Raw genomic sequence first — 54,847 nt, forward strand, 5'->3', positions numbered from 1 at the left:
GCGTTTCGTAAACAGTGGTCACGCGGGCTCGGTGAAGCTGCGGCTTGAACTTTTCCCAGAAGCGCAGGGTGATGTCGGCATCCTCGGCGGCATAGGGCGTCGCATCGGCAATGGCCACATGGTCGAAGGTGATCTGGCTTTTGCCCGTGCCGATCAGGCCCTTGATCGGGATTGGCGTGTGGCGCAGGTACTGCTCGCTCAGCGCGTCCACGCCATGATTGTGCAGCCCCGCATGCAGCGCATAGGACATGAGCATGGTGTCATCCACCGGCGCCACGTGAATGCCGATCCGCGCCAGCATCTTGCAATCGTACTTGGCGTTATGGGCGATCTTCAGGATGGAGGGATCTTCCATCACCGGCTTCAGCTGCGCCAGCACTTCGGAAATCAGCATCTGTCCGGCCACCAGATCGGCCCCGCCGAACAGATCATCCACGCCGCTGCGATGGCCCAGCGGGATATAACAGGCCCGTCCCGCCGTGACGCAAAGGGAAATGCCGACCAGATCGGCCCGCATCTCGTCCAGCCCGGTGGTTTCGGTATCAAAGGCGACATGCCCCACCTCGCGGATCAGGGCAACCCATTCGGCAAGCTGCGCAGGCTCCGTCACGGTTTCATAGGCGGCGTGATCGAAGGGCAGGGGCGCGGCTTCCTCGACCTCTGCCGCAACGGGGGCAGGGGCGGGCGGCGCCTCAATGCCGCGCTTTTCAGCCACGCGCTTGGTCAGGGTGCGGAATTCCATCGCGTTCAGGAAATCCATCAGCAAGGCTTCGTCAGGCTCGCGCGCCTCAAGACTTTCCAGCGTGAAATCCAGCGGCGTGTTGCAATCCAGCGCGACCAGCTGGCGTGAAATGCGGATCTGGTCGGCGTGATCGATCAGCACCTGGCGGCGCTTGGGCTGCTTGATCTCACTCGCCCGCTCCAGCAGGGAATCCAGATCGCCGAATTCGTTGATCAGCAAGGCTGCGGTCTTGATGCCGATGCCGGGCGCACCCGGCACGTTATCGACGGAATCGCCCGCCAGCGCCTGCACATCCACCACCCGGTCTGGGCCGACGCCGAACTTCTCGAACACCTCGTCGCGGCCGATGCGTTTGTTCTTCATCGGGTCCAGCATCTCGACCCCGCCGCCGACAAGCTGCATCAGGTCCTTGTCCGAGGAGATGATGGTCACCCGCCCGCCCGCATCCCGCGCCTTGCAGGAAAGCGCGGCGATGATGTCGTCGGCTTCATAGCCTTCGGTTTCGATGCAGGCGATGTTGAAGGCGCGGGTGGCTTCGCGCGTCAGGGGGAACTGCGGCTTCAGGTCCTCGGGCAGTTCGGGGCGCTGCGCCTTGTAAGCGGGATAGATCTCGTTCCGGAAGGTCTTGGAGGAGTGATCGAAGATCACGGCCACATGCGTGGGGGCATCGCCGGATTTCGCATCCTCCACGTACCGGAACAGCATGTTGCAAAAACCCGCCACGGCACCGATCGGCATCCCGGCGGATTTCCGCGTCAGCGGCGGCAGTGCGTGATAAGCCCGGAAGATGAAGGCCGATCCGTCGATCAGGTGCAGGTGATGGCCGCTGCCGAAAGTCATGATCCGCTCCTTCATATCCGAAGGGGGATATGGCACGAAGCGGGTCAGCCTTCCACCCTAGTGATCGTTCGTCGCATGCTCGCGGTCGATGACAAAGCGTTTGTCGCAATACCCGCATTCGACATATCCCGTCTCGGCGGGGATGGTCAGCCAGACGCGGGGATGGCCCAGCGCACCTTCGCCGCCGTCGCAGGCGATCTTCCAAGTCGTGACGATCTGGGTTTCGGGCGGCTCGATTGGCATCTGGCTCTCTTTCATTGATGGGCGGTATTCTATCGCATGCCGCGGGCGCTTCAAGCGGTCAGGCGCGCGACAATCCGGCGGGTGACGGGCGCCAGCACCATGACGCTTGGAAAGGCCACGCACCACGATGACAGCCAGGCTTGCAACCATGCCACCGGCAGGCCCGCGTCGATCCCAGCGGCACGCGTGATCGCCACGCCGGACACGATGCAGGACATCATCCCTGACAGAAGGAAGGCGAACAGGATCGAGGCGTAGCGGGCGGGAATCATCACGTTGCTCCGGTCAGGAAAGATCCTCTGCATCGCACAGCGGAACAAGGCTGCCGGCAGAGTGGATGCCGAATATATCCCCTTCCACCTGCGCAAGGTCAACCAGCCGATAGAAGGTCTTGCGGTCGATCCGCGCCTCCAGCCCGCTGCGGACCATGACATAGGGGATGCCGCTTGTCATGCGCGGCCGGGTCAGGGGCACGTCTTCCCCCTGAAGGGTGGTCAGGATCACGGTGCCGTCCTGCTGGCGCAGATCGCTGATGATGAACGGCACGTCCTCCACCTCGATCTCCACCTTCTCGGCGGGGGTCACAAGGAAATAGCTGCTTCCTTCGCGCTTCAGAACGCGGGCGAACAGGCGCACCAGCGCATCACGCATGATCGGGCTGCCGGCATAGTGCCAGTTGCCGTCGCGGTCGATCCGCATGTCGATCCTGCCGCAGAAGGGCGGGTTCCACAGGTGCACGGGCGCGGGACCGGCCGCATCCGGCAGCCCTTTCACGGCATTTTGCGCGTCAAGGCTTTTTGCCATTTGAGCCTCGGGCCTAAAGTCGTTTCAATGGGCGCAGCCTAACCTGCGGACGGAGAGTTGTCATGGCCGATACCGATATGCTGATTGCCGATATCGAGGCGCTTGGCCACAAGCTGGCCGATGCGCGGGCCAGCATCAACCGCCGCTTCATCGGACAGGACGACGTGGTGGACCTTGTCTTTGGTGCGATGCTGTGCGGCGGCCACGCGCTGCTGGTGGGCCTGCCGGGCCTTGGCAAGACGCGGCTGGTCGATACGCTGGCCACCGTGATGGGTCTGAACGGCAGCCGCATCCAGTTCACGCCCGACCTGATGCCCGCCGATATCCTTGGGTCCGAGGTGCTGGACAGTGCTGCCGACGGCTCGCGCGCGTTCCGCTTCATCGAGGGGCCGATCTTCTGCCAGCTTCTGCTTGCCGACGAGATCAACCGCGCCAGCCCGCGCACCCAGTCCGCCCTGCTTCAGGCCATGCAGGAACGAGAGGTGACGATCGCGGGTCAGCACCGCCCGCTTGGCCGCCCGTTCCATGTTCTTGCCACGCAGAACCCGATCGAACAGGAAGGCACCTATCCGCTGCCCGAGGCGCAGCTGGACCGTTTCCTTGTGCAGGTCGATGTCGGTTATCCCGACCGTGCGACCGAACGCGACATCCTGCTGGCAACCACGGGCGCGGGCGAGGATCAGGTGCACCAGATATTCACGGCGGAAGAGTTGCTGGCCGCCCAGCATGTTCTGCGCCGGATGCCGGTTGGCGATGCGGTGGTGGAGGCGATCCTTGATCTGGTTCGCGCCTGCCGCCCTGATCAGCCCGAAGGCGCCGCGCTGGCCGATACGCTGGCATGGGGGCCGGGCCCCCGGGCGGCGCAGGCGTTGATGCTGATGGTGCGGGCACGGGCGCTGCTGGATGCACGGTTGGCCCCTTCGGTTGCCGATGTTGCCGCCTTGGCCCAACCGGTCCTGGTTCACCGCATGGCGCTGGGTTTTGCCGCGCGGGCGCGGGGCGAAACCCTGTCCGGCGTGATCGCCCGAACCGTGGCGGGGCTTGATCCGGCAAGCCGCGCGGCGTGACCATGTCCACCCTTCGCCCCCGCGCCGAGGCGCTTGGCCAGGCCCTTCCGCCCCTTCTGGCGGGGGCAGAGCAGCTTGCCCATACCATCATGCTGGGCGAACACGGACGCAAGCGCGCCGGAACGGGCGATGAATTCTGGCAGTATCGCGCGGCGGGAATTGGCGATACAAGCCGGATGATCGACTGGCGCCGGTCTGCGCGGGGCGATGCGCATTTCGTGCGTGAACGCGAATGGCAGGCCGCGCAAAGCGTGACGCTTTGGGTGGATCATGGCCGCTCAATGGCATTTTCGGGCGACCCCTCGCGCGCGGTGAAGGTGGACCGGGCGCAGCTTCTGGCCTTGGCGCTGGCAAGCCTGCTGCTTCGAGGGGGGGAGCGGGTTGGCACCGCCGGCCATGCCCCCCGTCCGGGCCGTGCGCAGATCCTGCGTCTTGCCGAGGCGCTGCAGGCCGAAAGCCCCGCCGATCATGCCGCCCCTGATCTGTCGATGGTGCCGATGCATGGGCGCGTGCTGCTGGTGTCGGATTTCCTTGGCCCGCTGGACGCGGTCGAACAGGCGCTGGCCCGCGCCACCGCCCGAAATGCCCGCGGCATCCTGCTTCAGGTGCTTGATCCGGCCGAGGAGGCGTTCCCCTTCGACGGGCGCACCCGGTTCGTATCGATGACCGGCAGCCAGCAGTTCGAAACGATGCAGGCGGGCGCGCTGCGGGATGCATATCGCGCACGGCTGGCAGAGCGGAAGGCCCGTCTGGACGATCTGGCCCGCGCTTCCGGCTGGCGGTTTCATACGCATCACACGGGCGATGCGCCGCAGGCCGCGTTGCTTTGGCTGTATCGTGCCATGGAAAGGACCGCCTGATGTGGATGCTTGGCCCGCTCGGCTTCACCACCCCGCTGCTTCTGCTGGGTCTGGTTCTGCTGCCCGTGCTGTGGTTCCTGCTGCGCGCCGTGCCGCCAGCGCCTGTCCGCCGCCACTTCCCCGGCGTGGCGCTGCTGCTTGGCCTGACGGATCGCGACGCGCAGACAGACCGGACGCCGTGGTGGCTGATGGCGCTGCGGATGCTGGCAGTGGCCGCCGCGATCATCGCCTTTTCCGGCCCTGTCCTGAACCCGCGCCCTGCGGCCGAGGGGGAGGGCCCGCTTCTGATCGTGATGGATGCCACATGGGGGGATGCGCGTGACTGGCCCCGCCGCGTGGCGCGCGCCGAACAGGCGGTTGACGAAGCGGCCCGCGCCGGGCGGCCCGTCGCCCTGATCCGCGCAACCGAACCCCCGCAGCAGGTGGCTTTCACCGCTGCCGAAACCCTTGCCCCCCGCCTTCGCGGAATGCAGCCCAATCCGTGGCTGCCGCAATACGGGGGATGGGCGGACACATTGCCGGAAGCAGCGTTCCGCACGCTGTGGCTTTCCGACGGACTGGACCATCCGGGCCGCGCCCAGTTGCTGGAGGCGCTGGAGGATCATGGCGAGGTGCGGGTGATCGAAACGCCAAACCCCACCATTGCCCTGCGGCCGACCACGTTCGAAGGGGCGGCGATCCGCCTTGCCGCCGCCCGCCTGCCGGTGATGGAACGGACGGAGGCCGTGGTTCAGGCGATGGGAACCGACCCCTCGGGCGCGGATGCCGAACTTGGCCGCGCCACGCTGACCTTTGCCGCCGACGCAACGGAAGCCACGGCGGATCTCTCGCTTCCGCCCGAACTTCGCGACCGCGTCACGCGCTTTCGGGTCGAAGATGGACGCAGCGCAGCCTCGGTCAGCCTTGCCGATGACAGCCTGCGCCGGCGCGAGGTGGCGCTGATTGGTGCCGAAGCGCAGGCCGAGGAGGCGCAGCTTCTGTCGCAGCTTTTCTATCTGCGGCAGGCGCTGGTGCCCTCGGCCGATCTGGTTGACGGGGCGCTGGCGGAAATCCTGCCGGCCAATCCAGATGTGATCGTGCTGGCCGATGTGGCGCGCCTGTCGCCGCAGGAAACGTCCGATCTGGCCGCATGGGTCGAACGCGGCGGCCTTCTGCTGCGCTTTGCAGGTCCGCGTCTTGCTGCCAGCCAGGTTTCCCTGATGGATCAGGATCCGCTTCTTCCCGTGCGTCTGCGCGAAGGCGGACGCGCCCTTGGCGGCGCGATGAGCTGGAGCGAACCCCGACATTTGGCCCCGTTCCCCGAAACATCGCCTTTCCACGGCCTTCCCGTCACAACCGAGGTGGAGGTGAGGGAGCAGGTGCTGGCCCAGCCCGAACCCGATCTTGGCGCACGCACCATCGCCGTGCTGGAAGATGGAACGCCGCTGGTCACACGCAGGATAATGGGGCAGGGGCAGATCGTGCTGTTCCATGTGACCGCCAACGCCGATTGGTCCAGCCTGCCGCTTTCGGGCCTGTTCGTGCAGATGCTGGAGCGTCTGGCCGTTTCCGCCCCCGCCGGCGATGCGATGCCTGCCGATGTCGCGGGCCGCACCTGGACGGCCGAAAGGGTGCTGGATGCCTTCGGCACGCTGAACACGGCCAAAGGTACGCGTGGCGTGGCGGGCGAAAAGCTGGCCGAAGGCGTGCCTTCCGCTTCCCTTCCGCCGGGGCTTTATGCTGACGGCGATCGCCGCATCGCGCTGAACGTGATGGGGCCAGACACCCCCTTCAACGCCGCCGTCTGGCCCGATGGGCAATTGGTGGAGGCGATGGAGACCGCCCCCGAACACAGCCTTCAGGGCCCGCTGCTGCTGCTGGCACTGGCCGCGCTTCTGGTGGATATCCTTGCCGCGCTGGCGGTATCCGGGCGGCTTCGGCGCGGGCTGGCGGGGGCGGTTCTGGTGGCAATGATGCTTCCCGCCCCGCAGGCGCACGCGCAGGATGCCGCCGCGATTACTGCGACCGAGGTGCTGCGCCTTGCATGGGTTCGTTCGGGCGATGCGCAGGTGGACCAGATTGCCAAGCAGGGGCTGAGCGGGCTTTCCCGCCAGCTTGCCGCCCGCACCACGATCGAACCGGGCGATCCTGCCGGTGTCGATCCCGACCAGGACGAGCTTGCCTTCTATCCCTTCCTTTACTGGCCGATAACGCCGGAAGCGCGCGTCCCCTCGGCCGAAGGGTTTGCACGGCTGAACGCCTTCTTGCGGACCGGCGGGATGATCCTGTTCGACACGCGCGATGCCGATGTGGCCGGCAGCACCGAAACGCCGGAACGTCAGGCCCTGCGCCGTATTGCCGAAGGGCTGGACATTCCCCCGCTGGAACAGGTGCCGCATGACCACGTGCTGACACGCACCTTCTTCCTGCTTCAGGACTTCCCCGGTCGCTTCAACGGCCCGATCTGGGTGGAGGCTGCCCCCGCCGGTACCGATCAGGCCGAGGGGCAGCCGTTCCGCAACCTCAATGACGGGGTGACGCCGGTGGTGATCGGCGGGAACGACTGGGCCTCGGCCTGGGCGGTGGGCAGGGATGGAACGCCCCTTCTGCCGGTCGGGCGCGGCTTTGTCGGTGAACGGCAGCGAGAGATCGCGTGGCGCTTCGGCATCAACCTTGTGATGCATGTGCTGACCGGAAACTACAAAAGCGATCAGGTCCATGTGCCGGCGCTGCTGGAAAGGCTGGGAAATTGAACGCCTCGGTGATCTTCGATCCGCTGGTGCCGTGGTGGGCGCTCTGGGTGGCACTTGGCTTCGCGGTCGCGCTGACGGGCCTTGCGGCGTGGCGCGGCTTGCGGGGCTGGTGGCTGCGCGGGCTGTCGCTGGTGGTGGTTCTGGCCGCGCTGGCCGGCCCTTCGGCGCAGCGCGAGGATCGCGTCCCCTTGCCCGACATCGTGATCGCCGTGGTGGATGACAGCGCCAGCCAGCGGCTGTCCGACCGGCCCGCGCAGACGCAGGCCGCGCTGGATCGCCTTCGCTCGCAGGTAGCGACGATGGGCGGAACCCAGCTGCGCGTTGTGCATCTGGCCGATGCACCCGATAACGGCGGCACGCAGGCCATGGCCGCACTGGCGCAGGCAATGGCGGATGAACCGCGGGACCGGATCGCGGGGGCGGTCCTGATTTCGGACGGGCAGGTGCATGACATGCAGGCGGCGCCCGACCTTCCGGCGCCGCTGCATCTGCTTCAGACCGGCCATGCATCCGACTGGGACCGGCGGCTGGTTGTCAGCGATGCGCCGGCCTTCGCCATTATCGGCGAAGAAGCGCGCCTGACCCTGCGCGTCGAAGATCAGGGTCAGGTGCCAGCCAATGCCGGAACCAGTGCGAGGCTGACGCTGACACTGGGCGCCGAGGAACCCGTCAGCTTCGATGTTCCCGTGGGGCAGGATCTGGAGCTTCCGATCCGCCTGCCGCATGGCGGCATGAACGTGCTGCAACTGGCCGTCGAGGGCGCAGAGGGTGAGATTACGGATCGCAACAACGCCCGCATCGTCCAGATAAACGGGGTGCGCGACCGGCTGCGCGTGCTGCTGGTTTCGGGCGAACCCCATGCGGGGGAAAGGGTGTGGCGCAACCTTCTGAAATCCGATCCCTCGGTCGATCTGGTGCATTTCACGATCCTGCGGCCGCCGGAAAAGCAGGATGGCACGCCCGTGTCGGAACTCTCTCTCGTGGCGTTCCCGACGAGGGAGCTTTTCATGGAAAAGATCCGGGATTTCGACCTGATCATCTTCGACCGCTATCGCCTGCGGGGCATCCTGCCCGGCCTTTATCTGCAGAACGTGCGCGATTACGTGGTGAATGGCGGCACGGTCCTGGTGGCGGCGGGGCCGGAATTTGCTGGCGTGGAAAGCCTTGCCCGCTCCCCCTTGGGGGAAATCATGCCCGTCCGCGCCACGGGCCGCGTGCTGGAGGAAGGCTTCCGCCCCGTCCTGTCCGCCCTTGGCCAGCGCCATCCCGTGACCGAGGGGCTGGAGCAGCCCGAAAACTGGGGCCGCTGGTTCCGACAGATCGAACTGGAGCAGACAGGTGGCGAAGAGTTGATGCAGGGGATCGGTGGCCGACCCCTTCTGGTGCTGGACCGGGTGGGGCAGGGGCGGATCGCTGTTCTCGGCTCTGACCAGCTTTGGCTTTGGGGGCGTGGCTTCGAAGGCGGCGGTCCGCAGCTGGAACTGACGCGGCGGCTGGCCCACTGGATGCTGAAAGAGCCGGAGCTGGAAGAGGAAGCCCTGACCGCCACCGTTTCCGGCGAGGAGGTGACGATCCACCGGCGCACCGTTGCCGATGAAGCGCCGCCACCCGTCACGATCACCGGCCCCGATGGCACCGAAACCGCCCTGCCCTTGGTGGAGGAGGGGCCGGGACGCTTCGCCGCCACATGGCAGGCGCCGCAGCTGGGTCTTTACCGGATGCGGCAGGACGATCTGGCCGCCGTTTTCGCTGTTGGTCCTGCAGCCCCGCGCGAATTTGACGAAACCATCGCCTCTGCCGACCGCCTGATGCCGGTGATGCAACCGCTGGGTGGCGGGCCGCTGCGGCTGGAAGATCATGCAAACTTTACGCTTCGGCAGGTGGGCGAGGGACGGGTCGCAGTGGGCCGCGGCTGGATCGGAGTTACCCCGCGCGGCGCCTATGACGCCCGGGACGTGACAGTGGCACCGCTGCTGCCCGCATGGCTGTGGCTGGTGGCCGCGGCGGCCCTGATGCTGGGCGCGTGGCTGCGCGAGGGGCGGTTCACGCGTCGCGTTTCATGACGATGTCGCGCGACTGCGAAATGAATTCGCGCCGCAGCAGCGTGGCCGAGGTGGCCAGCGTCGTCAGGAACAGCGACCACGGCCCCAGAAGCCAGCCAAGCGCCGCCAGCGCGAAATAGATCGACCGCAGCCCGCGGTTATAGCTGCGGGCGGCGGTCACGTTCACCTCGGCCGCTTGCGCGGCACGGTGGAACGCCAGCGGATCGTCGGTGTTCGGCATCGATCCCATCAGCACCGCACAATAGCCGAACAGCCGGTGCGACCAGATGAACTTCAGAAAGGCGTTGGCAAGGAACAGCAGCACGAAGATCACCTTGATCTCGATCACGGTGGCCTGCTGGTCCAGCGTCAGGTCCTGCGCCAGAATCATGACACGTTCGGGGTTGCCGATCAGGGCGATCCCGCCCCCGATCGCGATCATCGTGCCCGAGATGAAAAAGGACGTTGCCTGCCGCAGGCTGGTGATCACCGTGGCATCGAAGATCTTCTGCTGGCGCGTGACGAAGTGGCGCATCCAGTCGCGGCGGTAATCGGCCATCAGGATCGACATGGATGGTCGTCCCGCTGGCGGGTGTTCAACCAGCCAGCCGATGCCCAGAAACAGCGCGACCTGCAAGGTCACGGCGGCGGCGTCCACCCACCCGAGGGACGAGAGTCGAAACAGCAGATCCATGCCTTCTCCTAGCATATCTGTGCGCCATGCAAGAGGCAGATCGCATCCCTTGACAGGGGGCAGGCCGCTTCCCAGATCATGCCTGCGCCGGTGCCACAACGGGCTGGCGCAGTCCATATCCGCCCCGCCTGTGAAGGGGGGTATTCGAACATCGCTCTAGGAGGATGAACATGCGTGGTTATGATTTCGCACCGCTTTACCGTGCCACCGTCGGCTTCGACCGTATCGCCGACCTGATGGACCGTGTGCTGACAACCGATGTCGCACAGCCCAGCTATCCGCCCTACAACATCGAAAAGACCGCCGAGAATGCGTATCGCATTTCCATCGCCGTTGCCGGTTTCACGCCCGAAGAACTGACCGTCGAGGTGCGTGACAACGCGCTCCACATCGCGGCCCGCAAGGCTGCCGAGGAAGAGGACCGCCACTTCCTGCATCGCGGCATCGCAACCCGTGCCTTTGATCGCCGCTTCGCGCTGGCCGATCATGTCCGCGTCGATGGGGCCACCCATGAACATGGCATGCTGCATATCGACCTGGTGCGCGAAACGCCCGAAGCGTTGAAGCCCCGCCGGATCGAGATCGCAACGTCGCCGCGTCCCGCCGCAATCGAGGCCGAGAAGGCCGAGTGATCCTTGAAGGGCGCGCCACCGGCGCGCCCTTTTTCATTCACTGTCCAGCTTCTGCACAAGGATCTTGTCGATCCGCCTGTCATCAAGGTCGATCACCTCGAACCGGAACCCTTCGCGGGTGAAGCTGTCGCCCTGAACCGGCATCCGGCGCAGCTGGTTCAGAACAAGGCCCGCCACCGTTTCGTAATCGCCGGCCAGTTCCTCGGGCACGCGCAGCATTTCGCAGAACTCGTCCACCGGCATCCAGCCCGCCACCAGCCACGAGCCATCTTCGCGCGTTTGGATGGCGGGTTCGTCGGCCAGCGTTTCGCGGAAAGCGCCGGTAATGGCCTCCAGGATATCACCGGTGGTGATGATGCCCTCGAAGCTGCCATATTCGTCATAAACCAGCGCCATGTGGTTGGGCGAGCCACGCAGGATCTCGATCACGTTCAGCGCATCTGCCGCATCCGACACCACAGGCACCTCGCGCATCAGGGCCGCAACATCCAGCGCTTCCCCCCGCGACAGGGCGGCAAAGGCATCGGTCACGTAAAGCACGCCGACATAATCATCCGTGTCGCGCCGCCGCACGGGAAACCGCGCCCGGCCCGACATGCGGATGACGTCCAGCACCTCCTCGGGCGAGGCTTCGAGTTCCACGGAAACCACGTCGCGGCGCTGGGTCATCAATTGGCTGGCCTGCCGGTCGGCAAGGCGCATCACCCCGGTCAGCATGTGCTGTTCGCCGGTTTCGATCACCCCTTCCACATGCGCTTCGGCAAGGATGGTGCGCACCTCTTCCTCGGTCACGCGGTTCTTTTCTTCGTTCTGCACGCGCAGCAGCTTCAGAACGCCGCGCCCCGAGATGTCCAGAACCCAAACGATCGGCGCTGCAATTCTGGACAGGAGCAGCATGAAGGGGGCCACGGTGGATGCCACGGCTTCGGGGTTCTTCAGGGCAATCTGCTTTGGAACAAGCTCCCCCACAATCAGCGAGGCATAGGTGATGGCCACCACCACCACGCCAACCCCCAGCGTATCGGCCGCCGGAACACCGTTCTGGGCCAGAAACACAGCAAAGCGCCCGCCCAGCGTCGCACCGGAAAACGCGCCCGACAAAACCCCGACAAGCGTGATGCCGATCTGCACCGTGGACAGGAAGCGCCCCGGATCGGCAGCCAGACGCATCGCTGTCTGCGCGCCGCTGCTTCCCCCTTCCGCCATGGACCGAAGCCTTGCGGGACGGGCGGACACGACCGCCAGTTCTGACATGGCCAAGGCGCCGTTGATCACGATCAGAACGACGACAATCAGGATCTCGAGGTACACTGTCTTTCCTATGAATGACGATCAGCGGGATACATGATCCCGCAGCCCGCCAAAGGTAGGAAGGATGTTCTCCCGCGTCGAGATGTATTGTCAGCCGCGCAGACGCTCGATCTCGGCCTGCATTTCGTCCAGCTCCACCCGTGCCTGTCCAAGGCTTTCCATGACGGCGCGCAGTTCGGCATCGGTCTGCGCCAGCTGGCCCATCAGTTCGCGCTCGCGCTCCTCGCCATAGATGATGGCGGCGTCGCGGATCTCCTCGGCCTCGTGAAGGGCTTGGGCCAGGCGGTCCACCTCGTCGATATTGCCGCTTTCGATCGGCGAAAGGCGGGTGGTCAGCCAGCGGGCAAACCAGCCCAGCACGAAGGCCACGAAAAGAACAAGGGTCGTGGCGGCGATAAGCGTGCTGCGGTCCAAGGAAAGCCTCTTACAGATCGTCAGGGCGGGCTTCGGCGCGCCCGGTCATCTCTGTTGGCGCGAAACTGGGTTCGCCGTCAACCTCTTCGCCTTCGTCGGTATCATCGCCCGATCCGTCCACCATGTCGGCCGGGATGCTGTCATACCAGTCGCCCTGCGGCAGCAGGAAGGCATCGATGCGCGCAATGGCCAGCATCGCCTGGCGGGCATTGGCTCCTTGTGCGGGGGGCGGCGCATTGGGATCGGGGGCCACATGCGTCAGCTTGAATTCGATCCGCCGGTTGGATTCGCGGCCTTCCTCGGTCGTGTTGTCGGCAATGGGATCGGCTTCGCCATAGCCGACGGCAGTCAGGCGATCGGCGCTGATGCGGCGGCCCTGCAGGGCAACCATGACAGCCTCGGCCCGGGCCTGGCTCAGTGCCTGATTGCCGGCGTCGCTGCCCTGACTGTCAGTATATCCCTGGATTTCGAAGGACAGGTTGGCGCAATCGGTCAGGATCTCGGTCAGCCCGTCCAGCGTGGCACGGGCCGATCCCTCGATCTCGGCCGAACCGGGGGCGAAGCTGATCTTCTGCTGCGCCATCACGTTGCGGATATTCGCCATGCACTCCTCAGGGGCGGGCAGGGCGGCATAGGGATCCAGATCCTCGTCATAGGTGGCGGTGACCGTGAAGGCGCTGTTGCCCAGTTTCTCGGTCAGGAGCTGCGTGATCTGCGCCTGTGCGGCCTTCGATCCGGTAACGCCGCTGACGGTCACCTCCTTGGGGGTGACACGAAGCGAGCCGCTTGCAAGCTGATCCAGCGCCTCCAGCCCCGTCATCACGCGGGTGGTCCAGCCGGTGGGGGCGCTTTCATCCAGAACAGGCGTTCCGGTCACGGCATTGGCCCCGAAACGAGCCCGCGCATAGGATGTGACCGCTTCCTGGCCCAAGGCATCGCGCACCCGGCCTGCAATAGTCGCCTCGCCGTCCGGTGTCAGTTCGGCGGTAAACTCCAGCGGGCCTTCGGCTTCCTCGGCCGGTGCCGGGGGCAGAACGGTCTGCAGCGAAAAACCTGCGGGCAGCGAGGTGTCAAGCGATCCGGCAACCCGGTCGAAATCAGCCCGCGGCGTGCCGGCGCGGGCGGCCAGCACGATATCGGCATCCGACATGGTCAGGCTGCCGGCAGGCAGCGCGGCAAGGGCTTCGATCCCGGCCTCGGCGGCGGCGGTCCATTCGGCCGAAGGGGCGCCCAGCCCGACCGCGCAGGTGATCGCGTCAGCCGCACCGGCCTTTTGGGCGGCGGCGACGATCCGTTCGGCCTGATCCTCATCAGGGGCCGAGCAGCTTTCGAACCGTGTGCCATCCTCGTTCCGGATCAGGCGCAGGGCATAAGGGGTGATGACAGGGCGCGGCGCGGTGATATCCACGTTCGCCTTCACCCCTGCGGGGGTGATCTGCGCCAGTTGCGACCGCAGGCGCTGCTGTTCAGGCACGTCATTGGCGATGGCAGTGATCGTCACCACGCCCGGCGCGACCGATATCTTGGCGCGGGGCAACAGCTTCAGCGCGTCGATCCCGAAAGCCATAGCGCCATTCCAGCCATCGGGCGCAGGATGATCCGCCGTTTCCAGCATGTCCGAAACCTGAAGATCGGGCACCAGCGCCGCCGTGTCCGCCATCATCGCCTGCGAGGTGCGGGGGATCAGGCCGATCAGCGAAACTCCGTCATCATTGCGCAGCAGCTCCATCTCGAACTGGGGGGCCTCGACGGCGCGGGTGGGCAGAACCGTCATGTCATCGCGCAGGCGCGACGGGTCGACCACGCTGCCCGCAAGGTTGATGGCGCGAAAGCGCGTCGCCTCGTCCGGGGCGGTGCCGGAAAGGTGCACGTTCAGCCCGTCAGCCTCGACCGTGGCAAAGGTGATGCCATCCTGTGCCAGCCGCGCGGCCACGGCGGATTCGGATCGTTCCTCGATCACGCCCGAGGCGACGGTGGCCCCGCCGGCGGCAACAGCGGCAGCACCGATGAACATGGCTGGAACGATGATCTTGCGGGACAGGCGCATCGGGAGGTATCCTTCGAGAACGTGGCGAAGGGCATACGCCCCCCCGCCGCCTGCATCAATTACACCAGCGCGGCACCGGCAAGAAACAGCGCAGCCAGCAATCCTGCATCACGATTTGATCGGAAAAGCGTGAGGCAGGTATCGGGGCTGTCGATGTTCAGCCGGTTCATCTGCCACAGCATGTGCCCCGCGAAAGCCGCGCATCCCAGCAGCGCCAGCAGCAGCGACAGGCCCGACGTGCTGATCGCCGCCGCCACGGCCATCAGGCCGGCCGCAAGGATCAGAAAAGCCGTCAGCCACAGATGCGTATCCTTGCCGAACAGGCGGGCGGTGGATTTGACCCCGATCAGTGCGTCATCCTCCTTGTCCTGATGGGCATAGATCGTGTCGTAGAACAGCGTCCAGGCGATGCCCGCAAGGAACAGCACCAGCGTCGCCCATGTGACAGGTGCGCCATGCGCGGCCCACGCCACCCAGACGCCCCAGTTGAAGGCGATGCCAAGAAACACCTGCGGCCACCATGTGAAGCGCTTGGCGAAGGGATAAACCGCCACCGGCAGCAGCGACAGGATGCCAAAACCGATCGCCACCCAACCCAGCGTGAACAGGATCAGCGCGGAAATGGCGACCTGCACGGCCATCCACCACATCGCCTGCCGCACCGAGACCTGCCCCGACGGGATGGGCCGCGACCGGGTGCGCGCCACGCTGCCGTCGAAATCGCGATCGGTGATGTCGTTCCATGTGCAGCCCGCACCCCGCATCAGGATGGCCCCGATGGTGCAGCCGATCACGATCCACAGATCGAACCAGCGCGGCGCGGTGGCGGCTGCCGCCATGGCCACGCCCCACCAGCAGGGGATCAGCAGCAGCCATGTTCCGATGGGCCGGTCCGCCCGCGAAAGGCGCAGGTAAGGGCGCCACGCCTCGGGCGCCAGATGATCGACCCAGTTGCCCGAAACGGCATCGGCGACTTGTCCTGTGTTCATGCAGCACCCCCTTTTGTGCGGTTCTAGGCTATGGCGCGCATGGGGCCAAGGCGCTAGACCATCGGTATGAGCGAGATCCGACTGTTCGTAGATGCCCCGCTTCAGGTGGGAACCGATGTGGCACTGACCGAGGCGCAGGCGCATTACCTGTTCGGGGTGATGCGTCAGGGCATGGGTGCGCCCGTCACCCTGTTCAACGGCCGCGACGGCGCGTGGCGGGCCGAGGTGACGCGCGCGGCAAAACGCGGCGGCACCCTGACCTGCGTGCAGCAAACCGCGCCGTTGCGCCTGCCGCCGGACCTGTGGCTTTTGTTCGCGCCGATCAAGAAGGCGCGCACCGATTTCATCGTGGAAAAAGCGGCCGAGATGGGGGCCTCACGCATCATCCCGGTGAACACCCGCTTCACCAATTCCGAACGCATCCGGCAGGACCGCCTTCAGGCCCATGCCGTGGAAGCGGCCGAACAATGCGGCGGCACCTTCGTGCCCGAGGTGACGGATATCCAACAGCTGGACCGGCTTCTGGCGGACTGGCCCGTGGACCGGCGCATCATGTGGTGCGACGAGTCGCTGACAGGCGCGCGCGCGGGATTGCAGGCAGCAGGGCATGGGCCATGGGCCATCCTGATCGGCCCCGAGGGCGGTTTCGCCGAGGCGGAACAGGCGCGTCTGCGGGCAATGGCGCAGGTGATTCCGGTCAGCCTTGGCCCGCGCATTTTGCGCGCCGACACTGCGGCCGTGGCGGCGATGGCGCTGTGGCAGGCCACCTTGGGCGACTGGACCACTTGACTTAGCGCCATCGAAGGGACAGGTCTGCCATTCCAAGTGCTTGATCGAGGCCAGAATGTCCATTCCCCAGCAGGGCGGCGGCCCGATCGAAGACTTCTCGCAGCTTGCCACCTATATGGAAGCCGGTTGCAAACCTGCCGATCAGTGGCGCATCGGGACCGAGCACGAGAAGTTCGGCTTCACGCCCGGCCACCGTCCGCTGGATTACAAGGCGATCCACGACCTGATGGAAGGGTTCACCCGTTTCGGCTGGACCCGCGTGGAAGAGGCCGGAAAGCTGATCGGCCTTTCGCGCGACGGGGCCAGCATCTCGCTTGAACCGGGCGGGCAGTTCGAACTTTCCGGTGCGCCTGTGGAAACGATCCACCAGACGAAGGCCGAGATCGACACCCATTTCGCAGAGATCGCGGAACTGGGCGGGCCGCGTTTCATGGGAATCGGGGCTGCGCCGGAATGGACACATCAGGACATGCCGGTCATGCCCAAGGGCCGCTATCGGCTGATGACCGATTACATGGGTCGCGTCGGCACCCATGGCACGCAGATGATGTACCGCACCTCCACGGTGCAGGTGAATCTGGATTTCGCGTCCGAAGCGGACATGGTGCGGAAGATGCGGGTGGCGCTGGCGCTTCAGCCGGTGGCGACCGCGCTTTTTGCCTCCTCTCCCTTTTTCGAGGGCAAGCTGAACGGGCATAAAAGCTGGCGCTCGCGCATCTGGCGGGGGCTTGATGACAGCCGCACCGGCATGCTGCCCTTCGTGTTCGAAGACGGGATGGGGTTCGAGCGGTATGTGGACTGGGTTCTCGATGTGCCGATGTATTTCGTTTACCGCGACGGCAAGTATATCGACGCGCTGGGCCAGTCCTTCCGTGATTTCCTGAAGGGCGAACTGCCCGCGCTGCCCGGTGAAAAGCCCACCCTGTCGGACTGGGCCGACCACATGACCACCGTCTTCCCCGAGGCGCGGGTGAAACGGTATATCGAGATGCGTGGCGCCGATTGCGGCCCCCGCGGGCATCTTCTGGCGCTTCCGGCCTTTTGGGTCGGCCTCATGTATGATGGTGGCGCATTGGATGCGGCATGGGATCTGGTGAAACACCTGGATACGGCGACGCGCGAAGGCTTGCGCGTGGCTTCATCCGTGGATGCCCTTCAGGGCGAGGCGGGCGGCGTGAAGCTGCACGATCTGGCACGTGAGGCGCTGCGCCTGTCGCGGGGCGGTCTGGCCGCGCGGGGGCAGGGGGAGGAAGCTTTCCTTGATGTGCTGGAGGACAGCATCGCAACTGGCCGCGTTCCGGCTGATGATCTGATCGCTGCCTATCAGGGCGAATGGGCGGGCGACCTGTCGCGCGTCTATGATGCGATGACACTGAACGGCTGATCTTACTTCTTGCCGATCTTCGGCTCGGTCCCTGCAACAAGGCGGCGGATGTTCGCGTCGTGCCGGATCAGGACCAGCAGGGCCATGGCGGCGGTGCAAACGGCGACATCGCCGTGCCCCACCAGCATTGCCCAGACGGGCGCCGCCACGGCCGCCACCAGTGCCGCCAGCGACGAGATGCGGAAGATCAGAGCTGTCACCAGCCAAGTTGCGCAGGCCAACAGGCCCACCGGCCATGCCAGCGCCAGCAGCGTGCCAAGGAAGGTGGCCACGCCCTTGCCGCCCCTGAACCCCAGCCAGACGGGAAACAGGTGCCCCAGAAAGGCGAACACCCCCGCTACCTGCGCCGCATCCTCGCCCAGAAGGGCGCGCGCGATCAGAACGGCAATCCCGCCCTTGCCGGCATCAAGGATCAGGGTCGCAAGCGCGGCAGGCTTGTTTCCCGTCCGCAGCACGTTGGTCGCACCGATATTGCCCGAACCGATCTGGCGCAGATCCCCCAGGCCCATGGCGCGGGTGATCACGATGCCGAACGGGACAGAGCCGAGCAGGTAGCCAAGCCCCGCCGCAAGCGCCAGCAGCAGGGGCGCAGTTTCAAAGGCCGGCATCGAACACCCTCATCCCAGCAACAAAGGTGGCCAGAACGCGCCCCTCCATTCTTTGCCCGTCAAAGGGCGTGTTCTTGGATTTCGACCGCAGCGCGAAACGGTCCAGCACAAAGGGCGCGTCCGGATCAAACAGCACAAGGTCGGCAGGCGCACCCTCGGCAAGGCGCCCCTGCGGCAGGCCCAGCCGTTTTGCCGGGTTCAGCGACATGGCGCGGAACAGCTGCGGCAGGGTCAGCCCGCCAGCGTGGTATAGGCGCATCGCCGCCGGCAGCAGCGTTTCCAGCCCAACGGCGCCGGAAGCGGCGTCCTCGAAGGGAAGGCGCTTGGATTCCTCGTCCTGGGGGGTGTGCATGGAACAGATGATGTCGATCGTGCCAGCCGCCACGGCGTCGATCATCGCTACCCGGTCATCTTCCGATCGCAAGGGGGGCGTCACCTTGAAGAAGGTGCGATAGTCGCCCACGTCCATTTCGTTCAAGGTCAAGTGGTGGATGGAGATGCCTGCCGTCACGTCCAGCCCGTTGGCCTTGGCGCGTTCCAGTGCGGGCAGGGTGCGCGCGCAGGTGATCTGGTCGGCGTGATAGCGCACGCCCGTCATCTCTACCAAGGCCATGTCGCGGTCGAAGCCCATCCGCTCTGCCATGGGATGCACATCGGGCAGGCCGCGCAGAGAGGCGAACTTGCCCTTGGTGACGGCGGCACCCTTCGACAGCCCCGGTTCCTGCGGATGGCCGATGACCAGCGCGCCAAGACTGCGGGCATAGGTGAAGGCGCGGTTCAGCACCTTGGTGTGGGTGCAGACATGGTCGCCATCGGTGAAGGCCACAGCGCCGGCATCCAGAAGGAAACCGATCTCCGTCATCTCGCGCCCTTCGCGGCCCTTGGTCAGGGCGGCCATATGGCGGATGCGGACGGGCGAGGCGTCCCGTGCGCGGCGGGTGACGAATTCCAGCATCTCGGGCGTGTCGAGCGCGGGGTCGGTGTCGGGGCGCGCGATGATCGTGGTCACGCCGCCGGCGGCGGCTGCAAGGCCCGCGCTGCGCACGCTTTCCTTGTGGCGCGCGCCCGGCTCGCCCACCTGAACGCCCAGATCCACGATGCCGGGGGCAAGATACTTGCCGCCGCAGTCGATCACCTCGGCCCCCTCGGGCGCGTCACCATCGATGGCCGCGATCACGCCGCCGTCGATCAGGATGGAGCCGTGGGTTTCGGTCAGCGCCTCGGGATCGATAAGGCGGGCATTCGTCAGGTAGATCATGTCACTCCGCCGCGTCATGGGTCAGGCGCAGATCCTCCGGCGCGGGAAGATCATGGTCGAATTCGGTCTTGAACGTCTTGGAGGTCTTGGCCCCCAGAACCTTCATCGTTTCCAGCTGCGACAGGACATTGCCGCGGCCGGTGGACAGCTTGCCCATCGCATCGCCGTAGGCGGACTGCGCCGCGCCAAGGTTGCGCCCCACCTTTTCCATATCATCCACGAAACCTGCGACCTTTTCATAAAGGCGTCCGGCGCGGTCTGCGATGGCCTCGGCGTTCTGGTTGCGCCGTTCGATCGTCCAGACGTTCGAAATCGTGCGCAGCGCCATCATTAGCGTGGTGGGCGTGGCGATGGTCACGGATTTCTCGAACGCCATCGTGGTCAGATCGCCCATCTCGCGCAGCGCCTCGGACAGCGCCCCCTCGATCGGGATGAACATGACCACGTAATCAACCGAGCCGTCTTCCATCGTGTGATAGGCCTTGTCGTGCAGCGTCTGGATGTGGTTCTTCAGCGCGCGGACGTGGCGGATGCGGGCAAGGTTGCCCTCCTCCTCGGATTCGCAGTTCACGCAGGTTTCGTAATCCACCAGCGATACCTTGCTGTCGATCACCAGCCGCTTGCCATCGGGCATGTTCACGATCACGTCCGGGCGGAAGCGGGCCCCGTCCTCGTTCACCCGATGCTCCTGCACCAGGTATTCCTCGCCCTTGCGCAGGCCCGACCGTTCCAGCAGCGATTCGAGGATCATCTCCCCCCACGCGCCCTGCTTCTGCTTGTCGCCCTTCAGGGCGCGGGTCAGGTTGACGGCCTCGCGGCTCACCTCCTCGGACCGGCGGGTCAGGGCCTCGATCTCGGCCTTCAGGGTTGCCCGGTCCTGCAGCGCGCCTTGGTGAACGTTGCGCAGTTCGGTCTGGAAATGTTCGACATGCTGTTTCAGCGGGGCAAGGGCCGCTTCCAGCCGCTTGCCGCTTTCCTCGCCGTTCAGGCGCAGGCTGTCGATGGCAAGCTGCTTGAAGCGGTGTTCCATGTCGGCGCGCACCTGCGACAGAAGCTCGATCTTCTCCACGCTGGCCACGCGTTCCTTTTCCATAACGGTGTTCAGGCGCGAAAGCTCCACCTCGGCGGTGTTGGCGCGGTCACGGGCATCTTCCAAGGCCTCCAGCGTGGCACGGTGGCGAAGATCAAGATCGCTGGCGCGGCGGTCGGCGGCCTTCACCTCGGCCTCCAGCGTGGCGATCTGGCGCGACATGTGGCTGGCCTCTTCGCGCATGGCGCCGACGAAGCCGCGTTCCTTGGTCAGCTGCGCGGCCAGATCATCGCGGGCGCGCGAAAGGTTGTCGTGATCGGCCTGAAGGCGGGCAAGTGCCTGCACCGGGCGTGGATCGGGGCGGCGCAGCAGCCAGCCCAGCAGAAAGCCGATAACAGCCGCGGCAACGGCGTAAAGAACCGCCTCGGTCATTCCATCACCTCCGACGCTTTCGCCCCGCGTTCGGCGCGCAGGTTGCGCGCCAGAAGATCCATGCAGGCCATCCGGACCGCGACGCCCATCTCCACCTGCTCCTGGATGACCGAGCGGTTGATGTCGTCGGCGATGGTGCCGTCAATTTCCACGCCGCGGTTCATCGGGCCGGGATGCATGACGATGGCATCCTCCTTGGCATGGGACAGCTTTTCGGCATCAAGGCCATAGCGGTGAAAATACTCCCGCTCCGACGGGATGAAGCCGCCATCCATGCGTTCCTTCTGAAGGCGCAGCATCATCACGACATCGGCGCCCTGAAGGCCGGCCTTCATGTCGTCGAACACCTCGCACCCGAACTCTGCCACGCCCGAAGGCATGAGCGTGGGCGGACCGATCAGCCGCACGCGGTTTTCCATCTTGCCCAGAAGCAGCAGGTTCGACCGTGCCACGCGGCTGTGCTGGATGTCGCCGCAGATCGCAACCGTCAGCCGCTGGATGCGGCCCTTGGCGCGGCGGATGGTCAGCGCGTCCAGCAGCGCCTGCGTGGGGTGTTCGTGCCGCCCGTCGCCCGCGTTCAACACGGCGCAGTTCACTTTTTCCGCCAGCAGGTTCACGGCGCCCGACGCGCCGTGCCGCACCACCAGCAGGTCTGGATGCATCGCGTTCAGCGTCAGGGCCGTGTCGATCAGCGTTTCGCCCTTCTTCACCGAAGACTGGGCCATCGCCATGTTCATCACATCCGCCCCCAGCCGCTTGCCCGCCAGTTCGAAGCTGGCCTGCGTGCGGGTGGAGTTTTCGAAGAACATGTTGATCTGCGTCATCCCCGCCAGCGCGTCGGACTGCTTCACGGTGCGGCGGTTGAAATCCACATACCGTTCGGCCAGATCCAGGATCTCGGTGATGGCGTCTGGGGCGAGATGTTCGATCCCAAGAAGGTGGCGGGCGCGAAAACTCATCGGCGGCTCCTGTTCCGAGGGTCGTTGCCGCGCTTATAGAAACCCCTCTGCCGTCCGACAACCCGCCTTGTTCCCGCGGGGCCACCCGCATACCTTGCACGCATGACTCGGGATGCCTGCGATCTGGATTGGGAAACGGCTGCGGCAATGCTTGCCTGGCAGTTCGATCTGGGCGTGACCGAAGGGATCGGGGACGCCCCCCTGAACCGGTACGAGCTGGAGGCGGCGGTTCCCAAACCGGCGCCGGTGCCCGACACTGCGGCGGCCAGCACCCCCGCAGCCGAAAGTGATCCGGTGGCCGAAGCCCGGGCCATGGCGCAGGCCGCCCCCGATCTTGACGCATTGGCCGAGGCCGTGGCCGCTTTCCCGCATTGCGAATTGCGGCGCGGCGCGCGCAACACGGTGTTCAGCGACGGGCGGGCAAATGCCCGCGTCATGATCATCGGCGAGGCGCCGGGCCGCGAGGAAGACCAGGCGGGTCGCCCCTTCGTCGGCCGCGCCGGGCAACTTCTGGACCGGATGCTGGCGGCAATCGGTTTGGCGCGCGATACGCCCGATCCGCAGCGGGCTGTTTACATCACCAACGTGATCCCGTGGCGCCCGCCGCAGAACCGCGATCCCCGCCCCGACGAGGTGGCGATGATGCTGCCCTTCCTTGAACGGCACGTGGAACTGGCCGCCCCCGACCTGGTGGTGGTGGTGGGCAACATCGCGGCAAAGGCGGTGCTGGGGCAGACAGGCATCACGCGGCTGCGCGGCACATGGGGGCAGGGACTGGGGCTTCCGGTCATGCCGATGTGCCACCCGGCCTATCTTTTGCGAAACCCGATCGCCAAGCGCGAGGCTTGGGCCGATCTTCTGGAAATACAGGCGAGGTTGAGATGAGCGATTTCAAGCCGGTGCGGATCGCGGTGCTGAGCGTGTCCGACACCCGCACGCTGGAAACGGACAAATCCGGCAACGTGCTGGCCGAACGGATCGAGGGGGCGGGCCATGTCGTTGCCGCGCGCGCGATGGTGCGCGACGACCGCGCCGCCATCGTGGATCATCTGCGCCGCTGGTCCGCCGATCCCCAGATCGACGTGATCCTTTCCACCGGCGGGACCGGCCTGACGGGCCGCGATGTCACGGTGGAAGCACATCGCGAGGTTTACGAAAAAGAGATCGAGGCTTTCGCATCCGTTTTCGCGATGGTGTCGATGCGGACGGTCGGCACCTCGGCCATTCAAAGCCGCGCAACGGGCGGTGTGGCCAACGGCACCTATATCTTCGCGCTGCCCGGCAGCTCGGGTGCGTGCAAGGACGCATGGGACGAGATCCTGCGCCACCAGCTTGATTCCACGAACGGGCCCTGCAACCTGGTGGAAATCATGCCCCGCCTGACAGAGCGTTAGGCCGCAGGGCAGCCCAGCACCTCTGCCGCGCGACCCGCCCCCAGAACGGTCAGCCGCATCGCGGACCGGTCCAGCGCGAACGGCCTGCCGTCAGAGGCAACAAGCTCGCTGGTGGCGATAAGCGTGTCGCCCTGGCGGCTGACTTCGGCGGGAGAGGACCAGATGTCGTCATCCCCTGCCTCGATCACCACGACCTCGTCCTTGCCCTGCGGGGGAAGGATCATGCGGGCCGTCACGCGCAGGCCGTCCTTGATCGGTGCAATCGAACAGGACACGCTGTGGGCGGTGCCCCGGCGCGGCTGATCGGCCAGCGCCGCCTCGATCATCGCATCATGGGCGCCGCGGCCTGTAAGATCGGCCGCAACCTCGATCGTGGCAGGCACGCATACGTCGCGGCATACGCCCAGATCCACCTCGGCGTGAAGGGAAACAGGACGGGAAGGATCGGCGGGAACAAGCTCTATCGGCAGGACCAGTTCGCGGTGATAGCCGATGCTTTCCAAGCCGTTGGTGTGGAACACCTCGGGGCGGGGCCAGTGCAGCCGCACGCCGGCAAGATTCGATGATCCCGACCAGTTGAACTCGGGTGGAATGCCCGCATCGCCCGGGCTGCGCCAATAGGTTTTCCACCCTTCATGCAGGCGCAGGCGCAGCGCGACCATGCGCGTTCCGTCAGGCGTCTGCCAGCCGGGCAGAATCCGCGCCGCAACAAGATCCGAAGGCAGGTCCTGCGCGGCCGCAGGCTGCATCATGGCGGGCAGGGCCAGAAGGGCGATCATCATTTTCAACATGCAGGTGAACATAAGCAGCCCGCGCGGATTGGGAAATCACATTCCGGTCACGCACGGGTTGAGCGGGCCGCCTGCCGCGCCATATCTGGATAATGGAGCAAGAGATGAACCTGTCAGGCGCCGTCCTGATCGCGATGCCCGGGATGGGGGATGAACGGTTCGACCACTCGGTCGTGCTGATCTGCGCCCACTCCGATGATGGAAGCATGGGGCTGATCGTCAACAAGCCCATGGACGATCTGCACTTCTCCGCCCTGCTGGAGCAGTTGGAGATCCCCGAACGGCCCGAAGGGCGCGACATCCGCGTCCACCTGGGCGGTCCGGTGGAACGGGGCCGGGGCTTTGTGCTTCACAGCACGGATTATGATTCGCAGGGCGCCACGATGCTGATCGAAGGCGGGCTGTGCATGACGGCCACGCTGGATATCCTTCAGGCTTTCGCGCGGGGCGAAGGCCCCAGCCGCGCGATTCTTGCCCTTGGCTATTCCGGCTGGGGTCCGGGCCAGCTGGAGGACGAGATCGCGCGCAACGAATGGCTGATGCTGCCACAGGCACAGGCAGACCTGATCTTCGCCGAGGATGCCGGCGCCAAGTGGTCGAGCCACCTGCGCGCCATCGGCGTCGATCCCGTTTCGCTTTCGGCCACGGCCGGGCGCGCCTAGATCAGGGCGAAGCGGTCCACGTCCACAAGGCCCATGTCGGTGATCTTCAGATGCGGGATCACCGGCAGGGCAAGAAAGGCCAGTTGCAGGAACGGCTCTTCCAGCGTGACGCCAAGGGATTTGGCGGCGCTGCGCAGGGCGATCAGGCGGTCGCGCACATCCTCGAAGGGATCAAGGCTCATCAGGCCGGCAACGGGCAGCGACAGTTCGGCCAGAACCTCCCCATCCGCCACCACCACAAAGCCGCCCTCGATCTGGCCAAGGCGGGTCACGGCTGCGGCCATGTCGGCATAATCGGCCCCGACCACGGCGATGTTGTGATGGTCATGGCAAACGGTAGAGGCGATGGCCCCGCGCTGCAGCCCGAAGCCTTTCACGATGCCGGTGGCGATGTTGCCGTTCTTTCCGTGCCGTTCCACCACCGCGATGCGGATCAGGTCGCGGCCCGTATCCGGCAACAGGTCGCCATCCTGCGCTTGCAGGGTTTCGGTCAGATGTTCGGTGATGATCTTGCCCGGCAGGATGCCGATCACGGGCGCATCGCCATTGCGGACATAGCGGAACGCCTCTGCCGTCACCGCGGGTGCCTTGACCGAGGCGCGGGCCACTGGCGTGACTGTTTCGCGCACGGCAAAGGCCGCATCATCCGCCACGACCCCGCCCGACAGCACCAGCGAGGTGCGGCAGCTTTCCAGCGTATCGATCACCGCGATATCCGCCCGCAGGCCCGGGGCGATCAGGCCGCGATCCTTCAGGCCGAACGCTTCGGCCGCGGAAAGGCTGGCGGCGCGGTAAACCGCAAGCGGGGGGCAGCCGCGGGCGATCAGCGTGCGGATCATGTAGTCCAGATGGCCATGCTCTTCGATGTCCAGCGGGTTGCGGTCATCGGTGCAGAGGCACAGATAGGGGGAGGTGCGTTCGGTCAGGATCGGGGCCAGCGCCTCCATGTCCTTGGAAACCGATCCTTCACGGATCAGCACGCGCATGCCCTTGCGCAGCTTCTCTATCGCCTCTTCCGCCGTTGTCGCCTCATGCTCGGTCCGGATGCCGGCCGCGATATAGGCGTCCAGATCCCGTCCGCGCAGCAGTGGCGCGTGCCCGTCGATGTGGCGCCCCTGAAACGCCTCCAGCTTCGCCATGCAGCCGGGGTCCTTCATCAGGACGCCGGGGAAGTTCATGAATTCGGCCAGCCCGATGACCTGCGGATGATCCATCAGCGGCGTCAGATCGCCTGCATCCAGTGCCGCGCCCGCGGTTTCCATATGCGTGGATGGCACGCAGGAGGAAAGGTTCACGCGAATATCCATGACCGTCCGGGTGGAGGCATCGAGGAAATAGCGGATCCCCTCCAGCCCGCAGACATTCGCGATTTCATGCGGATCGCAGATGGCGGTGGTCACGCCGCGCGGGGTGACGCAACGGTCAAATTCGAACGGTGTCACAAGCGAGGATTCGATGTGCAGATGCGTGTCGATGAAGCCGGGCACAAGGATGCGGCCCGTGCAGTCGATCTCGCGCGTGCCTTCGAACCGGCCGAAGGTGCCGACGATGCGGTCACCGCAGATGGCGATGTCCGTTTCCACCAGATCACCCGTGATCAGGTCGAACATGCGGCCGCCCTTCAGCACGATATCGGCGGGCATCAGTCCGCGACCCTGATCGATTCGGCGGGCAAGGTCGGTCATCGTCGTCTCCTTTGGCTTGCATGTCCTTAGAATCAGTGCTGACTTGGGTCGTCAACCCCGGAAGGCCGTCCAATGCACGCCCCCACATCCCGCCCTTTGCGCGGCATTGCGCTGAAGCTCTGCTCGGTCCTGATCTTCATTGTCATGTCATCGCTGATCAAGGCGGCTTCGGACAGGGTTCCGGCTGGGGAATCGGTGTTCTTCCGGTCCTTCTTCGCCATTCCCGTGATCCTGACATGGCTGGCGCTGCGGCGGGAATTGCGGACGGGCCTGCAGGTGAACAACATGCTGGGCCATGTCTGGCGCGGGATCGCCGGCACGATGGCGATGGGGTTGGGGTTCGCTGCGCTGGCATACCTGCCATTGCCCGAGGTGACGGCCCTGAACTATGCCGCGCCGCTGATGACGGTCATCCTCGCCTCGATGTTCCTGGGCGAGGAAGTGCGGCTTTTCCGGCTGAGCGCGGTTGCGATCGGGCTGGTCGGAGTGATGATCGTCCTGTGGCCGCGCCTGACGATTCTTGAGGGAGAGGGCGGCGACGCGGCCGCGCTGGGCGCGATGCTGGCGCTGAGCGGGGCGCTGTGCGCGGCCTTGGCGGGGGTGTTCATCCGCAAGATGGTCGCATTCGAGAAAACCTCGGCCATCGTGTTCTGGTTCAGCGTCACCTCCACCGTACTGTCGCTGGCAACCATCCCCTTCGGCTGGGTCATGCCCACCCCGACCGAGGCGGTGCTTCTGGTGCTGGCGGGCCTTCTGGGCGGAACGGCGCAGATCTTCATGACCCAGGCCTTCCGCGAGGCGGACGCCTCTGTCATCGCGCCGTTCGACTATGCCTCGATGCTGTTCGCGCTGGCCATCGGATATGTCTTTTTCGACGAGGTGCCGACCGGAACGATGCTGGTGGGGGCGGCGATCATCGTTTCGGCCGGCTGCCTGATCATCTGGCGCGAACGTGCGCTGGGGCTGGAACGGACGCGCCAGCGCAAGGCGATGTCGCCGCAGGGATAGGGTTACGCCTGCGCTTCGGCCACGGCGAGGCGGGCCATCTCCAGCGCGGCCTCCCGCGTGCGGGCGGCGGCGATGAACCGGCCCTTGTGGCAGAAGGTGGCGCCTTTCACGCCCGAGGCTTCCTCAAGCGCCTCGTTCGTCAGGCCGGCCCATGCGGCGGGCAGATCGGCGCGCACCTCGAACCCCTCATCGTGCAGGCGGATGGTGCCAAGGGTCCAGTCGTCGCCGCGCGGGGCCACCACGAACAGCAGGTGATCCGCACCCGCCTTGATGACCGCAGGGCGGAAGGGCATTCCCATCGGCAGTTCAAGGATCGCGCTGTCACCTGCGGCGCGGATGGCATCCTGCACCATCACCTCGGCCCGGCGCTTGGCGGCGCTGCGCGCGATGCGTGCTTCCACGAAGCTGCGGGCGATGGAAAGGGCGGCGTGGAAAGCGCGGTCCTCGGCATCCGGAGCGGTTTCATCGAAGACCGGCTTCAGCGTTTCCAGCAGCGCGGGCAGGGCCATCGGTGCCAGCGGGCCGGACATGTTCGCCGCGCCGTTGTCCATCAGGTCCACCGGCAGAACGAACCCTGTGTCGAAGGATGCGTGGATTTCCTCCGCATGCGCTTCGGGGACATTGCAGGCGGCAAGATAGTCGCGCCCGTAATGCTTCCAGACCAGCCCGAAGGAGCTGTAGGGCTGGCCGTCTTCGCGCAGGGGGGCACCCCGCTGGTGGTGGTCGAAGATCCGCGTTTCGCCATCGTAGGCGCCGCCAACGTCATAGATGATCCGGTCGGCAGCAGGGGTGATCCAATTCGCCGCGCGGCTGCGCACGACCTGCGCCTGCGGGAACAGGCGGGTCAGGATGACGGTGGAAAACAACTCGTCGGCATGAAAACCGCCCGAATGCGTCACAAGATAAGTGGGCGTCATGCCGGAAATCCTTCGGAAAAAAACAAAAGCCGCCCCGAAGGGCGGCCTTGGTTTATTTTGGTGGAGCCAGGCGGGATCGAACCGCCGACCTCTTGAATGCCATTCAAGCGCTCTCCCAACTGAGCTATGACCCCACCGGGTGTGCCAGCCGTTTCCGGCGTGCTTGGGCCTTCTAGGGGAGGTCGCGGCGGGGCGCAAGAGAAAAATTTGCGCCCCGTCCCGAAACCTTACCGAGGATCAGCTTTCGTCCTCGTCGCCGGCAACATCGGCCAGATCGTCCAGCGAGACGTTGTCGTCGCTGTCATCTTCCAGCAGATCGTCATCGGTTTCGCTGGTGGAATCGTCTTCCAGCAGATCGTCGCCGTCCAGATCCTCGACCAGGCTGTCATCGGCCTTGTCCTCGGTCGCGCGCGAAATGACGGCCGAGGCAGCCTTCTTGCGTGCGTTCTCGATGTCGACGATCTCGCCCGTATAGGGGCTTACGATCGGCGAGCGGTTAAGGTCGTAGAAGCGTTTGCCGGTCGTGGGGCAAAGCCGCTTCGTGCCCCATTCCTCTTTGGGCATGTCCGGTTCCTTCAAAGGGGTGGTGATGCAGTCGCGCCGTCGCTTGCCACAGGCGCGTCCGGCTGTCAAAGGCTTTCGAGGATGCGAAGATGGGGGTTAAGCCGCATGAATGCAAGGCTGGCCTTTGCCACGACGATGGAGGATGCGATGCCTGTCCTGCCCGATTTGCCGGGGGTCGATCTGGTGCTGCGCCGTTCGGCACGGGCGCGGCGCTTCTCGCTGCGCGTGTCACGGATGGACGGGCGGGTGACGCTGTCGCTGCCCGCCCGCGCACGAGAGGCCGAGGCGCTGGACTTCGCCCGCAGCCACACCGACTGGTTGCGCAAGGTCATGACGGACCTGCCTGCGGGCCGGATCGTGGCGCATGGCACGCACCTGCCGGTGGAAGGGCGCTTGCTGACGCTGGTGCCTGCCAAGGCCCGCATCAGGGTGGACGGGGATACGATTGCCGTTCCCGATCCCGCAGGCCCGCGCGTCGCGGCCTTTTTGCGCGTTCTGGCACGCGAACGGCTGGCGGCTGCCTGCGATCTTCATGCCGCCGCGATCGGGCGCAGCTATACCCGTCTGACCCTGCGCGATACGCGCAGCCGCTGGGGCAGCTGCACCTCGGACGGGGCGCTCATGTTCAGCTGGCGGCTTGTCATGGCCCCTCCGGCCATTCTGGATTACGTTGCCGCACATGAGGTTGCGCATCTGGAAGAAATGAATCACTCCCCTGCCTTCTGGGCCATCGTGGCGCGGCTTTGCCCCGATTATGCGGTCCGCCGGGCATGGCTGCGGGGGCCGGAGGGGCAGGACCTTCTGGGCTGGCGCTTCGCATGATCACGCCCCGCATCGATACCACGGTCGCCCATGACCGCGTTTATCGCGCCCTGCGCACGCTGGTCATGCATGGAGAGATCGCCCCCGGCCAGGCGCTGACCCTGCGCGGTATCGGCCGCGATTTCGGCGTGTCCATGACCCCCGCCCGTGAGGCCGTGCGGCGGCTTGTGGCCGAAGGCGCGCTGACGCTTTCATCTTCGGGCCGCGTGGCGACGCCCGAACTGACCGCCGACCGGATCGAGGAACTGGCGGCCATCCGCGCCCTGCTGGAGCCGGAGCTGGCCTCGCGTGCGCTGCCCCGTGCCCATTTCGCGCTGATCGACCGCCTGACCGCGATCAACACCACCAATGCCGAAGCCGTCGCGAAAAGCGATGCCGTCGGCTATATCCGCACCAACCTTGAATTCCACCGCACGCTTTACCTGCGCGCACAGGCACCTGCGATGCTGGCACTGCTGGAAACAGTCTGGTTGCAGCTTGGTCCCACCATGCGGGCGCTTTACGGGCGGCTGCGGCGGAACGAACCGCCCGCCCATCACCGCCACATCCTTGCCGCGCTGCGTGCCGGGGATGAGCCGGGCCTGCGGCTGGCCGTGCGCACCGACGTGACGCAAGGCTTGCGCCATCTGGCAGGGTGGGAACGGACATCGCCTTGACCGATCCGATTCGCGGCGGTTCACTGCCGCATCTTCGGAAAGGACAGGCGATGAAACAAAGGCAGCTTGGCACCGCGCAGGTGGGCGAGATCGGCTTGGGCGCAATGAGCTTTGGCGGCATGTTCGGCGCCACGGACGAGGCGACATCGCTTCGCGCGCTGGATGCGGCCCATGATGCGGGGATCACGCTGATCGACACCGCAAACATCTACGGGCTTGGCATCTCGGAAAAGGTGATCGGCAAGTGGGGCCGCAAGGATATCGTGCTGGCCACCAAATGCGGGATTGTCAGCGGGCCGCCCCGCAGCGTGGATAATTCCGAACCCTATATCCGCGCCTGCCTTGAGGAGTCGCTTCGCCGGCTGCAGCGCGATCATGTGGATCTTTATTACATCCATCGGCGCGATCCGGGCGTGCCGATCGACGAACTCGCCGGCACGATGTCGCGCCTGATCGAGGAAGGGCGCATCGGCGGCTGGGGCCTGTCAGAGGTTTCGCCCGCCACCGTACGTCAGGCCCACGCCCTTTGCCCGCTGACGGCAGTGCAGAACGAATATTCGCTTTGGACCCGCCTGCCGGAACTGGGCCTGCTGCGCACCTGCAACGAGTTGGGGATCGCCTTTGTCGCCTTTTCGCCGCTGGGGCGCGGGATGTTCGGCAACCGACCGATACGGCGCGAGGATTTCCGGTCGGGGGACGATTTCCGCCACACCAACCCGCGCTTTGTGGAACCCAACCTGTCGGCCAATCTTGCAGCGGTGGCGCCGTTCCGCGACTTCTGCCGCCAGCGCGGCTGGAACGTGGCCGCCACGGCGCTGGCTTGGGTGCTGGCGCAGGGCGATCACATCATCCCGATCCCCGGCACGCGAACGGCCGAACATCTGGGCGAATGGACGGGGGTGGAATTGACGCCGGAGGATCTGGCCGAAATCGACCGCATTCTGCCTTCCGGCTTCGCATGGGGCGACCGGTATGGCGATCACCAGCTTGCCTTCGTGGAGCGTTACTGCTGACGAAGGCAGTGCTTGGGCTGTTTGCCCCGTGGCAGGTCCGTTTCCGCTCCGCAGCTTGCGCAGCGGAAAAAGGACCGGCCCTCGGGTGCGCGGCTGCGATCCTCTCGCCAGCGGCAGTCGCGCGTCAACGTGCGGCTGCGGTGCCACAGCCAGGACAGCACGAAGAACGCGATCAGGCCAAGGATCAGCAGCACCGGCATCAGGCTGCGTAATACCCGAACATCTGGTCCAGATCAGAGGGTGCGGGCGTTTTGGCGGTTTTTTCGGCTTCGCGGCGGTAATAGTCCAGTGCGGCGGTGCCGGCGTCGGGCTTGGCGGGCGTGGTGGCTGTCATGGTGATCTCTCCTTCACGGTTGACAGATAGTGTCTGCACCCTTCCGCCACCACGCCCCTTTGTGCATGTGCGTCATGCGGAAGATGCAAGGCGGATGGCGAAGCGGGGCGTGCGCCCTATTTCAAGGGGATGGAACACGGATATTCACGCATCGTCCTGATGGGCGTCCCGGGCACGGGAAAAACCACGATTGGCCGCGCCCTGTCGCGTGCAACCGGCCTGCGGTATCTGGACGGCGACGCAATGCATACGGGCCGGGCGCTGCAGCGCATGGCGGAAGGCGTCCCTCTTGGGGATGAGGATTGCTGGCCTTGGCTGGTGCGCGTGGGCAACGCGCTTTCCAATCCGCCGCTGATTGCCGGGTGTTCGACCCTCAAACGCAGCTATCGCGATCTGCTGCGCAGTATTGCCGGACCCATCGCCTTTGTTCACCTGACGGGCGCGCCTGCCGTTATCGCGCGCCGGATGCACGGACGACCGAGCCCGTCCATGCCAGCGGATCTGGCCAGACAGTTTGCCGATCTTCAGCCGCCCGAACCAGACGAACAGTCTCTGACAATCGACATCGACCAGCCGCTGGAAGTGATCGTGGCGAATATTCAGGCTGCCATGGGCTTTGCACCCGCAAGCCGGTAGCCCACCGCCTCGGCCACATGGGGCTGCCGGACGGTTTCGCTTCCATCCAGATCGGCAATCGTACGGGCAACACGCAGAATGCGGTGATATCCGCGCGCCGACAGGCCGAAACGTTCGGCAACCCGTCCCAGCAAGGCGCGACCCTGATCGTCGGGTGTTGCAACCTCGTCCAGCAGTGCGCCTTCGGCTTCGGCATTGGTGCGTATGCCGTGGCTGGCGAAGCGCTGCGCCTGCACGTGCCGCGCGCTTGCCACCCGCTGCGCGATGGTGGCCGAGCTTTCGCCCGTGGCCGGGCCGTCCAGGTCGCTCCACCCGACGGCGGGAACATCCAGCCGGATGTCGAACCGGTCCATCAGCGGGCCAGAGATGCGGCCCAGATAATCTTCCCCGCAAACCGGCACGCGAGCGCAGGCACGCGCCGGATCGGACATGTATCCGCAGCGGCACGGGTTGGCCGCAGCAACCAGCAGGAACCGGCAGGGATAGCGGATATGCGCGCTGGCGCGGGAGACCATGATTTCCCCCGTCTCGATCGGCTGGCGCAGGGTTTCCAGAACCTGACGCGGAAATTCGGGGAATTCGTCAAGAAACAGCACACCGTTATGGGCAAGGCTCAACTCTCCCGGTTTTGCCGCGCGCCCACCCCCCGTGATGGCGGTGGCCGAGGCAGTGTGGTGCGGCGCGCGGAACGGGCGTTCGCGCCGGATGCCGCCTTCCAGCAGGCCGGCAACCGAATGGATGGTAGAGGTTTCAAGCGCCTCGACCGCCGAAAGGGGCGGCAGGATGCCGGGCAAACGCGCGGCAAGCATGGACTTGCCGGAACCGGGCGTGCCCACCATCAGCATGTGGTGCCGCCCTGCCGCCGCAATTTCCAGTGCGCGCTTGGCCCGTTCCTGCCCCTTCACGTCGCGGAAGTCGCGCCGGGTTTCGGGTGCAGGGGCTTCCCCCGCTTCCACAGGACGGAGGTGGGATTTTCCGGTGAAATGATGCACCACGTCCAGAAGCGAGGATGCCGCCAGAACCTCGGTCGCGCCCACCCATGCCGCTTCCGGCCCGCAGGCGCGCGGGCAGACCAGCGCGCGATCCGCCTCGGCCGCCGCCATCGCGGCCGGCAGCGCCCCAACCACCGGCATCAGCCGCCCGTCCAGCGACAATTCGCCCAGCGATACCGTGCCCTCCACCTCGTCCTTCGGCAGGATATCCATGGCGGCCAGCAGGGCCAGCGCGATGGGCAGATCGAAATGCGATCCTTCCTTGGGCAGATCGGCAGGGGCAAGGTTGATGGCGATCCGCCGCGAAGGCAGGGCGATGGACATGGCATCCAGTGCCGCCCGGATCCTTTCCTTCGCCTCGCTGACAGCCTTGTCGGGCAGGCCGACGATGGCAAAGGCCGGAAGGCCGGGGGATACGGCGCACTGCACTTCCACCAACCGGGCCTCCACCCCTTCGAATGCGACGGTATAGGCCCGTGTGACCATGCTGCCCCCTTGGTTAAGGAAGCGTTAGCCTTGGCCGGTTGATGAAAGGTTAATCCGGCAGGCCATCAGCAATATGTCGCGGATGTAAAAAATCGCCTTGAAGCAACTTTTTCCGGAACTAGTGCGCAGGCTTCGCCGTTGCACATCCGAACACAGGTGCCGCGCCACGATGGAAAGTGGGGCGGAAATGCCTCGGGTCAAGGGACCCACGGACAGTAAGAGGGAGCCTTCCACATGCCGCTTGACGCCTTCAGCGACCAGACCATGTCCCGCCGTGCAATGAAAGCCGAGTTGCTGGACGCGGAAACCGAATTGCGCCTTGCCTATGCGTGGCGCGACCAGCGGGATGAACAAGCCCTTCACCGCCTGATCACCGCCTATATGCGTTTGGCGATTTCGATGGCGGCCAAGTTCCGCCGCTATGGCGCGCCGATGAACGACCTGATTCAGGAGGCAAGCCTCGGCCTGATGAAGGCTGCCGACAAGTTCGATCCCGATCGCGGCGTGCGCTTTTCCACCTATGCCGTGTGGTGGATCAAGGCGTCGATCCAGGATTACGTGATGCGCAACTGGTCGATGGTGCGCACCGGTTCCACCTCCAGCCAGAAGGCGCTGTTCTTCAACATGCGGCGCGTTCAGGCAAAGCTGGAGCGGGAGGCAGAGGCACGGGGCGAAACCCTTGACGGGCACCAGCTGCGCCACATGATCGCGACTGAGGTCGGTGTTCCGCTGGCGGATGTGGAGATGATGGAAGGCCGCCTATCGGGCACGGATTTTTCGCTGAACGCCACCCAATCCTCGGACGAGGAAGGCCGTGAGTGGATCGATGCGTTGGAAGATGAAGCCGCTCAGGCGGCCGAGCAGGTGGAAGGCGCCCACGACGCCGAATGCCTTCGCGGCTGGCTGATCAGTGCGATCCAGGGGCTCAACCCGCGCGAGCGCTTCATCGTGACCGAGCGGAAGCTGCGCGATGCCCCCCGCACGCTGGAGTCGCTGGGCGAGGAGCTGGGCCTTTCCAAGGAGCGTGTTCGCCAGCTGGAAGCTGCCGCCTTCACCAAGATGCGTCGCAGCCTCGAGACGCAAAGCCGCGAGGTTCACCACTTCCTTTGACGTTGAGTTGCCCTTGCCCCCCGCCTATGTCTGGCGGGAACGGAGGGCGACATGCTTCAGGGAAAACGCATTCTTCTGGTGATCGGCGGCGGTATCGCCGCTTACAAGGCGCTGGACCTGATCCGGCGCCTTCGCGAACGCGGCGCGGCGGTCACCCCCGTTCTTACAGCCTCGGGCAGTCAGTTCGTCACGCCGCTGGCTGTTTCCGCATTGGCAGGTTCCAAGGTCTATCGTGACCTGTTCGACCTGACGGACGAGGCGGAGATGGGCCATATCCAGCTTTCCCGTTCTGCCGACCTGATCGTGGTTGCACCTGCGACGGCGGATCTGATGGCGCGCATGGCGGCAGGGCGGGCGGATGATCTTGCCTCTACGTTGCTGCTGGCCACCGATACGCCCGTGCTGGTTGCCCCGGCGATGAACGTGCGGATGTGGGACCATCCGGCCACCCGCCGCAACATCGCCACCCTTCGCGGCGACGGCATTGCCTTCGTGGGCCCGAATGACGGGTCGATGGCCTGCGGCGAATACGGTCCGGGCCGCATGTCCGAACCGCTGGAAATCGTCGCCGCGGTGGAGGCGCATTTCCGTGCCGGGCCGCTGGCCGGAAAGCATATCCTCGTAACCTCCGGCCCGACGCATGAACCTATCGATCCGGTGCGCTATATCGCGAACCGCTCCTCGGGCGCGCAGGGAACGGCCATTGCCCGTGCACTGATCGCCCTTGGGGCCCGTATCACCTTCGTGACCGGCCCGGCGGAGGTTCCGCCCCCCGAAGGCGCAGATGTGGTGCGCGTGCAAACGGCGCGGGACATGCTGGCGGCGGTTCAGGCCGCGCTTCCTGCGGATGCAGCCATCTTCGCAGCGGCCGTGGCCGATTGGCACGTCGCCAATGCCGGCGCATCCAAGCTGAAGAAAACCAAAGGCGGCATGGCGCTGGAATTCGCCGAGAACCCTGACATCCTTGCCATGGTTTCGCATCTGCCGGATCGCCCTGCGCTGGTGGTGGGCTTCGCCGCCGAAACCGATGACGTGATCACCAATGCCACCGCCAAGCGCCTGCGCAAGGGGTGCGACTGGATCGTTGCCAACGATGTCTCGCCTGCAACGGGCATTATGGGGGGGACGGAAAACGCGGTCACCATCATCCGGCAGGATGGGGCGGAAACATGGCCGCGCATGGCCAAGGATCAGGTGGCGCGCCGTCTTGCCGTTGCCGTGGCCGAGGCGTTGGGGAACCCCTCCGCCCCCGCCACCGTTTCCTGAAAACAGGAGATGATCATGCTGCGCCTTGCCCTTGCCTTTGCCCTTCTTCCTTTTGCTGCCCTTGCGCAGGACCGGATCGCCTTGCCCGATGGCGCAACGACCACCCAAGTCGCCGGACAGGCCGGTGACGGCGCCGAGATGCGTTACCTTCTGAACGCGCAGGAAGGCCAGACGCTGAGCCTGACGCTGGATGCGCCGGACCAGTCCACTGCCTTCGCCATCTTCCCGCCGGGGGAGCAGGCGGCTTCGTTCATCGGCGGGCGTGTGGGAACCGCGTTTTCCGCTGTGCTGCCGAAAAGCGGGGATTACGCCATCGTTGTCACCCGTTCGGGCAGCGCCGCGGATTTTGCGCTTGATGTGGCCGTCACGAACGAAATGGCAACCGGCGCGCCCGTTCTGCCGCAATAGGTTGTTCTTGGCTTTCGCTGCCCCTATCACCCTGCCATGAACAGGAAAGGGACGATGATGACGCCGATGGTCGAGGTGAAGGTGCTGGATGCGCGGGTGCATGACTGGGGTCTGCCCGCCTATCAAACGGAAGGCGCGGCGGCCGTCGATCTTTTCGCCTGCCTTGATGCCCCCCTGCGGATCGAGGCTGGCGCACCGGCGGTTCTGGTTCCTGCCGGCATCGCATTGTTCATGGACACGGACCGGATCGCGGCACTGGTGCTGCCCCGTTCGGGTGCGGGCCACAAGCGCGGCCTGGTTCTGGGCAACCTCGTGGGTCTGATCGATTCCGATTACACGGGCGGCATCATGATCAGCCTGTGGAACCGCAACCCGCAGGGAGAGCCGATCGTGGTCGAGCCCGGCGAGCGCGTGGCGCAACTGATGTTCGTTCCCGTCATCCGCCCCGAATTGCGGATCGTGGACGAACATTCGGGCAGCACCGCACGCGGCGCCGGAGGGTTCGGATCCACCGGATGACCCCGGACGAGCTTCACCGCTACAGCCGGCACATCCTGCTGCGGGAAATCGGCGGCACCGGCCAGCGGAAGCTTGCACAAGCGCGGGTGCTGATGATCGGGGCAGGCGGTCTTGGCGCGCCGGCGCTGATGTATCTGGCGGCTGCGGGGGTCGGGCAGATCACCGTCATGGATGGCGACGTGGTGGATCTGACGAACCTTCAGCGTCAGATCGTCCACGATACCCAAAGCGTTGGCGCGAACAAGGCAACCTCTGCCGCGCAAAGGATGCGGGCGCTGAACCCCCATGTCGTTGCAACCGCGGTGGAGCGGCACCTGACCGACGCCGACGCGGATCTTGTGGCCGCGCATGATCTTGTTCTGGATGGCAGCGACAGTTTTGCCACCCGCTATGCAGTGAACCGTCTGGCCGTGCGCGCAGGGGTTCCGCTGGTTTCTGCGGCGCTGACGCAGTGGGAAGGGCAGATCGGCCTTTTTGGTGATGGCGCTGCCTGTTATGCCTGCGTTTTTCCGGCGGCCCCTGCGCCCCACCTTGTCCCGACTTGCGCCGAGGCGGGGGTGGCCGGCCCGCTGCCCGGCATCCTTGGCGCGATGATGGCGGCAGAGGCGGTGAAGCATCTGACGGGGGCGGGCCAGACACTTCGCAACCGCCTCATGATCCATGATGCGCTGTTTGCCGATAATCGCACCATCGCCACGCGCCGCCGCGCGGACTGCCCCGTTTGTGGAACCGGTGCGCACCTTCCCGGTTGATCCCCGCGTGAAGGAGCCTGCCCATGCTGAACGATCTCTCGCTCCCCACGGGGCTGGTCTATGTCGAAGATTCCATGCCTGGAATCCGGCGGCGAAAGGTGGGCAAAGGGTTCTGCTTCATCGGCCCCGATGGCACGAAGCTTTCGGGGGATGAGCGGAGCCGCTGCCTGAAACTTGCCGTTCCGCCAGCCTATCGCGATGTGTGGATCTGCCCCTTGCCAAACGGGCATCTGCAGGCCACCGGGATCGACGCGCGGGGCCGCAAGCAATACCGTTACCATCTGAACTGGGCCGAATGGCGGGCCGAACAGAAATACGGCAACCTTCCCGCCTTCGGCGCCGCGCTGGGCCGGTTGCGCCGCCGGCTGGATCGTGACCTGAAGGGGGAGGCCGGCGATCTGTCCTTCAGCCTTGCCGCGATGGTCATGCTGATCGACCGCGCCTATATCCGTGCAGGCACGCCCGCCTATATGCTGGAAAACCGCACCTTCGGGGCCACCACGCTGCTGACGCGGCACCTCAGCCTGTCGGAAGGCACCGTCAGGCTGAAGTTCCAGGCGAAGGGCGGCAAGCGCGTGAACCGCGTTCTGCGCGACAAGCGGCTGCACCGCATCATGCACCAGATCGGCGATCTGCCGGGGCGGCACCTGTTCACGTGGATCGATGATGAAGGGAAGGTGCATCCCGTCTCCTCGCACCACCTGAACGATTACATCGCAGATGCTTCTGGCGTCGTGGGCGCCTCGGCCAAGACCTTCCGCACATGGGGCGGATCGCTTGCGGCCTTCACCACAGCGCGTGCCGAAGGGGGCAAGCTGACCGTGAAGATGATGGCCGAAGCCGCATCGGAGGCGCTGACGAACACGCCCACCATTGCGCGCAAATCCTATATCCACCCGAAGGTCCTTGGCCTTGCCGACATGCCTGTGGCCGAAAGGCTGGAGTTGATGGAGGCGCTGCCGGATACCGGCGACAGCGCCCTTCGTTCAGATGAACGGCGCCTGCTGGCGCTGCTGGAGGATTAGGACTTGCCCGCGTGTTCGGGTTTTCCCTTGCGTTTCGTGTGGGCCAGATCCTCCAGCTGATCCTTGGTCATGGACTTCTCCATGCTGCGGGATGCGCCCTTCAGGTCGGATTTCGCAGTCTCTCCCCGCTTGGCGGAAAGGGCAGCGCCCGCAGCTTTCTGCTGGGCTTGCGATTTTGCAGGCATTGGCGCCTCCGTCAGCCGTGGATGGGCGGAGTGATCTCGCCGGGGTTGGGCAGGTCCGGATCTTCTGCAGGCGGGATCAGTGGCGGATCGGGCATGGGATCGGGATAATGGTCGGGGCCCGGTGTGGGCGGCGGTTCCATGGGGGGCGTATCGCCGGGAACGGGAACGCCAACGGCTTGAAGCTGGTCGGTCATGATGTCCTCCTATCCTGAACAAACCGGTCAACCCCGTCAGGGTTCCCCAAACGGCCGGCTGAGAAAGCGCGAACCCTTGGCGCCGAACCGCCACGGCACATCGATCCCGCGGGTGATGCCGATGCGCGGGCCAGTTGCGATCTCAACAGCGGGGCCGCGCAGGATGTGCAGCAGGTCAGTGCCGTCATCCTGCGGGCCAAGCGCCAGCGCCTGCCCGATGCAGCCGGGCCCGCTGCAGAACCGGCGCGGATCATCGGTGCCGCGCCGCGCCGCCATCTCATCCAGTCCCCAAAGCGGCTCCAGCGCGCGGATCAGCACAGCGCTTCCGGGCTGGCATACGACGTTCAGGCACCAGTGGATCCCGTAGGAGCGATAAACGTAAGCCAGCCCCGCCGGCCCGAACATCGAAGCGTTTCGCTGGGTTGGACCGCGAAAGCTGTGCGAGGCGGGATCGTCGGCCGTATAGGCTTCGGTTTCGGTGATAAGGCCGCCGATGCCGCGCACCAAAAGCCTCGCGCCGATCAGGTCGCGGGCAACTTCGGGGGCAGGGCGGGCGAACCATTCATGCGGCAGTCGTTCCATCCGGTAAAACCTAGGGCGGAACATCGGCCTGTCCCGCATGTTGACCCGCTGAACGGATGAAAGGAGGACTTCCATGTCTGACGATCGTTATCGCGACCGCAATCCCTTCAGTGAAGAGGAGCGCGAGGACCGACGCGCCCGCTCCGACAACTGGGTCGGGGAGGGGCGGATGGCCGGTTTCGGGCGCCTTGCCTATGACACGCCTTATCGCGGGGAACGTCCCAGCGACGATTTCAGCAACCGCAACGCGCGACGGGATTACGATCCCTATGCCGCAGGTGACCGTTACGAGCGCCACGGGTCATCCGGCTATCGCAGGGATGATCACGAGCGCGGGTTCTTCGACCGCGCCTCGGACCAGGTGGCGTCATGGCTGGGCGACGATGATGCACAGGCCCGACGCGACGAGGATCACCGTGGCAAGGGCCCTCGCGGTTACGTCCGCTCTGACGCGCGCATACTTGACGATGTCAGCGACCGGCTGGCCGATGACCGTTGGGTGGACGCTTCGGATATCGAGGTGAAGGTAACGGATGCCGAGGTGACGCTGACCGGCACCGTCCGTTCACGTGAACAGAAGCGCCGTGCAGAGGATTGCGCCGAGATGGTATCAGGCGTGCAGCATGTTCAGAACAACCTGCGCGTTGCAAGGCGCGACACCGAGGTGCTTTGACCTGCCGAGGTGCCCCTTCGGGGGCACCGCTTATTCCGCGGGAACGGCAGCCAGACCAGCCTCGTGCCGGACCGACGGTACTACCAGACGTGCGATTGCCAGCACGATCAGCCAATAGCAGACGCCCTCCAGAACCTCCTCCAACCGGCCCGAGAGCATGTCATAGAAGGCGGGCAGGTGGACGTCGAAATCCAGCAGCTTGCGGCCCAGCCCGTCCAGCGTTTTGGCCAGAACCCCGCAAACCATCGCAATGGCCAGCATCCATGCATCCGGCGCACCCTGACGCAGGCGCGACCACCAAAGCGGCAGGTTGCGCCGCAGGATACGCAGGCCGACCCAAAGCGTGAACAGGATCGCAAGGCCCCCGAACACCTTGGTTTCAAGCGTGCCGTCGCGGGTATAGGTGGTCAGCTTCAGCAGGCCGCTATCGGTGAACTGCTTGTCGAAATCCAGTTCCCGCGCCAGCATCAGCGCAAGGGCTGCGGGCAACTGCCATTCGCGCCAGCGATATTCGCCCGCCAGCCAGAACCACAGGATGATCGCCCCCACCAGCAGGCCGACCGAAGCTTGCTCGACCCCGTGGCCTTCGTGGAAGAACAGGTCCAGATCATGCACGAGTGCCGCCGAGGCGACCAGATAACCCAGCGTCAGCAGGGTTGCGGTTCGGGCAATGGCGGCGAAGGTGGGATGCATCGTAATCTCCTGTCGAAGAATGGTACCTAACCTTCCGTCATCAAAGTTACACGTTTCGTTCGCAAATCCGTTAAAAAAATCGTAACGTCAATCGCGGCCTGTTGCCGCAATGGCACATCTGGATCAGCGGAAAACTCTGCGGCATGGTGGGGCCATGAAACATGCCGTCATCGTCGCCCATGGCCAACCCTCTGATCCCGAACCCGCCGCGCGGGAAATCGCGGCCCTTGCCGCGAAGGTGCAACTGCATCTGCCGGGTTGGACCATCCGTTCCGCCACGCTGGCCGAGCCGGAGGCCCTGGCGCAGGCTGTTTGCGAAGGGGTGGGGGTAATCTATCCGCTGTTCATGGCGGAAGGGTGGTTCACGCGCACCCACCTGCCCAAGCGGCTGGCCGATGCCGGGGGCGAGGGTTGGCGCATCCTTCCGCCCTTTGGCACCGATCCTGCCATCGCCGCGCTGACGGTGCATCTGGCGCGGGCGGTTGGGCGGCCCGTGCTGCTCGCGGCGCATGGATCATTCCGCAGCACGGCCCCGTCGCAGATCGCCCATGACATGGCCGCGCGGATCACGTCGGAAACGGGGCTTCCCGCGAAAGCGGCCTTCATCGACCAATCCCCCCAGATCGCCGAGGTGGCGGCGACGATGCCCGATGCAGCCTGCCTGCCTTTCTTTGCCGCGCGTGGAGGGCATGTGATCGAGGATCTTCCCACAGCACTGGACGAGGCGGGCTTCACCGGCCCGCGGCTGGATCCCGTGGGCCTTGATGCACGCGTGCCCGCGATCATCGCGGCGGCGATCAGTGCGGGTTAATCAGCCACGTCCTTGTGGATGATCACCTCTGCCTGCGGATAGGCGAGGGTGATGGTTCGCTTCAGGCCGGCGCCGATATCGTGCGCCTCGCGCAGGGGCAGGTCGCCATCCAGTTCGATATGCAGGTTGATGAAGACGCGGCTGCCGGCGGTGCGGGATTTCAGGTCGTGAAAACCGCGCACGCCGGGCCAGTGGCGGGCAAGGGTGGCAATGCCGTCCAGCAGCGCCGGATCGGCCTGACGGTCCATCAGCGCATCGAATGCTGCCCGCCCGATTCCGACTGCGCCAAGCGCCATCATCACCGCCGCCGCCAGCGCCACCACGCTGTCGATCTGCGGCAGCCCCAGCGGCCCCGCCGCCAGAAGCGAGATGATGGCCCCGATGGCAGGGATCAGATCGCCCATGTAATGCAGCCGGTCGGCGGCGATCACGCGATTGCCCGTTGCCCGCGCCACGCGCCCCTGCCACCAGACCAGCCCCAGCGTCAGCACGATGGAGATGACCATGACCGCGACGCCCTGCGTTTCCTGATGCAGCTGCGCGGTATCATGGGCCAGCAGGCGCATCACGGCGGCCACGGCAATGACACCGGCCGAAATGAGGATGAACACGGCCTGCCCAAGCGCGACGATATCCTCGACCGAGGAATGGCCGAAAGGGTGATCCTCGTCGGCGGGGCGCTGAGCATAAAGGATGGCCGTCATCGCAGCAATGGAGATCATCAGATCCATCGCGCTGTCGGCCAGCGAGGCCGCAACCGACAGTGCCCCCGTCGCGGCAACTGCCCACAGCTTCAAGGCAACCAGCGTCCCCGCCACCCCGATCGAGGCGAAGCCGGCGCGCATCGTCATCCGCTTGGCGTCGGTCATCGCCTTGCCTTTCCTAATTCAGGACCTCGTCCGTCCCGACACCCCAGATATCGGCCTTGCGGACCCAGCCCTCATCCCCTTGGATGCGCAGGTCGCACCAATGCATCGTGCAGGCCAGCAGGCTTCCGATCACGTCCTTTTCGGCCTTCAGCACCACGGGCGCATCTTCTGACGGATCGGCATGAAGATCGGCCATGTCGGCGGTGACAAGGGCGCTGCGCGAACCGGAAAGCAGCGCGTAATGCACCCAGCCGCCCGCGCCCTCGGAATCCTCGACCCGCCGCCAGTGGCCATGTTCGGCAGTGATCATAAGCGGCATGCCGTCGCGCTTGAACACCCAGTCGATCCGGTGCGTCAGGCCGGGGCCGCGGCGGGCATTCCCTTCTTCGGTTTTCAGCGTGACAAAGCGCGGCAAGGGCAGGTTCGTCACCGCCCCCACGTTTACAACGTCCGCATCCTGCGCCGCAACCGGCGAGGCCGCCACCACAAGGGCCGCGACCAGCACCCGAAACAGTTCCTTCATCATGTCCCCCTTGCCTTTTGGGTTCTTGATATCATCAGCGGGCGCGGTGAACATGGGCGCTTTGCACGATGCCGAAGGCCGTCAGCAACACCATCATGGCCGACCCGCCATAGCTGACCAGCGGCAGCGGCACGCCCACGACCGGCGCCAGCCCCATCACCATCAGCATGTTCACTGCGAACAGGAAAAAGAACGAGGCCGCAATACCCAGAGTGACCAGCGCCGAGAAGCGGTCCCTCATCTGGATGGCCGACGAAATGCAGAAGGCGATGATAAGGACGTAAAGCACCAGAAGCGAACAGGCGCCAACAAAGCCGAATTCCTCGGCAAGTGAGGTGAAGATGAAGTCGGTGTGCTTTTCCGGCAGGAAGTTCAGCCGGCTCTGCGTGCCCTGCATGAAGCCGCGCCCTGTCCATCCGCCAGAACCGAGGGCGATCTTGGCCTGCGTGATGTGATAGCCCGCGCCAAGTGGGTCGGATGCCGGATCAAGGAAGATGTCGATCCGCCTGAACTGGTAATCGCGCAAAAGCTGCCAAGGGGTGCCCCGCGACATCAGGACCAGCGTGACCAGCCCCGTGCCCGCGCCGATGACGACGGCGAAATAGATCCAGCTGACCCCCGCGCAGAACATCACCACTGCGCCACCGCCCATCAACAGGATGCCGGTGCCGAGATCGGGCTGCACCATCACCAGCGCCACCGGCACAAGGATCAGGATGACCGGGATCAGCACCCATATGGGGCGCGAGACCTTTCGCGGGTCCAGCCAGTCGTAATAGGCGGCCAGCATCATCACCAGCGCGATCTTCATCAACTCGGACGGTTGCAGCATGATGAAGCCGAGGTTCAGCCAGCGCTGCGCCCCCATGCCCACATGGCCCATGATATCCACTGCCACCAGAAGCCCGATGGACAGCAGATACGCCACGCCCGAAATGTTGCGCCAGAACCAGATGGGGATCATCGCCACGATCAGCATTACCGTCAGGCCGACGGCGAACCGCTTCATCTGCGGTTCTGCCCATGTGGACAGGGTGCCCCCCGCGACGGAGTAAAGCATCAGCCAGCCGACGGCGCAAACCGTTGTCAGCAGCAGCACCAGCGGCCAGTTCAGATACAGGATCTTCCGCAGACCCGAGGGAACGGCCTGAATGCGGTATTCCAGAAAGCTCATGCCCGTCCCCTGGTGCCGGTGGCGCTGGCCAAGGTGTCGAACTGGCGCAAAGGCAGCTCCGACAAGGCGGTTTCGATGCGGGCGCGCTGGCTGGCGGGATAGGCGGACAAGGGCGGCGTGCCCCCCGTCAGGATGCGCAGCAGCACGTCTCGCAGAATCGGGGCGGCCACGGTCGATCCGCCGCCGCCATGTTCCACCACGCAGGAAACGGCCACGCGGGGATTATCATAGGGGGCAAAGCCCACGAACAGGGCATGGTCGCGCCGGTTCCACGGCAGCTGGTCGTTGCTGATCACGCCACGTGCACGTTCGGCCGCAGTGATGTTGCGCACCTGCGAGGTGCCGGACTTGCCGGCCATTGTCAGCGCCGGGTCAACGATGCGATTGGAATAACCCGTCATCCCGAAAGTGTTCGACACGGTATGCATGCCTTGGCGGACCTGCCGCAGGAGGCGCGGATCGACATCCAGAGGCGGAGCCTCAGTCTCGGGCACGTCCTGCCCGCCGATGGCCTTCACCAGCCGCGGCGCCACCGCGCGCCCCGAGGCCAGCCGCGCCGTCATCACCGCAAGCTGAAGCGGCGAGGTCAGAACATATCCCTGCCCGATAGAGGCGTTGATCGTGTCGCCCACGCGCCATTCCTGTCCATAGCTTGCCGCTTTCCATGCCTTGTCGGGCATCACGCCTTCCACAATGGCCGACATCGGCAGGTCGTGACGCTGGCCCAGCCCAAGGCGGCGGCCCATGTCGGCGATCTTGTCGATCCCCACGCGCTGCGACACGTCATAGAAATAGACGTCGCAGCTGCGGCCAAGCGCCTCGTCCAGCGCGAGGTGGCCGTGGCCGCCCCGCGACCAGCAGTGAAAGCGCCGGCCCGCAACCTCGTAATAGCCGGGGCAGTAAACGCGGGTTTCGGCATCGATCACCCCCGCCTCCAGCGCGGCAAGGGCAGTGACCATCTTGAACGTCGATCCGGGCGGATAAGCCCCCGACACGGTCTTGTTGGCCAGCGGGCGGTGGTCGTTCCCCGTCAGCGCGGCATAATCGCCATAGGAGATGCCGCGCACGAAAAGGTTCGGATCAAAGGACGGGGTAGAGGAAATGGCCAGCAGATCGCCATTCGTGACATCCATCGCCACGACCGCCGCGCTTTCGGAGCCCAGACGCGCCTGCACGAAATTCTGCACCTCGGCATCGATTGTCAGGGTCAGGTCGGCGCCCGGCTGGCCTTCCACGCGGCCCAGCTCACGCATGACGCGGCCTACGGCGTTCACCTCGATCCGCTTGGTGCCTGCCTCGCCGCGAAGGGTGTCCTCCATCCACGTTTCCAGCCCGACCTTTCCGATCTGGAACTGCGGAATCTGAAGCAGCGGGTCCGGTGTTTCCTGTTTTGCCAGATCGCGTTCGGACACGGGACCGACATAGCCGACGACATGTGCAAAATCGGCATCGAATGGATAGATGCGCGACTGGCCCACCTCGGGCGTGACGCCGGGCAGCGAGGGCGCGTTCACTGCCACGCGCGACATGTCATCCCAGCTGATACGGTCTGCCACGACAAGGGGAACGAAGGCGCTGCGCTTCTTCGCCTCATCCTCCACCCGGGCGATATCGGCATCGGTCAGGGGAATCACCCGCTGCAGCCGATGCAGCACGTCGGAGACATCGCCCGCATCCTCGCGCGTGATGGTGATGCGGTAATTCTGTTCGTTACCCGCGATCAGCCGGCCGTTGCGATCGAAGATCTGGCCGCGATGCGGCGGAATCAGACGGATGGAGACACGGTTTTCCTCGGCCAGCATGCGGTACTGGTCGGCTTCGTCCACCTGCATGTATCGCATGCGCGCCCCAAGCACCGCCGCCACGGCGGACATTGCCCCGCCAAGGATCAGCGCGCGCCGGGTGGTGCGGCGGGTGGTGTCGTCACTGTCGCGGTGGGCGATGCGTTTCACATCCGTCTCCCCAATGCGTCGATTTCGCCGGTTGCGGGCTTGTGCAGGCCAAAGACCACGGTCGTCACCAGAACAACCAGCGGATAGGACGCGATCGTGGCCGCCACGCCCATCATCGCATACCCCAAGGTGACCTGCGGAAGAAAGGCCATCGCGAACACGAAACGGTAGGCCAGTTCCATCCCGAATATCAGCCCCGCGGCCACCAGCCATTCGCTAAGGAAGTTGGATTCGCGCGCAAAGGCGACGCGGCGGCGCAGGAATTCCGTCGCCAGCACCGAGATTGCGGCCCAAAGCCCCGGCGGGCGCATCAGAAGCACATCCTCTGCCAGTACCACGATGGCAATCAGCCATGCCCGCATCGTGTCAGGGCGCCGAAGCGTCCATGCCAGCGTCACGCAAAGCAGCAGGTCCGGCCCCGGCCAGCTGTCCGCCTCCCTGCCCAGCGGCATCAGGCGCACGAGGATCAGCACCAGCGCGATCAGGACAAAGGCAAGCCGGTGGATCCAGCGCCCCGTCCGGCCCGACCCGGTCATGGTGCGGCCTGCGAAACAAGGGGCGGAAGTTCGGGCGTGACGGGAAGCGGCGGGGTGATCAACTCTCCCGGATCGGTGGGGACGGGGCGTTCGCCCATCCGCAGCACGCGCAGGAATTCCAGCCTTGCATAATCGGCGGCAAGGCGCACGCGCAGGCGGCGGTCGGGCCGCTGGGCAACCTCGCCCACCAGAAGATCCGAAGGAAACACCGATCCGTCACCCGAAGTGACAACACGATCGCCCGGCCGCACCAGATCGGGCTTTTCCAGAAACTCCAGCACCGGGGTGCCGGTGTTGTCGCCCGAAAGAATGGCCCGTTGCCCCGAAGGCTGGACCATCACCGGAATGCGGCTGCTGGAATCGGTCAGCAGGATCACGCGGCTGGTCTGGTTTCCCACGCCCGAGATGCGGCCCACAAGGCCGACCCCGTCCATCGTGGCCCAGCCGTCGCGGATTCCGTCGCGGCTGCCCACGTTCAGCAGCACCGACTGGCGGAAGGGAGATCCGCTGTCGGCCAGAACCTTGCCCGTCACATGCGTCAGTTCGGGATCCAGCCGCACCTGGTTCAGATCCAGCAGCTTGGCGTTCTGTTGTTCCAGCTGAAGCGCGGCTTCCTTCCAGGCGCGCATCTGCTGCAACTCGCGCCGCAGTTCCTGGTTCTGTTCATAGATGCGGACATAGGATTGCGCATCATCGACCATGTTGGCGATCTTCGTCACAGGCGTCATCGCCCAGTCGAAACTGGGCACGAAACGATCGACCAGCGCGGCGCGAAGCTGTTCGACGCGCACGCTGTCGATCCGCCAGAACATGAAGATCGTCAGCAAAAGCAGGACCAGCCCGCCGACAAGGATGCGTCGCAGGGGGCGGGTGAACTGGTCATGTCCGGTATCCCTTGCCACGGTATCCTCGGTTCAGGCTCAGGTTTCGTAGTCGATGACGTGGCGAAGCTGCTTCTGGTATTCCAGTGCCTTGCCGGTGCCAAGCGCCACGCAGTTCAGCGGCTCGTTCGCGACCGAGATGGACAGCCCGGTCTGTTCGCGCAAGGCCAGATCCAGATCGCCCAGCAGCGCCCCGCCTCCCGTCAGCATCACGCCGCGATCCACGATGTCGGCGGCAAGGTCGGGGGGCGTGGCCTCCAGCGCCTGCATGACCGCATCGCAGATGGACTGGACAGGTTCGATCAGCGCCTCGGCAACCTGCGCCTGGTTGATCTCCACCTCTTTCGGGACGCCGTTCAGCAGGTCGCGGCCGCGGATCAGCATGGACGTGCCGCGCCCGTCATCGGGCATGCGGGCCGTCCCGATGGAGGTCTTGATCCTTTCGGCAGTGGCGTCGCCGATCAGCAGGTTCTGCTGGCGGCGCAGGTAGGAGATGATGGATTCGTCCATCCGGTCGCCACCCACGCGAATGGAGCGGGCATAAACGATGTCCCCAAGGCTCAGTACCGCAACTTCGGTCGTGCCGCCGCCGATATCGACCACCATGTTGCCGGTGGGCTCGGTGATGGGCATGCCCGCACCGATGGCCGCCGCGATAGGTTCGGCGATCAAGCCAGCGCGGCGTGCGCCTGCCGAAAGAACCGACTGGCGGATTGCCCGCTTTTCGACGGGCGTCGCGCCATAGGGCACGCAGACGATGATCTTGGGCTTGGAAAAGGTGGTCCGCTTGTGAACCTTGCGGATGAAATGCTTGATCATTTCTTCCGCGGTGTCGAAATCGGCGATGACGCCGTCGCGCATCGGGCGGATCGCCTCGATGGAACCGGGGGTCCGGCCCAGCATCAGCTTTGCATCCTCGCCCACGGCCAGAACCTGCCGCTTGCCGTCCTTGACGTGATAGGCGACGACGGAAGGTTCGTTCAGGATGATCCCCCGTCCTTTCACATAGACCAGCGTGTTCGCCGTGCCGAGGTCGATAGCCATGTCCGACGAAAAGATACCCGCCAATGCCATATGAAGCCGTTCCTGTCTGATGTCCCTGATACCCGAGTCGTGCGGTGCGCGGGCGGCTTCTTATAAAAAGCCAAAGGGCAAAGCGAAAGGCTCCGCTTTGCCCCTTCACGTAATAATCAGCGGGGATCAGCCGGCGTCGCGGTAGCTTACGGCCTTCGTGTCGTGCCCCGGCGCCGTTTTCTGGCGGCGCAGGATCAGCCGGTTCAGCGCGTTCACATAAGCGCGGGCCGAAGCGACGACGGTATCGGTGTCGGCAGCATGGCCGGTCGCGATCTTTCCGTCCTCCTCCAGCCGGACGGTGACGGTGGCCTGCGCATCGGTGCCTTCGGTGATCGCCTGCACCTGATACAGCGCCAGCGTGGCGGTGTGATCCACCAGCATGTTCACCGCGTTGAAGGCCGCATCCACCGGGCCGTCGCCCGTGGCTTCCGCGGTCTTGTCCTCGCCATCGACGGTCAGCGTCAGCTGCGCCTCCTGCGGGCCCTCGGTGCCGCAAACCACGCGCAGGCGCTTGATCTGCAGCCCGTCATAGGCGGCCTGCGTGCCGGCTTCCTGCACCAGCGCCAGCAGATCCTCGTCGTAGATCTCTTTCTTGCGGTCGGCCAGCGCCTTGAAACGTACGAAGATATCGGCCAGCTGGTTGTCGGCAACCTCGTATCCCAGATCCTTCAGCTTGGACCGCAGCGCCGCGCGGCCCGAATGCTTTCCCATCACGAGCGAGGTTTCCGTCAGGCCCACATCGGCGGGGCGCATGATCTCGAACGTTTCGGCGTTCTTCAGCATGCCGTCCTGATGGATGCCGGATTCATGGGCAAACGCGTTCTTGCCAACGATGGCCTTGTTGAACTGGACGGGGAATCCGGAAACCGTGGCAACCTTGCGGCTGATCGCGGTCAGCCGTGTCGAATCCACGCCGGTGCGATAGGGCATGATGTCATTGCGCACCTTCAGCGCCATCACGACCTCTTCCAGCGCGGTGTTGCCCGCACGCTCACCCAGGCCATTGATGGTGCATTCGATCTGGCGCGCCCCCGCTTCGACAGCGGCAAGAGAGTTGGCCGTCGCCATGCCCAGATCGTTGTGGCAGTGGGTGGCGAAGATAATCTCGTCCGCACCCGGCACGCGTTCCAGCAGCATGCGGATCAGGTCTGCCGATTCTCGCGGCGCGGTATAGCCGACGGTATCAGGGATGTTGATCGTGGTGGCCCCGGCCTTGATCGCGATCTCTACCACGCGGCAGAGATAGTCGTGTTCCGTGCGCGTTGCATCCATGGGTGACCATTGCACGTTGTCGCACAGGTTGCGGGCATGGGTCACGGTATCGTGGATCCTCTCTGCCATCTGGTCCTTGTCCAGGTTGGGAATGGCGCGGTGCAGCGGAGAGGTGCCGATGAAGGTGTGGATGCGCGGACGGGCCGCATGCTTCACAGCTTCCCAGCAGCGGTCGATATCCTTGAAGTTCGCGCGCGACAGGCCGCAGATGACCGAGTTCTTCGATTGCTTGGCAATGGCCGAAACCGCCTCGAAGTCGCCTTCCGAGGCGATGGGGAAACCGGCCTCGATGATGTCCACGCCCATCTCGTCCAGCATGGCGGCGATGTCCAGCTTTTCGGCATGGGTCATCGTGGCGCCGGGCGATTGTTCGCCATCGCGCAGGGTGGTGTCGAAAATGAAAACGCGGTCCTGGGTATTCGTCATGTGCTTCTTCCTTCTTGAGCGTTGGGCGGGCGCTGGTCACCTCTGAGCGGTCGCGCCCAAGGGCACGCTCAGAGGCGCGTAAGAAGAAGAAGGCTGCGGGTGCAGCAGGGGGCGACGCCCCGAAGGATGATATGTTGGTCCCGTACCATGAACCGAACTATAAACGCCGCGGATTGCATGGCAACCGCAAATAAAGGGCAGGAAATCTGTCCTAAAGCCACTTCCGGCGGCGGAACCACCACCATGGCAGCAGCGCCGAAAGCACCATGGCCCCCAGTGCCAGCGGATAGCCGTATTGCCAGCCAAGTTCGGGCATGTTGTCGAAGTTCATGCCATAAACTGTGCCGACCAGCGTTGGCGGCAGGAACAGGGCGGTGGCCACGGACAGCACCTTGATGATCTGGTTCTGCTCCACCCCGATCAGGCCGATGGTGGCCGAATGCAGGAATGTCAGCTCCTGCTCGATCTGGGTTTCATAGGCGGAAAGGGATCGCAGGTCGCGCTCGATCGCCTTCAGCCGCATCGCGCCCTTGGCCGAAAGGCGGGCAAGCTGGGGCATATCGTCGTCCTGCATCTTGGCAGTCTTGCCTCCGGTTGCCACGCGCATGAACGGCAAAAGACGGTCGAAGGACAGCAGGCTTTCACGCAGGATCGACAGGGTGCGGTTCTTGCGGCCCAGCTGGCGCAGAAGTTTGCGCAGGTCCTGTTCCAGCGGCTCGTCGCTGTCCTCGAAGAACACGGTGTCGGAAATGGCGTTCAGATCTGCCGAAACCTGTTCCAGTACATCGGCGATGCGTTCGACGAAGGCTTCCAGAATGGTGGCCATCAGGCGGGGCGCATTATCCGATTCGCCCGGATGCCGCTGCACGCGCGCGGCAATGGTGCGCAGGGGCAGGGGGTTGGCATAGCGAACGGTGATCAGCAAATCGGGCAGCAGCACGAAGGTGACCTGCGTGCGGCGGGGACGGCCATCCACCACGCCTTCGATCACGGCGATGGTCATGACCATCGCCTTGCCGTCGATGTAAAGGCGCGAGCTGTCCTCGATCTCCGTCATCTCGGCACGGGTGGGAACGGCAACGCCGGCCAGTTCCTCGATCAGGCGCTCTTCCCAGCGGGTCGGGTTGCACATGTCGATCCAGAGCACGCCCTGAATCGACTGCGGTACCCCTTCGATGCAGCACAGCGCGCCATTGGACAGGATATGGTGTTCGATCATGCGGTCAGGCTTGCCCGCTGCCGGGACGGCGGGCAAGCGATTCGTCAGGCCCCGGGCGTCAGGCGCAGGATCGAGGAGTCGCCGCCGCCCCGCTGTTCGGTCACGGCATAGATGGCGCCGTCCGGCCCCACACGCACATCGCGGATGCGCGCTTGCAGCGGAATACGCTCCTCATGCGTGACGGCGTCGCCGTCCATGTGCAGGACCACGACGCCCTGCGTGACCAGCCCGCCCGCAAGGATCGCGCCCTGAAGGTCGGGGAACATCTCTCCGTCATAGAAGGCCATGCCGGAAGGGGCGATCACCGGATCCCAGTAATAAAGCGGTTGCTGCGTCTGGGCCGATTGGGTGATGCCGTCCCCCACCGGATCGCCGGAATATTCGATGCCATAGGTCACCTCGGGCCAGCCATAGTTGAGGCCCGCTTCGGGGCGGTTCAGCTCGTCCCCGCCCTTGGGGCCATGCTCGATCATCCAGAACTGCCCGTCCGGGCCAAGCGCGGCCGACTGGGTGTTGCGGTGGCCGATGCTCCAGATCTCGGGCATAGCGCCTTCCACGTCGATGAAGGGATTGCCTTCGGCGGGATTTCCTTCGGTATCGATGCGGATGACCTTGCCGAAATGGCTGGACGGATCCTGCGCCTGCACGCGCGGCTCGCGGTCCGAGCGTTCGCCCACCGTCAGCCAGATCACGTCATCGGGCGCGATGGAGATGCGGGAGCCGAAATGCTTGTCCCCGTCATAGGTCGGCTGCTGGCTGAAGATGACGCGGACATCCTCCAGCCGCGGGGTGTCGCCGTCCTCGACCAGCCGCGCGCGCGCCAGCGCGGTGCCGTTGCCCCCGTCGCGGGGTTCCGAGAACGAGAAGAAGATCGTGCCGTTGGTTTCGAAATCGTTGCCCAGCGCCACATCGAGAAGGCCGCCCTGGCCGTCGCTGTCCACCTCGGGCACGCCCGAGATTGCGGGGCCGGCTTTGCCATCCGTCAGGATATGCATGTCGCCTTCCTTGGCGGTGACAAGCATCCGCCCATCGGGCAGGAATTCCATCGCCCAAAGGTGCGGCAGGCCTTCCGCCACGGTTTCAATGGAAACCTGAACGGGGTTTTCGGGTTGCGGTGCCCGCGTCTGCCCTTCGAAGGCAGGGGTCTGGCTTGGCGCATTGGGCGGGGCGGTTTCAGCGGGCTGGCGGGATTCCTGGGCAAAGGCGGGCAAGGCAAGGATGGTGGCAAGCGCGGTCAGAAACGTGCGGTCCATGATCTTCCTCCGGTGGCGTCGCGGCGGGAACGCCGCAACGCCGGAACCGGTTTCCGGCACCAAATGTCGCAGGGTTACTGCGCCAGCGTACCGTTTTCCCACGTGCCGCTGACCGTCTGGCCCGAGCTGTAGGTCATCGTGCCTTCACCCGAAGGCAGGTTGTTTGCGAACCCGCCTTCATACCGGTCGCCCGTGGCATAGGTGAGGGTGCCTTGCCCGTCGAACTGCCCTGCCTTCCATCCGCCGGTATAATGGTATCCGTCGGGCCGCGTCAGTTCCCCCTGACCTTCGCGCTGGCCGTTCGCGAAGCTGCCGACATAGGTGGTGCCATCGGCATACGTCGCCGTTCCGGTGCCGTTACGCTCCCCCTCGGACCATTCGCCTTCATAGCGGTATCCGTCGGGGCGGGTCAGGGTGCCGGTGCCGTGATACCGGCCTTCGGAGAAGCTGCCTTCATACGCGGTCCCGTCGGCCTGAACCATGCGGCCCCGACCTTCCATCACGCCGCCGGCCCATTCGCCTTCATAGCTTCCGCCATCGGCATAGGTCAGCGTGCCGCGCCCTTGCGGTTGCCCGCCGACGAAGCTGCCCGCATAAACCGATCCGTCGGGATAGGTCACGGTGCCTTCACCTTCCATCCGGCCCCCGTGCCAGTCACCTTCATAGCGGTATCCGTCGGGGCGCGTCAGGGTGCCCTTGCCTTCCCGCAGGTCCTGCACGAAGAGGCCGTCATAGACATCGCCGTTGGCATAGGTGGCAAGGCCCTGACCTTGACGCATTCCGTCAACGAAGCTGCCTTCATAGGTGTCGCCGCCGGGCTGGGTCAGCTTGCCTTCACCTTCGATCCGCCCTTCGGTCCACGTACCTTCAAACGTCATGCCTTCGGGGGTGGTGAGGGTGCCGGTGCCGGACGGAACGCCCGCCGCAAGGGTGCCGCGATAGATGCTGCCGCCGGGATAGGTGATCTCTCCCTCTCCGGATTTCTGGCCCGCTTCCCAGTTGCCGTCATAGACGTAACCATCGGGCGATTCGATGCGGCCGGGGCCGTCGGGCTGCCCGTTGGTGACACTGCCGACATAGACCGTGCCTTCGGCATAGGTCGCGGTACCTTGTCCCGTCCGCTCCCCCGCCTGCCATTCGCCTTCATAGGTCGAACCGTCGGCGAAGGTGATCTTCCCCTGGCCCTGCGGCCGCCCGTCCACGAACGGCCCGACATAGACCGAGCCGTTGGGATAGCGGGCCGTGCCGTCGCCCTGGATGCGGCCCTGTTCCCACTGGCCGGAATATTCGAATCCGCTGGGCATGCGATAGGTGCCCTGGCCCTGCTGCATCCCGTTGACGAACGTCCCTTCATAGACCGAGCCGTCATCGTATTGCTTCGTCTGGATGTCCTGCGCGAACGCGGGCGCAGCGAGTGCCAGCGCCAGTGTCGCACCAAGCCAGTGATGTTTTGCCATCCGTCCGTTCCGCTACAGCCTTCGCATCAAACCTTAGGGTTTTGATCATCTTGCCGCAAGCGGCGGGCAGTGCGTGCATAGATGCACAGAAATAGCTTGTATTGGCGGTATCGCGCGCGGGGGATGATGGCTACACTTCGCCCGAACAACAAAGGA

58 protein-coding genes and 1 tRNA gene (1 of these 59 only partly in view) are annotated in these 54,847 nt (G+C 65.2%); 23 read left to right on the forward strand and 36 right to left on the reverse strand.

What is annotated here, in order from left to right; genetic code table 11:
* The 4 genes in view from polA to JX25_RS01820 are tightly spaced (at most 57 nt apart) and all read right to left on the reverse strand, a layout consistent with a single transcriptional unit that may run on beyond the window.
* Positions 1-1,582, reverse strand: the 5' portion of a protein-coding gene (gene polA / locus JX25_RS01805) for a DNA polymerase I (protein WP_128253414.1). The gene continues 1,208 nt to the left of window position 1, outside the view; the window shows 1,582 of its 2,790 coding nt (coding positions 1-1,582); its start codon is at positions 1,580-1,582; its stop codon lies beyond the left edge, outside the window.
* Between the two features lie 57 nt (positions 1,583-1,639).
* Positions 1,640-1,825 (reverse strand): zinc-finger domain-containing protein, encoded by a 186-nt coding sequence (locus JX25_RS01810; protein WP_128253415.1) that lies wholly within the window; start codon positions 1,823-1,825, stop codon positions 1,640-1,642.
* Between the two features lie 50 nt (positions 1,826-1,875).
* Complete coding sequence (locus JX25_RS01815; protein ID WP_128253416.1) at positions 1,876-2,097, reverse strand: DUF2798 domain-containing protein; 222 nt, start codon at positions 2,095-2,097, stop codon at positions 1,876-1,878.
* 13 nt (positions 2,098-2,110) lie between these two features.
* Positions 2,111-2,629, reverse strand: a complete 519-nt coding sequence (locus tag JX25_RS01820; RefSeq protein WP_128253417.1) for a DUF1285 domain-containing protein — start codon at positions 2,627-2,629, stop codon at positions 2,111-2,113.
* 62 nt (positions 2,630-2,691) lie between these two features.
* Here JX25_RS01820 and JX25_RS01825 point away from each other — a divergent pair, with 62 nt between their 5' ends.
* From JX25_RS01825 to JX25_RS01840, 4 genes are read left to right on the forward strand one after another with little or no spacing between them, the layout of a single operon-like run.
* The gene (locus JX25_RS01825) at positions 2,692-3,696 is read left to right on the forward strand and encodes an AAA family ATPase (RefSeq protein ID WP_128253418.1); all 1,005 of its coding nucleotides are present in this window, start codon (positions 2,692-2,694) and stop codon (positions 3,694-3,696) included.
* A gap of 2 nt (positions 3,697-3,698) precedes the next feature.
* A complete protein-coding gene (locus JX25_RS01830) occupies positions 3,699-4,556 on the forward strand; it encodes a DUF58 domain-containing protein (protein WP_128253419.1) in 858 nt (285 codons plus the stop codon).
* Positions 4,556-7,288, forward strand: coding sequence for a DUF4159 domain-containing protein (locus tag JX25_RS01835; RefSeq protein ID WP_128253420.1), 2,733 nt, complete (start codon positions 4,556-4,558; stop codon positions 7,286-7,288). The genes JX25_RS01830 and JX25_RS01835 overlap by 1 nt, the downstream gene beginning before the upstream one ends.
* Positions 7,285-9,351 (forward strand): glutamine amidotransferase, encoded by a 2,067-nt coding sequence (locus tag JX25_RS01840; protein WP_128253421.1) that lies wholly within the window; start codon positions 7,285-7,287, stop codon positions 9,349-9,351. The genes JX25_RS01835 and JX25_RS01840 overlap by 4 nt, the downstream gene beginning before the upstream one ends.
* Here the strand turns inward: JX25_RS01840 and JX25_RS01845 are convergent.
* Positions 9,332-10,024, reverse strand: coding sequence for a DUF599 domain-containing protein (locus tag JX25_RS01845; protein WP_128253422.1), 693 nt, complete (start codon positions 10,022-10,024; stop codon positions 9,332-9,334). The two genes, JX25_RS01840 and JX25_RS01845, sit on opposite strands and share 20 nt — an antisense overlap.
* 170 nt (positions 10,025-10,194) lie before the next feature.
* Here JX25_RS01845 and JX25_RS01850 point away from each other — a divergent pair, with 170 nt between their 5' ends.
* Positions 10,195-10,656 carry an Hsp20 family protein gene (locus JX25_RS01850; protein WP_128253423.1) on the forward strand — a complete coding sequence of 154 codons (462 nt, stop codon included), beginning with the start codon at positions 10,195-10,197 and terminating at the stop codon, positions 10,654-10,656.
* Positions 10,657-10,689: 33 nt separating this feature from the next.
* Here JX25_RS01850 and JX25_RS01855 read toward each other — a convergent pair whose 3' ends face one another.
* The 4 genes from JX25_RS01855 to ubiA all read right to left on the reverse strand — a co-directional run bounded on the left by JX25_RS01855 (position 10,690) and on the right by ubiA (position 15,417).
* Positions 10,690-11,967: a hemolysin family protein gene (locus JX25_RS01855; protein WP_128253424.1), complete on the reverse strand. Its 1,278-nt coding sequence runs from the start codon at positions 11,965-11,967 to the stop codon at positions 10,690-10,692.
* A gap of 90 nt (positions 11,968-12,057) precedes the next feature.
* Positions 12,058-12,381: a hypothetical protein gene (locus JX25_RS01860; RefSeq protein WP_128253425.1), complete on the reverse strand. Its 324-nt coding sequence runs from the start codon at positions 12,379-12,381 to the stop codon at positions 12,058-12,060.
* A gap of 10 nt (positions 12,382-12,391) precedes the next feature.
* Positions 12,392-14,428, reverse strand: coding sequence for an OmpA family protein (locus tag JX25_RS01865; RefSeq protein WP_128253426.1), 2,037 nt, complete (start codon positions 14,426-14,428; stop codon positions 12,392-12,394).
* A gap of 59 nt (positions 14,429-14,487) precedes the next feature.
* Entirely contained in the window at positions 14,488-15,417 is a 930-nt protein-coding gene (gene ubiA, locus JX25_RS01870; protein WP_128253427.1) for a 4-hydroxybenzoate octaprenyltransferase, read from the reverse strand.
* Between the two features lie 66 nt (positions 15,418-15,483).
* On the opposite strand from ubiA, the gene JX25_RS01875 reads away from it, so the two are divergent.
* On the forward strand, positions 15,484-16,206 hold the full coding sequence (locus tag JX25_RS01875) for a 16S rRNA (uracil(1498)-N(3))-methyltransferase (protein WP_421779952.1): 723 nt from the start codon (positions 15,484-15,486) through the stop codon (positions 16,204-16,206).
* Between the two features lie 55 nt (positions 16,207-16,261).
* Complete coding sequence (locus JX25_RS01880) at positions 16,262-17,590, forward strand: glutamate--cysteine ligase (RefSeq protein ID WP_128253429.1); 1,329 nt, start codon at positions 16,262-16,264, stop codon at positions 17,588-17,590.
* A gap of 2 nt (positions 17,591-17,592) precedes the next feature.
* Here the strand turns inward: JX25_RS01880 and plsY are convergent, their stop codons facing one another.
* Genes plsY through JX25_RS01900 form a run of 4 tightly spaced genes read right to left on the reverse strand, consistent with a single transcriptional unit; the run spans position 17,593 to position 21,877 of the window.
* The gene (gene plsY, locus JX25_RS01885; RefSeq protein WP_128253430.1) at positions 17,593-18,198 is read right to left on the reverse strand and encodes a glycerol-3-phosphate 1-O-acyltransferase PlsY; all 606 of its coding nucleotides are present in this window, start codon (positions 18,196-18,198) and stop codon (positions 17,593-17,595) included.
* Entirely contained in the window at positions 18,185-19,456 is a 1,272-nt protein-coding gene (gene pyrC / locus JX25_RS01890) for a dihydroorotase (protein WP_128253431.1), read from the reverse strand. Before pyrC ends, plsY begins: the two co-directional genes overlap by 14 nt.
* A 1-nt stretch (position 19,457) precedes the next feature.
* Positions 19,458-20,918, reverse strand: a complete 1,461-nt coding sequence (locus JX25_RS01895) for a DNA recombination protein RmuC (protein WP_128253432.1) — start codon at positions 20,916-20,918, stop codon at positions 19,458-19,460.
* Entirely contained in the window at positions 20,915-21,877 is a 963-nt protein-coding gene (locus JX25_RS01900; RefSeq protein ID WP_128253433.1) for an aspartate carbamoyltransferase catalytic subunit, read from the reverse strand. Before JX25_RS01900 ends, JX25_RS01895 begins: the two co-directional genes overlap by 4 nt.
* Before the next feature lie 102 nt (positions 21,878-21,979).
* Between JX25_RS01900 and JX25_RS01905 the strand changes: the two genes are divergently transcribed.
* Together JX25_RS01905 and moaB are read left to right on the forward strand one after the other, a co-directional pair.
* Entirely contained in the window at positions 21,980-22,762 is a 783-nt protein-coding gene (locus JX25_RS01905; protein ID WP_128253434.1) for a uracil-DNA glycosylase, read from the forward strand.
* Entirely contained in the window at positions 22,759-23,271 is a 513-nt protein-coding gene (moaB, locus tag JX25_RS01910) for a molybdenum cofactor biosynthesis protein B (RefSeq protein WP_128253435.1), read from the forward strand. The genes JX25_RS01905 and moaB overlap by 4 nt, the downstream gene beginning before the upstream one ends.
* Here moaB and JX25_RS01915 read toward each other — a convergent pair.
* Positions 23,268-24,062 carry a protein-disulfide reductase DsbD domain-containing protein gene (locus JX25_RS01915; protein WP_128253436.1) on the reverse strand — a complete coding sequence of 265 codons (795 nt, stop codon included), beginning with the start codon at positions 24,060-24,062 and terminating at the stop codon, positions 23,268-23,270. The genes moaB and JX25_RS01915 overlap by 4 nt on opposite strands.
* Positions 24,063-24,166: 104 nt before the next feature.
* Between JX25_RS01915 and JX25_RS01920 the strand changes: the two genes are divergently transcribed.
* Positions 24,167-24,724 (forward strand): YqgE/AlgH family protein, encoded by a 558-nt coding sequence (locus JX25_RS01920; RefSeq protein WP_128253437.1) that lies wholly within the window; start codon positions 24,167-24,169, stop codon positions 24,722-24,724.
* On the opposite strand, the gene ade is transcribed toward JX25_RS01920, so the two are convergent.
* On the reverse strand, positions 24,721-26,409 hold the full coding sequence (gene ade / locus JX25_RS01925) for an adenine deaminase (protein ID WP_128253438.1): 1,689 nt from the start codon (positions 26,407-26,409) through the stop codon (positions 24,721-24,723). The two genes, JX25_RS01920 and ade, sit on opposite strands and share 4 nt — an antisense overlap.
* Positions 26,410-26,481: 72 nt before the next feature.
* Here ade and JX25_RS01930 point away from each other — a divergent pair, with 72 nt between their 5' ends.
* On the forward strand, positions 26,482-27,417 hold the full coding sequence (locus JX25_RS01930; RefSeq protein WP_128253439.1) for a DMT family transporter: 936 nt from the start codon (positions 26,482-26,484) through the stop codon (positions 27,415-27,417).
* Between the two features lie 2 nt (positions 27,418-27,419).
* Here JX25_RS01930 and JX25_RS01935 read toward each other — a convergent pair whose 3' ends face one another.
* The 3 genes from JX25_RS01935 to JX25_RS01945 all read right to left on the reverse strand — a co-directional run bounded on the left by JX25_RS01935 (position 27,420) and on the right by JX25_RS01945 (position 28,898).
* Positions 27,420-28,334 carry an MYG1 family protein gene (locus JX25_RS01935; protein ID WP_128253440.1) on the reverse strand — a complete coding sequence of 305 codons (915 nt, stop codon included), beginning with the start codon at positions 28,332-28,334 and terminating at the stop codon, positions 27,420-27,422.
* Positions 28,335-28,392: 58 nt separating this feature from the next.
* A tRNA-Ala gene (locus JX25_RS01940) sits at positions 28,393-28,468 on the reverse strand.
* Positions 28,469-28,571: 103 nt separating this feature from the next.
* A complete protein-coding gene (locus JX25_RS01945) occupies positions 28,572-28,898 on the reverse strand; it encodes a TIGR02300 family protein (RefSeq protein WP_128253441.1) in 327 nt (108 codons plus the stop codon).
* A gap of 147 nt (positions 28,899-29,045) precedes the next feature.
* On the opposite strand from JX25_RS01945, the gene JX25_RS01950 reads away from it, so the two are divergent.
* The 3 genes from JX25_RS01950 to JX25_RS01960 are packed head-to-tail and all read left to right on the forward strand — an operon-like array spanning position 29,046 to position 31,389.
* Positions 29,046-29,720 (forward strand): M48 family metallopeptidase, encoded by a 675-nt coding sequence (locus JX25_RS01950; protein ID WP_128255140.1) that lies wholly within the window; start codon positions 29,046-29,048, stop codon positions 29,718-29,720.
* Positions 29,717-30,376 (forward strand): GntR family transcriptional regulator, encoded by a 660-nt coding sequence (locus JX25_RS01955; protein ID WP_128253442.1) that lies wholly within the window; start codon positions 29,717-29,719, stop codon positions 30,374-30,376. The genes JX25_RS01950 and JX25_RS01955 overlap by 4 nt, the downstream gene beginning before the upstream one ends.
* A gap of 50 nt (positions 30,377-30,426) precedes the next feature.
* Positions 30,427-31,389, forward strand: coding sequence for an aldo/keto reductase (locus JX25_RS01960; protein ID WP_128253443.1), 963 nt, complete (start codon positions 30,427-30,429; stop codon positions 31,387-31,389).
* Here the strand turns inward: JX25_RS01960 and JX25_RS01965 are convergent.
* Positions 31,380-31,589 carry a hypothetical protein gene (locus tag JX25_RS01965; protein ID WP_128253444.1) on the reverse strand — a complete coding sequence of 70 codons (210 nt, stop codon included), beginning with the start codon at positions 31,587-31,589 and terminating at the stop codon, positions 31,380-31,382. The two genes, JX25_RS01960 and JX25_RS01965, sit on opposite strands and share 10 nt — an antisense overlap.
* Positions 31,589-31,723 carry a hypothetical protein gene (locus JX25_RS15230; protein ID WP_277750064.1) on the reverse strand — a complete coding sequence of 45 codons (135 nt, stop codon included), beginning with the start codon at positions 31,721-31,723 and terminating at the stop codon, positions 31,589-31,591. The genes JX25_RS01965 and JX25_RS15230 overlap by 1 nt, the downstream gene beginning before the upstream one ends.
* Before the next feature lie 129 nt (positions 31,724-31,852).
* On the opposite strand from JX25_RS15230, the gene JX25_RS01970 reads away from it, so the two are divergent.
* Positions 31,853-32,359 carry a gluconokinase gene (locus JX25_RS01970; protein ID WP_206611508.1) on the forward strand — a complete coding sequence of 169 codons (507 nt, stop codon included), beginning with the start codon at positions 31,853-31,855 and terminating at the stop codon, positions 32,357-32,359.
* Here JX25_RS01970 and JX25_RS01975 read toward each other — a convergent pair.
* Positions 32,323-33,837 carry a YifB family Mg chelatase-like AAA ATPase gene (locus tag JX25_RS01975; RefSeq protein ID WP_128253445.1) on the reverse strand — a complete coding sequence of 505 codons (1,515 nt, stop codon included), beginning with the start codon at positions 33,835-33,837 and terminating at the stop codon, positions 32,323-32,325. The two genes, JX25_RS01970 and JX25_RS01975, sit on opposite strands and share 37 nt — an antisense overlap.
* Before the next feature lie 234 nt (positions 33,838-34,071).
* Here JX25_RS01975 and JX25_RS01980 point away from each other — a divergent pair, with 234 nt between their 5' ends.
* Genes JX25_RS01980 through JX25_RS02005 form a run of 6 tightly spaced genes read left to right on the forward strand, consistent with a single transcriptional unit; the run spans position 34,072 to position 38,917 of the window.
* Complete coding sequence (locus JX25_RS01980; RefSeq protein ID WP_128253446.1) at positions 34,072-34,947, forward strand: RNA polymerase factor sigma-32; 876 nt, start codon at positions 34,072-34,074, stop codon at positions 34,945-34,947.
* Between the two features lie 51 nt (positions 34,948-34,998).
* Entirely contained in the window at positions 34,999-36,213 is a 1,215-nt protein-coding gene (coaBC, locus tag JX25_RS01985) for a bifunctional phosphopantothenoylcysteine decarboxylase/phosphopantothenate--cysteine ligase CoaBC (protein WP_128253447.1), read from the forward strand.
* A gap of 15 nt (positions 36,214-36,228) precedes the next feature.
* Complete coding sequence (locus JX25_RS01990) at positions 36,229-36,621, forward strand: hypothetical protein (protein WP_128253448.1); 393 nt, start codon at positions 36,229-36,231, stop codon at positions 36,619-36,621.
* A 54-nt stretch (positions 36,622-36,675) separates the two neighbouring features.
* A complete protein-coding gene (gene dut, locus JX25_RS01995; RefSeq protein ID WP_338323016.1) occupies positions 36,676-37,140 on the forward strand; it encodes a dUTP diphosphatase in 465 nt (154 codons plus the stop codon).
* Complete coding sequence (locus JX25_RS02000) at positions 37,137-37,892, forward strand: HesA/MoeB/ThiF family protein (protein WP_128253449.1); 756 nt, start codon at positions 37,137-37,139, stop codon at positions 37,890-37,892. The genes dut and JX25_RS02000 overlap by 4 nt, the downstream gene beginning before the upstream one ends.
* A 23-nt stretch (positions 37,893-37,915) precedes the next feature.
* Positions 37,916-38,917, forward strand: a complete 1,002-nt coding sequence (locus JX25_RS02005) for a DNA topoisomerase IB (protein WP_128253450.1) — start codon at positions 37,916-37,918, stop codon at positions 38,915-38,917.
* Here JX25_RS02005 and JX25_RS02010 read toward each other — a convergent pair.
* From JX25_RS02010 to JX25_RS02020, 3 genes are read right to left on the reverse strand one after another with little or no spacing between them, the layout of a single operon-like run.
* Positions 38,914-39,102, reverse strand: a complete 189-nt coding sequence (locus tag JX25_RS02010; protein ID WP_128253451.1) for a DUF3008 family protein — start codon at positions 39,100-39,102, stop codon at positions 38,914-38,916. The genes JX25_RS02005 and JX25_RS02010 overlap by 4 nt on opposite strands.
* Positions 39,103-39,113: 11 nt before the next feature.
* Positions 39,114-39,296: a hypothetical protein gene (locus tag JX25_RS02015; protein WP_128253452.1), complete on the reverse strand. Its 183-nt coding sequence runs from the start codon at positions 39,294-39,296 to the stop codon at positions 39,114-39,116.
* A gap of 36 nt (positions 39,297-39,332) precedes the next feature.
* Complete coding sequence (locus JX25_RS02020) at positions 39,333-39,878, reverse strand: DNA-3-methyladenine glycosylase (RefSeq protein WP_128255143.1); 546 nt, start codon at positions 39,876-39,878, stop codon at positions 39,333-39,335.
* Positions 39,879-39,951: 73 nt separating this feature from the next.
* Here JX25_RS02020 and JX25_RS02025 point away from each other — a divergent pair, with 73 nt between their 5' ends.
* Positions 39,952-40,551 (forward strand): BON domain-containing protein, encoded by a 600-nt coding sequence (locus JX25_RS02025; RefSeq protein ID WP_128253453.1) that lies wholly within the window; start codon positions 39,952-39,954, stop codon positions 40,549-40,551.
* A 30-nt stretch (positions 40,552-40,581) separates the two neighbouring features.
* On the opposite strand, the gene JX25_RS02030 is transcribed toward JX25_RS02025, so the two are convergent.
* Positions 40,582-41,244, reverse strand: a complete 663-nt coding sequence (locus JX25_RS02030) for a hypothetical protein (RefSeq protein WP_128253454.1) — start codon at positions 41,242-41,244, stop codon at positions 40,582-40,584.
* A gap of 154 nt (positions 41,245-41,398) precedes the next feature.
* On the opposite strand from JX25_RS02030, the gene JX25_RS02035 reads away from it, so the two are divergent.
* The gene (locus JX25_RS02035; RefSeq protein ID WP_128253455.1) at positions 41,399-42,055 is read left to right on the forward strand and encodes a sirohydrochlorin chelatase; all 657 of its coding nucleotides are present in this window, start codon (positions 41,399-41,401) and stop codon (positions 42,053-42,055) included.
* Here JX25_RS02035 and JX25_RS02040 read toward each other — a convergent pair.
* The 11 genes from JX25_RS02040 to JX25_RS02090 form a co-directional block, all read right to left on the reverse strand.
* Positions 42,052-42,924 carry a cation diffusion facilitator family transporter gene (locus tag JX25_RS02040; protein ID WP_128253456.1) on the reverse strand — a complete coding sequence of 291 codons (873 nt, stop codon included), beginning with the start codon at positions 42,922-42,924 and terminating at the stop codon, positions 42,052-42,054. The genes JX25_RS02035 and JX25_RS02040 overlap by 4 nt on opposite strands.
* A 13-nt stretch (positions 42,925-42,937) precedes the next feature.
* Positions 42,938-43,447: an SH3 domain-containing protein gene (locus JX25_RS02045; protein WP_128253457.1), complete on the reverse strand. Its 510-nt coding sequence runs from the start codon at positions 43,445-43,447 to the stop codon at positions 42,938-42,940.
* 34 nt (positions 43,448-43,481) lie between these two features.
* Entirely contained in the window at positions 43,482-44,621 is a 1,140-nt protein-coding gene (rodA, locus tag JX25_RS02050) for a rod shape-determining protein RodA (RefSeq protein ID WP_128253458.1), read from the reverse strand.
* Positions 44,618-46,573, reverse strand: coding sequence for a penicillin-binding protein 2 (gene mrdA, locus JX25_RS02055; protein ID WP_164876032.1), 1,956 nt, complete (start codon positions 46,571-46,573; stop codon positions 44,618-44,620). The genes rodA and mrdA overlap by 4 nt, the downstream gene beginning before the upstream one ends.
* The gene (locus JX25_RS02060; RefSeq protein ID WP_128253459.1) at positions 46,570-47,109 is read right to left on the reverse strand and encodes a rod shape-determining protein MreD; all 540 of its coding nucleotides are present in this window, start codon (positions 47,107-47,109) and stop codon (positions 46,570-46,572) included. The genes mrdA and JX25_RS02060 overlap by 4 nt, the downstream gene beginning before the upstream one ends.
* Positions 47,106-48,011: a rod shape-determining protein MreC gene (gene mreC / locus JX25_RS02065; RefSeq protein WP_128253460.1), complete on the reverse strand. Its 906-nt coding sequence runs from the start codon at positions 48,009-48,011 to the stop codon at positions 47,106-47,108. Before mreC ends, JX25_RS02060 begins: the two co-directional genes overlap by 4 nt.
* Before the next feature lie 18 nt (positions 48,012-48,029).
* The gene (locus JX25_RS02070) at positions 48,030-49,064 is read right to left on the reverse strand and encodes a rod shape-determining protein (protein ID WP_128253461.1); all 1,035 of its coding nucleotides are present in this window, start codon (positions 49,062-49,064) and stop codon (positions 48,030-48,032) included.
* 126 nt (positions 49,065-49,190) lie between these two features.
* Positions 49,191-50,762, reverse strand: a complete 1,572-nt coding sequence (locus JX25_RS02075; RefSeq protein WP_128253462.1) for a 2-isopropylmalate synthase — start codon at positions 50,760-50,762, stop codon at positions 49,191-49,193.
* A gap of 211 nt (positions 50,763-50,973) precedes the next feature.
* Positions 50,974-51,981 (reverse strand): magnesium transporter CorA family protein, encoded by a 1,008-nt coding sequence (locus JX25_RS02080; RefSeq protein ID WP_128253463.1) that lies wholly within the window; start codon positions 51,979-51,981, stop codon positions 50,974-50,976.
* 44 nt (positions 51,982-52,025) lie between these two features.
* Positions 52,026-53,234, reverse strand: a complete 1,209-nt coding sequence (locus tag JX25_RS02085) for a PQQ-dependent sugar dehydrogenase (RefSeq protein WP_128253464.1) — start codon at positions 53,232-53,234, stop codon at positions 52,026-52,028.
* 74 nt (positions 53,235-53,308) lie between these two features.
* A complete protein-coding gene (locus tag JX25_RS02090) occupies positions 53,309-54,691 on the reverse strand; it encodes an MORN repeat-containing protein (RefSeq protein WP_128253465.1) in 1,383 nt (460 codons plus the stop codon).
* Positions 54,692-54,847 lie beyond the last annotated feature (156 nt).

Origin of the sequence: Falsirhodobacter deserti (assembly GCF_004015795.1) — a bacterium.
GTDB lineage: Bacteria > Pseudomonadota > Alphaproteobacteria > Rhodobacterales > Rhodobacteraceae > Falsirhodobacter > Falsirhodobacter deserti.

Bases quoted from the DNA above. Each gene is read 5' to 3' on its own strand.
- JX25_RS01810 (WP_128253415.1), bottom strand. From the start codon at position 1,825: ATGCCAATCGAGCCGCCCGAAACCCAGATCGTCACGACTTGGAAGATC.
- JX25_RS01815 (WP_128253416.1), bottom strand. From the start codon at position 2,097: ATGATTCCCGCCCGCTACGCCTCGATCCTGTTCGCCTTCCTTCTGTCA.
- JX25_RS01820 (WP_128253417.1), bottom strand. From the start codon at position 2,629: ATGGCAAAAAGCCTTGACGCGCAAAATGCCGTGAAAGGGCTGCCGGAT.
- JX25_RS01825 (WP_128253418.1), top strand. From the start codon at position 2,692: ATGGCCGATACCGATATGCTGATTGCCGATATCGAGGCGCTTGGCCAC.
- JX25_RS01830 (WP_128253419.1), top strand. From the start codon at position 3,699: ATGTCCACCCTTCGCCCCCGCGCCGAGGCGCTTGGCCAGGCCCTTCCG.
- JX25_RS01835 (WP_128253420.1), top strand. From the start codon at position 4,556: ATGTGGATGCTTGGCCCGCTCGGCTTCACCACCCCGCTGCTTCTGCTG.
- JX25_RS01845 (WP_128253422.1), bottom strand. From the start codon at position 10,024: ATGGATCTGCTGTTTCGACTCTCGTCCCTCGGGTGGGTGGACGCCGCC.
- JX25_RS01850 (WP_128253423.1), top strand. From the start codon at position 10,195: ATGCGTGGTTATGATTTCGCACCGCTTTACCGTGCCACCGTCGGCTTC.
- JX25_RS01865 (WP_128253426.1), bottom strand. From the start codon at position 14,428: ATGCGCCTGTCCCGCAAGATCATCGTTCCAGCCATGTTCATCGGTGCT.
- ubiA (WP_128253427.1), bottom strand. From the start codon at position 15,417: ATGAACACAGGACAAGTCGCCGATGCCGTTTCGGGCAACTGGGTCGAT.
- JX25_RS01875 (WP_421779952.1), top strand. From the start codon at position 15,484: ATGAGCGAGATCCGACTGTTCGTAGATGCCCCGCTTCAGGTGGGAACC.
- JX25_RS01880 (WP_128253429.1), top strand. From the start codon at position 16,262: ATGTCCATTCCCCAGCAGGGCGGCGGCCCGATCGAAGACTTCTCGCAG.
- plsY (WP_128253430.1), bottom strand. From the start codon at position 18,198: ATGCCGGCCTTTGAAACTGCGCCCCTGCTGCTGGCGCTTGCGGCGGGG.
- pyrC (WP_128253431.1), bottom strand. From the start codon at position 19,456: ATGATCTACCTGACGAATGCCCGCCTTATCGATCCCGAGGCGCTGACC.
- JX25_RS01895 (WP_128253432.1), bottom strand. From the start codon at position 20,918: ATGACCGAGGCGGTTCTTTACGCCGTTGCCGCGGCTGTTATCGGCTTT.
- JX25_RS01900 (WP_128253433.1), bottom strand. From the start codon at position 21,877: ATGAGTTTTCGCGCCCGCCACCTTCTTGGGATCGAACATCTCGCCCCA.
- JX25_RS01905 (WP_128253434.1), top strand. From the start codon at position 21,980: ATGACTCGGGATGCCTGCGATCTGGATTGGGAAACGGCTGCGGCAATG.
- moaB (WP_128253435.1), top strand. From the start codon at position 22,759: ATGAGCGATTTCAAGCCGGTGCGGATCGCGGTGCTGAGCGTGTCCGAC.
- JX25_RS01915 (WP_128253436.1), bottom strand. From the start codon at position 24,062: ATGTTGAAAATGATGATCGCCCTTCTGGCCCTGCCCGCCATGATGCAG.
- JX25_RS01920 (WP_128253437.1), top strand. From the start codon at position 24,167: ATGAACCTGTCAGGCGCCGTCCTGATCGCGATGCCCGGGATGGGGGAT.
- ade (WP_128253438.1), bottom strand. From the start codon at position 26,409: ATGACCGACCTTGCCCGCCGAATCGATCAGGGTCGCGGACTGATGCCC.
- JX25_RS01930 (WP_128253439.1), top strand. From the start codon at position 26,482: ATGCACGCCCCCACATCCCGCCCTTTGCGCGGCATTGCGCTGAAGCTC.
- JX25_RS01935 (WP_128253440.1), bottom strand. From the start codon at position 28,334: ATGACGCCCACTTATCTTGTGACGCATTCGGGCGGTTTTCATGCCGAC.
- JX25_RS01945 (WP_128253441.1), bottom strand. From the start codon at position 28,898: ATGCCCAAAGAGGAATGGGGCACGAAGCGGCTTTGCCCCACGACCGGC.
- JX25_RS01950 (WP_128255140.1), top strand. From the start codon at position 29,046: ATGCCTGTCCTGCCCGATTTGCCGGGGGTCGATCTGGTGCTGCGCCGT.
- JX25_RS01955 (WP_128253442.1), top strand. From the start codon at position 29,717: ATGATCACGCCCCGCATCGATACCACGGTCGCCCATGACCGCGTTTAT.
- JX25_RS01960 (WP_128253443.1), top strand. From the start codon at position 30,427: ATGAAACAAAGGCAGCTTGGCACCGCGCAGGTGGGCGAGATCGGCTTG.
- JX25_RS01965 (WP_128253444.1), bottom strand. From the start codon at position 31,589: ATGCCGGTGCTGCTGATCCTTGGCCTGATCGCGTTCTTCGTGCTGTCC.
- JX25_RS15230 (WP_277750064.1), bottom strand. From the start codon at position 31,723: ATGACAGCCACCACGCCCGCCAAGCCCGACGCCGGCACCGCCGCACTG.
- JX25_RS01970 (WP_206611508.1), top strand. From the start codon at position 31,853: ATGGAACACGGATATTCACGCATCGTCCTGATGGGCGTCCCGGGCACG.
- JX25_RS01975 (WP_128253445.1), bottom strand. From the start codon at position 33,837: ATGGTCACACGGGCCTATACCGTCGCATTCGAAGGGGTGGAGGCCCGG.
- JX25_RS01980 (WP_128253446.1), top strand. From the start codon at position 34,072: ATGCCGCTTGACGCCTTCAGCGACCAGACCATGTCCCGCCGTGCAATG.
- coaBC (WP_128253447.1), top strand. From the start codon at position 34,999: ATGCTTCAGGGAAAACGCATTCTTCTGGTGATCGGCGGCGGTATCGCC.
- JX25_RS01990 (WP_128253448.1), top strand. From the start codon at position 36,229: ATGCTGCGCCTTGCCCTTGCCTTTGCCCTTCTTCCTTTTGCTGCCCTT.
- dut (WP_338323016.1), top strand. From the start codon at position 36,676: ATGATGACGCCGATGGTCGAGGTGAAGGTGCTGGATGCGCGGGTGCAT.
- JX25_RS02000 (WP_128253449.1), top strand. From the start codon at position 37,137: ATGACCCCGGACGAGCTTCACCGCTACAGCCGGCACATCCTGCTGCGG.
- JX25_RS02005 (WP_128253450.1), top strand. From the start codon at position 37,916: ATGCTGAACGATCTCTCGCTCCCCACGGGGCTGGTCTATGTCGAAGAT.
- JX25_RS02010 (WP_128253451.1), bottom strand. From the start codon at position 39,102: ATGCCTGCAAAATCGCAAGCCCAGCAGAAAGCTGCGGGCGCTGCCCTT.
- JX25_RS02015 (WP_128253452.1), bottom strand. From the start codon at position 39,296: ATGACCGACCAGCTTCAAGCCGTTGGCGTTCCCGTTCCCGGCGATACG.
- JX25_RS02020 (WP_128255143.1), bottom strand. From the start codon at position 39,878: ATGGAACGACTGCCGCATGAATGGTTCGCCCGCCCTGCCCCCGAAGTT.
- JX25_RS02025 (WP_128253453.1), top strand. From the start codon at position 39,952: ATGTCTGACGATCGTTATCGCGACCGCAATCCCTTCAGTGAAGAGGAG.
- JX25_RS02030 (WP_128253454.1), bottom strand. From the start codon at position 41,244: ATGCATCCCACCTTCGCCGCCATTGCCCGAACCGCAACCCTGCTGACG.
- JX25_RS02035 (WP_128253455.1), top strand. From the start codon at position 41,399: ATGAAACATGCCGTCATCGTCGCCCATGGCCAACCCTCTGATCCCGAA.
- JX25_RS02040 (WP_128253456.1), bottom strand. From the start codon at position 42,924: ATGACCGACGCCAAGCGGATGACGATGCGCGCCGGCTTCGCCTCGATC.
- JX25_RS02045 (WP_128253457.1), bottom strand. From the start codon at position 43,447: ATGAAGGAACTGTTTCGGGTGCTGGTCGCGGCCCTTGTGGTGGCGGCC.
- rodA (WP_128253458.1), bottom strand. From the start codon at position 44,621: ATGAGCTTTCTGGAATACCGCATTCAGGCCGTTCCCTCGGGTCTGCGG.
- JX25_RS02060 (WP_128253459.1), bottom strand. From the start codon at position 47,109: ATGACCGGGTCGGGCCGGACGGGGCGCTGGATCCACCGGCTTGCCTTT.
- JX25_RS02070 (WP_128253461.1), bottom strand. From the start codon at position 49,064: ATGGCATTGGCGGGTATCTTTTCGTCGGACATGGCTATCGACCTCGGC.
- JX25_RS02075 (WP_128253462.1), bottom strand. From the start codon at position 50,762: ATGACGAATACCCAGGACCGCGTTTTCATTTTCGACACCACCCTGCGC.
- JX25_RS02080 (WP_128253463.1), bottom strand. From the start codon at position 51,981: ATGATCGAACACCATATCCTGTCCAATGGCGCGCTGTGCTGCATCGAA.
- JX25_RS02085 (WP_128253464.1), bottom strand. From the start codon at position 53,234: ATGGACCGCACGTTTCTGACCGCGCTTGCCACCATCCTTGCCTTGCCC.
- JX25_RS02090 (WP_128253465.1), bottom strand. From the start codon at position 54,691: ATGGCAAAACATCACTGGCTTGGTGCGACACTGGCGCTGGCACTCGCT.